The organism is Myxococcus sp. RHSTA-1-4 (genome assembly GCF_020037125.1).
Classification (GTDB): Bacteria; Myxococcota; Myxococcia; order Myxococcales; family Myxococcaceae; genus Myxococcus.
The window spans coordinates 170,727-227,087 of the sequence record NZ_JAIQDG010000002.1; the positions used below are offsets into that span (position 1 = coordinate 170,727).

Genomic DNA, 56,361 nt, shown 5'->3' on the forward strand with positions numbered 1-56,361 from the left:
CCGCCGGGGAGCCTGGCGGGCCGGCACCGCGGGATGGCCGTGGCTCGGCCATCTCTCCATCATGGTTCCGTCAGGGCGACGAGGTGACCTCCATCCGGTAGCCCACGCCCCGGATGGTGTGGATGGTGAAGCCGGAGGCGTTCGTCCACCCCAGCTTCTTCTTCAGGCTGGAGACGAAGTTGTCCACCGTGCGCGGGTCCACCACCACGTCCCGGCCCCATACCGCGTCCAGGATTTCCCCCCGGGGCAGGGCCCGGTCCTTGTTGCGCAGCAGATAGGCCAGCAGGTCGAACTCGGTGCGCGTCAGCTCCACGTCTGTCCCGTCCGGCCGCGTCACCGCGCGCCGGCCCAGGTCCAGCGTGAAGCCGCTGAAGGCCACGACCTGGGGAGGCGGCGTGCCGGCCCGGCGCACCAGCGCGCGCACCCGGGCCAGCAACTCCCGCAGCCGGTAGGGCTTGGTCAGGTAGTCCTGCGCGCCCGCCTCGAAGCCCCGGAGGATGTCGTCCTCCAGCGAGCGCGCGGTGAGCATCATCACCATGCTCTTCACGCCCTGGCTCCGCAGCCGCCGGCAGAAGCTGTAGCCGTCCTCGCCCGGCAGCATCACGTCCAGGAGGAGCAGGTCGAACTCGCGCTCGCGCAACAGCGGCTCGGCGTCGCGGGTGGAGGAGGCCTCGGAGACCACGTAGCCCTCGTCCTGCAGGTTGTCCCGCAGGCCGATACGAAGGTGGGCATCGTCCTCGACGATGAGGATGGAAGGACGGGTGGACGGAGGCGGGGTCGCGGTCGTCATCGAGGGGGCTCGAGAAAGGTCAGGGCGAACGTGGTGCCCTCCGGCCCGGAGGATGCCACCTGGATGTCGCCGCCGTGCAACTTCATGATCTTCCGGCAGAGCGCCAGTCCCAGGCCACTGCCATGGACCTCCGGGCCGGGTTGTGTCAGCCGGTAGAAGTCCAGGAAGACGTTCTCCCATTCGCTCACGGGGATGCCCACGCCATTGTCCTGGAAGAGCACGGTACAGAAATGGCCGGGAATCACCTGGGCGCTGACGGAGACGGCCACCGGGCTGCGCCGGTTGTAGACACACGCGTTGCGGCCCAGGTTGGAGAAGAGCAGCCGCAGGAGGTACGGGTCCGCCTCCAGCTCCGCGTCGCCCACGTCCGTGGTCAGCTCCACCGGCTCGGTGGTGGCGCCGGCAAGGTCGTCGCGCAGCGGCTTCATCAGGTCCTCCAGGCGCACGCGCGAGGTCCGCAGCTTCCAGCGGCCCTTGTCGATGCGGTTGAAGGACAGGATGTTCTCCACGAGGAAGTGCAGCCCGTCCGCGGCCTGGACGATGCGCGCCGGGTAGTCCCGCATCTCCGGGGCCTGGGCGAGCTTGCGCTCCAGCGTCTCGCCCAGCAGCCGGATGGAGGCCAGCGGCGTGCGCAGCTCGTGCGAGACGGTGGCCACGAAGTCGCTCTTCAGCTCCAGGTAGCGGTACTTGCGCTGCTGCGACACCACCGACAGCGCGAAGATGGCCACCGCCAGGAAGCCGCACACGGCCACCAGCACCGTCTTCAGCCCGTAGCGCGCCTCGATGTCCGCCTCCGCCCGGGTCCACTGCGGCATGTCCACCGCCATCTGCAGCGTGCTCAGGGGTTGCGCCGAGGCTTCGAGCTCCAGCCGCAGGCGGTCATTCGCATCGAGGAGGCGGCGCGCGCGCATGTCCTCGGCGATGGGGAGCAGCAGCGCGTCGAGGTCCTTCACGAAGATGCCGTAGACCGCCTCGTCCCGCTGCTCCACGTACCACTGCTGGCCCAGCAGGGTGGGCCCGACGATGGCGAGCGCGGGAGGGGGAATCAACATGCCGGCGCCCATCTCCGCCGCGCGGGCGTTGAAGTCGTCGATGGGCTCGTCCATCAGCTTGCTCAGCCGGACGATGCGCTCGTGGAGGAAGTTGAAGTCCACCTGGCTGAAGTGGGAGACGTCTCTCAGCAGGTCCCGCTGGAGCCCCGCCCCGCGGGCGAAGCCGCCGAAGTCCTCCGGCAGGCCCTCGCGCAGCAGCGCCCGGACCAGCGGCAGCGTGGCGGGGCCCCGCTGCAGGCGCTCCACCACCAGCAGCATGAAGGGCAGCTCCTGCACCGGGGAGAGCGGGTTGGCGGAGTGGTAGCGCAGCAGGTCTTCCATCAGCGTGGTGGCGGCCCGCGAGTTCCCGGTCGCGAGCGCCGCCTCCACGGCGCGCAGCCGCGTCAGCCGCGGGTCCCACCGGCCCGCGGGTGAGCCGTCCCTGAGGTGGAAGGCGAGGAAGCCGTACGTCTCGCGCGCGGGCGTCAGGGTGTCCGTCCGGGGCCGGTCGAGCCGGGGGAGGAAGGGCCGGTCGCGGAAGAGGAGGTAGAAGCCCTCGGCCGGGGCGAGCGGGTCTCCCACCGCGGCGTGGAGCGCGGGGATGTTCTCCTCGAGGTGCCGCTTCAGGCTCTGCCGCAGCGACTCGGCGGCGGTGTGCTCCAGGGCCTCGCGGCGCGAGCGCATCTGGGCGCGGGCGTCCTCGCGCTCCTGGTGGAAGATGCGCTGGAGGCTGACCAGCCCCCAGGCGAGCGCCAGGAGGCCACAACCCAGGGCCACGAGCGTGGGAAGGAGGCGGCGCAGCATGGAGTGTTCTCCGCCCACTATCGCACAGCCGCCGGCCCTCCGAGGCCTTTCCCTTTGGACCGGGGGCGGGGGATGGTGTCCCTGGAGAGCGGACAGGCGTACTTCCGGTCCACGGGCTGACAGCGGGGGGCGCGTGCGAATGGCGCCAGGGGGCCCGGGTGCGGAGGTTGGGCGGCTGGAGGTGCACGCATGCGCGTCGTCTTTCCCCTGTCGCGTCCATGGCCTGGCGGCCCGGTGGTGCTGTGGGGGGGAGCGCTCCCCGCCGGCAGCCTCAAGTACCTCACCTTCTCCCGCTACCTGGAGTCGGTGCCCGCGGAGGCGAGGGGGCTGGTGGAGCTGTCGGGCGCCTCCACCGCGCTGGCGCTGGACGCGCTGGGGCGGGAGCGGGGGCTGCCGGTGGTGGCGGTGACGGACGCCATGGGCACGGCCTACCTGCGCTCGCACGGCTTCGGCGGCGAGGTGCGCACCGTGCGGGGCTTCTCCGAGGCCTGGGAGGTGGCCCTGGGCTACGAGCACCAGGGCTGGTGCTGGCCCCGGCAGCTCGCCAACGGGGCGCTGGTGGAGTGCGTGGAGTCGTGGGCCACGTTGCTGCGCGACAGGGTGCGCGACGCGTTCCCCGACGTGAGGAGCGTGGTGTGTGGCTTCGGCACGGGCGCCACCGTGGTGGGGCTGCACCGGGCCTTCGCGCCGCTCGGCTACGAGGTGGTGGCCCTGCAGCCCGCGCGGGGCCGGACGATGTCCGGCTGGCGGCGCTGGGCGGAGCAGAGCCTGGGGGAGACGGACCTCTTCTATCCGTACCGCGAGCAGGTGACGCTGGAGACCGCCGGCGTGAAGTGCGCCGACAACCTGGGCGCGCTGCTGGCCCACGCGCGAGCGGAGCGCAGGCCGGAGGAGGTGCTCGTCATCTCCCACGACGCGCGCCCCCCGTTCGGCTGAGGCCTACGGCTGCCCACCGCCGGCCCGGTCACCACCCCGGGGGCGCTCCTCGCGCCATTCCTCGCGCCGCATCTCCTGGTACCGGGCCTGCTGGGACTCGTCGAGCAGCGCGTTCATCTCCTGGTCCGTCCGCTGGCGCTCCGCGCGCAGCTCCTGCCGCACGTCGCGCGGGTTCTTCGTGCCGGCGCTGACCTCCTGCAGGAGCGACTGGCGCTTCGCGTCCTCGGCCTGCACCCGGCGCATCAGCGCCTGCTCCTGGTTGTAGTCGAGGCGCGCGTCGCTCACGAACTTCCGCAGCCGCTCGTCCCGCTGCGTCTGGGCCTGGGCCTGGGCCTGCATCCACTCCTGCTGGCGGGCCTGCCGCTGCTCGGCGCGCATCTCGTCCTGCGCGGCGCGCACCGCGTCCTTCAGGAAGGCGCGCCCGCCCTCGGAGTTCAGCGCCTCGCCCGCCATCAGGCCGCGCACCTCCTCGCGAAGCTGCTCCAGCTCCGCCGTGAGCGCCGCCGGGGCACCGGCCACCACGCCTCCGTCCGCGGTCACCACCGGACGCTGCTCCAGCGCCATCAGCCGGCGGGACAGCCCCAGCGTGGTGTCCTCCAGCGCCCGCACCCTCCGCTCCAGGTCCTCCACGTCGGCGGGGGTGGCGCCAACCGGGGCGTCCTGGAGGGCGGGGACAGGGGAGGGGGCGCTCTTCCCACCCGGGCCCCAGAGGGCCACGGCGAGCGCCGCGGAAGCGAGGACGAGCGAGGCAATGCCGAGCAGCCTGTTCATGTCTTCTCCGACGGAGGCGGGGCCCCTGTATTCCATGCCCCGCCCCCGGGCGCGCTCCACCCTCACGGGGTGTGCGCGGCGCCTCCCACCCGAAGCTCCGGCGGGCTCAGCGGCGCTCGGCGGGCTTCGTGGGGTCGTCCATGTCGATGGGGCCCTGGCTCGGGCCGTACTTCATCGCGCAGTCGTCGCACATCCAGAACCGGACGATCATCCCGTTGTCGCCGTTGGAGATGTACGAGGAGCCGACCACGGCCGCGCTCTCCGGCTGCTTGCAGGAGATGCACGTGTTGCGCTGGGGCTGATTGCTCTGGGACATCCTTCGCCTCGGGTGCGGAAATGAAATGGACCGGCATCATGCGGATGTCGGTCCACGAAAAACAGACCCTTCCTGGACTGTGAAACCTCAGCCGATGGCCATCTGGTAGCCACCGTTGGGGTTGGAGCGGAGGAAGTGCCGCATCTGCTCCGGGGTGATGGTCTTCACGTTGGCGTCGGCCGGGTCGCGCACGATGAAGTTGCCGTTGGCATCCATGCCCGCCACCGTGACGTAGTGGCCGGAGGTGCGGCCCTCGTTCTGGTGCGGCGGCATCGCGTGGTAGTCGCCGTTGGCCACCACCAGCTTGCCCTGCTTGAGCTGCTCGGCGATCCACTCCACGTTGGCGCCGGGGCCCTTGGTGACGCAGTCCTTGCCCATGGCCCTGGCCATCTTCGCGATGCCGTTCACGTCGGTGCCGTTGCCGCTGGTGCCGCCAATCTTGCCCAGGTGGTTGATGAGCTGGGCGTCCGTCATGCCCTGGCCGTAGCCGACGGCGCGGGCAATCTGCGCCATGGACGTGGGGCCGCAGTTGGCCGGGCCGTTCCAGTAGTTCCCGTCCTTGCCGGCCGGGTTGTACTGGCTGATCTGCGGCACCTTGCTCGCGTCCACCTTCCCGTTGCCCGTCACCGGCGCGGTGCCGCCCACCGAGGGCGCCTTGTCGCCCGGGTTGAGGTCCACCATGCCGGGCTTGCTGGCGCCGGGCGCGAAGCTGCTCTGGTCCGAGCCGGCCACGCCCGGCAGCTTGAGGGTGTCACCCGCCATGATGAGGTTGGGGTTGGTGATCTTCGGGTTCAGCGCCTGGATCTGCTTGATGATGTCCCAGTGCGAGCCCTCCATGCCCTTCGCCTTGAGCTGCGAGGCGATGCCCCAGAGGGTGTCTCCGCTCTTGATCTTGTAGTCGGAGTCCGTCACCGGCTGGCGAGAGCCGGGGGACTCGGTGCCGCCCGGCTTCCCGCCCGGCGGGGTGTTGTCCCTGCCCGGCACGGTGGTGTCGGGGACGTGGGTGTTGCCGCCCGTCGGCGTCTTGCCACCCGGGAAGAGCGTGTTGATGTGGTTCTGGATCTTGCTCTGGTAGTCGTAGCCGCGCGCGTCGTTCATCGCGCCGGCGCCGCGGTGCCACTCGCGCGCGGCGGCCAGGCTGCTGCCGTGCTTCTTCGTCAGGTCGCCAATCGTCTTGGCGAGGAACTCCATCTGCTTCTCGGGCGGAATCGTCTTCGCGTTGGCGCCGCGGCCCACCTGCATGCCGGACCACTTCTCGAAGGAGGGGAGCAGGCCGTTGTCGTCGAGCCCGATGAGGCCGTGGCCCGTGCCGTCACGGTGCACGCCGTGGTTCTTGAACGAGGACTCCTGCGCGACGATGCCCGCGAGCACCTTGGGGTCGGCGCCGTACTTCTGCGCGTACTTCTCGATGTACGGCCAGAGCTGCTGGAGGTTGAGCTGCGCGTCCCTGCCCTGCGGAAGCCCCGAGGCCTGCGTCGTGGTGGGCGAGGACGTATAGACGGGCTGGCGGACGTCGATGCGTGGGGAGTTCATGGGGGCGCTCCTGGGGCAAAGTAGGGGGGCGGCTTACATGGGGATTTTCGGACCCACCGCCGCGAAGTTGCTTCCCGCCACACGATTTCGGAGCGACTTCTGAAAATGCGAGAAGCCGCGCGCCAGGCCCGGTGGGGTTGACGCGCGGCTTCAGTCGCCGCGGCCCCCGGCGTGTGCCAGGGGCCCTATGACTTCAGCGTGAATCAGGCGTTGCGGCGGACCATGGCGACCTCGAACCGACGGTCGGTGACGTAGCCGGAGGCCTCCTTGCCCGGGCGGTACATCTTCCCGCTGTCGTCCACGTAGAAGCGGTTGTTCGGGTTGGTGTCGGCGCCCTTCGTCTTCTGCGTCGTGCCCGGGTCGTGGAAGGTGTAGTAGGTGCGGCCCTTCTCGTCGACGCCGCGGCCGGTGATGACCACGAAGTGGTCCGTGAGGCCGTCCGCGTTGTAGTTCGAGTCCTTGTGGCTGACGCCCACCACCACGGGCTTGCCCGCGTCGAGCTGCGAGTCGATGTACTTGCGGCCCTCGGCGGCCTTCTTCGAGTCCACCGTCACCTGGCCCTTGCCGTTCTCGCTCTTGGCCACCTGGATGCGGCTGTCGGGGCCCGTCACCGTGGCGCCCGCGGACTTCGCCATGGCGACGGCGGCCTTGAAGCACGCGGTGTCGCTCGGGGTGTAGCCGTGGCCCGCCTCGAACTGGCTGTAGTACGGCACCTTGACCTTCTTCGGCTCCGTCTGGCCCGTCTTCGTGGTGGGGGCCGTGTCCTCCACCGGCTTGGTATCCTTGGGCTTCTCCGGGGTGGCCGGCTTCGTGGTGCCACCGGCCTGCTCCTTCTTGAGCATGGCCAGCGCGTCCTTCTGCTCGTTCTGGAAGCGGTTGGCCACGCTCTCCTGCACCTTGCGCGAGTTGCGCGTGAAGTGCACCAGCTCACCGCTGCTGTTGCGGCGGCCGCGCTCGGCGTAGACGGCCTTGATGATCTCCTCGTCGCTCATCTTCGAAGGGTCCTTGCCCTTCATGGCGGCCTTGAAGATGTCGTCGGAGTTGTTTCGGTGCTGGACGGAGGTGGACCAGGCCACGTCCTGCAGCGCCTTGGAGCGCGTGGTGACGTCCAGGCCCGTGGTCTTCTTGATGTCGGCGACGGCCGGGTCGTAGTGCGTGCGCTTGATGGCGTCGTGCTGGGCCTTGAAGAAGCCCTCCGGGTCCTTCTTCGCCAGGTCCTTCCAGGCGGCGCTGAACTCGGCGCTGCCGGGCTTCTTGCCGGCCAGGGCCTTGTAGTACTCGGGGTAGGTGTTCTTCAGGCCGTTGACGAACTCCTGCGCGGAGCCCGTCTTGCTGGCGAACTGGTAGGAGCCGTAGGACACGCCACCCGCGTCACCGGCGCCCGTGGACACGGTGCCGGGGCCCTGCGCCTCGTACTTGCGGCTCAGGGTGCCCAGGTCGTGGGACGCGGTGGTGCCCTTGGTGTCGGAGGGCGGGGTGGTGGTGGGCTTCGTCGTCGTCGGCTTCGTCTCGGGCTTGTACGAGTCCACCGGCTGCTGCGTCCCGGTGCCGCTGGGGATGCGCAGGACCTGGCCCGGGCTGATGCGGTTGGCGTCCTTGATGCCGTTGGCCTTCGCCAGCGCGTCGACGGTGGTGCCGGTGCGCTTCGCGATGCCCGACAGGGTGTCGCCCGAGCGCACCGTGTAGCTGCTGGCGCGCGTCTCCGCCGGCTTCGTCGGCTTCGTGTCGAAGCCGTCGGGGATGCGCAGGACCTGGCCCGCGCTGATGCGGTTGGCGTCCTTGAGGCCGTTGGCCTTCACCAGCGCATCGACGGTGGTGTCGTTGCGCTTGGCGATGGCCGAAAGGGTGTCGCCTGACCGAACCTTGTAGCTGTTGATGCTCGTCATGTGAGTTATCCCATCCCCGGACGGGTTGGCCCGTGGGCCCCGGTCCTCTGGACGTGCTGTGGGTCCTGCTCCCATTATCGCCCCATTGCGGAAATAGTTGCTTGGGGCCGGATTTCACCCGGGGAGCGGGTAGGCTCCGCGACCTCGCGGATTCCCAGGAGCAGGGAGAGGAACGGATGAAGGGCAAGAGCGCGGTGCTGGGGCTGATGATGGCGGCTTGGGCGGCGGTGGCCATGGCCCAGCCGGCGGGAGACGTCTCCGGCATCTACAAGAAGGACGGCGGCGAGCTGGCCGTCCTCCAGGGTGACAACGAGACGCTGCTCTACTACGGGGCCGGCTTCACCCAGGGCCAGAGCGTGGGCACCTGCGAGTGCCCCCTGGTGCTCCAGAAGAAGGACTCCGCCACCCGGTGGACGCTGAAGAGCGCGGACTCCGAGGACACATGGACCCTGCGCATGGAGCCCGGGCGGCTGTCGCTGGCGGGCGGCAGCGCCGGGTGCTGTGGCGCGGGCTGGCCCGGGGAGGATGCCTTCCCCCGGCAGGGCGTCACGCCTCCGCGGACCTGCAAGGTGAAGGCGCCGCGCGCGTATTTCCACGACTCGAACGCCCAGAACACCCAGCGCAAGGCCTTCGTGGTGGCGGGGGACTCGGTGCAGGCCTACGTGCCCTCCATCGAGCCGGACCTGGTGCCCGCGCGCTTCGCGGGCAAGCGCGTGACGGTGGGCCTGCTGCGGCGCGAGCAGCTCGACTGCAAGGCGCCGGAGGGCGGCGCACCCTCGGCCTCGGCCGCGGTGGACGTGAAGCCCATCGCCGGCAAGTGGGTGCGGGTGCAGCGCAAGGGCAAGGGGTACGTCCTCGAGCGGCCCTGCTCGTCCGAGACGCCTTCCTTCAACCTCCAGGCCGGCGGAGTCATGGACGTCAACTACGGCCAGGAGGGGGAGCAGCTCCAGGTGTCGGCCGCGAAGCCCGGCGCGAAGGGCGCGTACAGCCTGGAGGTGACGTCCTCCGGCGGCTCGCGCGAGACGCTGGCGTGGACGGTGGCGGACGCGAAGCGCGGCATCGTGCTCCTCAAGGGCGGCACGGGCTTCTTCCGCGAGGGCGCGCACTTCGTGCGTGAGAGCAAGATGGGCGGCATCCCCGTCCGCGCCGAGAAGTGCGAGGACGAGTACGAGTAGCCGCCCGCGCCGCGCCCTGCCGGTGCTCCCGGCAGGGCAGGGCGGGCCGGGCGCTCAGGAAATCTTGAACGCGTCCAGCTCCGGCACCGCCTCCAGCAGCAGCGGGGCGGAGTGCAGGTAGGCCGTGGAGCGGCGCTTCTGGTCGATGTCGTCGTAGACGCGCTGCACCTGCTTGGGCGTCAGGCCCATCACCTCGGCGGCCTCCTCGGTGGACACGCCGTGGTTCTTGGCCCACATCAGCAGGTCCAACTGCGAGTAGTGCACGGAGAAGTAGAAGTCCTCCTGGGACTGCGGAAGGCTGAACGTGTCCGTGGTGGGCTCGCCGCTGGTGATTTCGTCGATGACGCCCAGGTGCTTCGCCAGCCGGTACACCTGCGTCTTGTAGAGGCCGGCGATGGGCTTCACGTCCGCCGCGCCGTCACCGAGCTTCACGAAGAAGCCCTGGTCGTACTCCAGCCGGTTCGGCGTGCCGGCCACCGCGAAGTTCAGCCGGTCCGCGTGGAAGTAGTCCATCATCTTCCGCGTGCGCTGCTTGAAGTTCGTGGCGGCGACAATCTGCGTGTAGGCCTGGGGCGTGAGGCGGAAGCGGCGCTCCTCGCCGTTCACCTGCACCACCACGTAGAAGAAGTTCACCGCGTCCGTGTTCAGCCGGTCGCCGTGCATCACAATCTTCCACTTCATGTCCGGGGTGAACTCGGGGAACACCGAGCGCACCGCCTCGTCCCGCTGCTGGTAGCAGCCGGCCGCCGCCAGGATGGGGGCGATGTCATGGAGCTGGTACTTGATGCCCAGCTTCTCGCAGAGCTTGCGGCCCAGCTGCGAGCTCCACCCGCTGGAGTCCCGCTCCGGCAGGAGGATGCCGAAGACGCGCTCCGGCCCCAGCGCCCGCACCGCCAGCGCCGCCACGCACGCCGAGTCGATGCCGCCGGAGATGGCCACCACCAGCCCGCGCTTCTTCAGCTTCTTGAGCACCGCCTCGCGCAGCTTCTCGGACAGCTCGGCCGCCTTGGCCTCCCAGTCCAGTTCCAGCACCTGCTTGGAGAACTTCATCGTGTCCACCCTCTTGAGTCCTTCACGAAGAACCAACTGACGAATACCGGGTGCGCAGCTCCGCCTTGAGCACCTTGCCGGCGGGACCTCTCGGCAGCGCATCCGTGAACACCACGTGCTTGGGCACCTTGTGCACCGGCAGCGACTCGCGGCAGAAGCGCCGCAGGTCGTCGTCCTTCACCTCGGCGCCCGCGTTCAGCACCACCACCGCGCAGGCCGCCTCGCCGCCCAGCGCGTCCGGCACGCCCACCACCGCCACCTCCTTCACGGAGGGATGGCGCGCCAGGTGGTGCTCGATTTCCGCCGGGCTCACCCGGTGGCCGTTCACCTTGAGGATTTCCTTCGCGCGCCCCACCAGGAAGAAGAAGCCGTCCGCGTCGCGCCAGGCCAGGTCGCCCGTCCACAGCCAGCCGTCCCGCAGCACGGCGGCCGTCTCCTCGGGCGCGTCCAGGTAGCCCGGCGTGACGTTGGCCCCGCGCGCGACGAGGTGGCCCGTCTCGCCCACGGGCAGCGGCGTGCCGTCCTCCGCCACCACGCGCAGCTCCACGCCGGGAATGCCCAGGCCGATGGAGCCCGCCTTCTCCCGGGCGAACCTCGGGGGCAGGTAGCTCAGGCGCGCGGTGGCCTCCGTCTGGCCGTACATGACGTACAGCTCCGCCGGGTGGAACGCCTCGCGCGTCCACTGAATCGTGTCCGGCGCCATGCCTCCGCCCGCCTGGGTGAGGTAGCGCAGCTTCAGCTTCGACAGCGTCTCCGGGCTGGCCTGCCGCTTCAGCAGCTCGAAGGTGAGCGGCACGCCCGCGAAGCCCGTGCTGCCCTCCGCCGCCATGGCCTCCAGCACCGTCTGCGGGTACATGAAGCGCGGGTCCAGGAACACCGAGCCGCCCGAGAGCAGGTGCGTCTGCAGCACGCTCTTCCCGTAGCAGTAGTGCAGCGGGAGGATGAGGTGCGCCCTGTCCCGGGGCGACAGGCCCAGGTACTCCACGATGGAGCGCGTGTTGGCGGCGATGTTGCCGAACGTCTGGATGACGCCCCGGGGCGTGCCCGTGCTGCCGGACGTGTAGACGATGGCGGCGTGCGCGTCCGCCGGCGTGGGCGGTAGCGCGTCCAGCGGAGTGGACTTCGCCTCCGGGTCCACCGCGCCGTCCTCCCGCACCCACGTGCACTCGGAGGGCGCGAGCACCTGGAGCATGCGCTCCGGCGGGCGCGCGGAGTGCACCACGTACAGGTGGCCCAGGCCGGGCTTGCCGGCCCACCGGCGCGCGTCCTGCCCGAAGAGGAAGGCATGCCTCGCGCGCGTCTGCGCGAGGATGGCGTCCAGCGACGCCGCGCCGGACTCGCGGTCCAGCTCCACCGCGCACGCGCCCAGCGCCTGCACCGCCAGCCCCGCCACCACCGCCGCCGAGCCAAGGGGCAGGGCGATGAGCACCTTGTCGCCCCGGCCCACGCCCGCCGCGCGCAGGTGCCCGGCCAGCGCCAGCATCCGGTCCGCGAGCTGCCGGTAGCCCAGCCGCACCCACGGCGAGTCCACCGCGGGCGCATCCGGTGTCCGCTCGGCATGGCCGAGCACCCAGGCGGGAGAGGAGTCCACCGCGCTCATGCGGCCTCCAGCACCACCGCGTCCACGTCCGCCGTGGGCGGGGGGCGCGGGTGGAGGAAGTGGTGGGCCAGCAGCTGCGTGGAGGCCATGGCGAAGAGGGCCATGGTGTCCGCCTCGCTCTCCGCGGCGTTGGGGGCGCGCAGCTTGGCTACCAGCCGCTCCGCCTTGCGCGCGTCGAAGACGCCCACCTTCGCCACCGCCTCGGGCGCGAGCAGTTCGCGCGCCCAGGACGGCGCGTCCGGGCCCACCAGGGCTCCGGCGATGGGGGCGCGGTAGGGGAACTTGCTGCGCTCCAGGATGGAGGCGGGCACCTTGCCCCGGGCGAAGCGCTTGAGGAGGTGCTTCTCGTCCAGCCCCTTCAGGCGCAGCCGCTCCGGCACACGCGCGGCGAACTCCATCACCGCCGTGTCCAGGAAGGGGAAGCGCCCCTCCACCGCGTTGCCCAGCAGCATCCGGTCGCCCTGCGCGGAGAGGAGGTAGCCGGACAGCAGCGTCTTCGCCTCCAGGTACTGCGCGCGCGCCAGCGGCCGCCACCGGGCCACGTGCTCCGGCACCGACTGGAGCACCGACGCCACCGGGTCCTCGTCCGCCACGCGCGCGGCGAACTCCGGCGCGAGGAAGCGGAGGATGCGGCCGCTGTTGGACCAGCGCACCAGGTGCGAGAAGCCCAGGCTGTCTGGCGCGTCCAGCCCCATGCCGAAGAACTCGCGCAACAGCTCCACGTTCTGCTGGCTCACCGACAGGGTGGGGTACAGCCGACGCAGCAGCAGCGGGCGGTACTTCGACTCCGGGTGGCGCGCCCAGAACTGGCGCACCTTGGTCTCCTTGAAGAGGTCGTAGCCGAGGAACATCTCGTCCGACCCCTCGCCGGTGAGGACCACCCGGATGCCGTTCTCCCGCACCCACTCGCTCAGGCGCAGGAAGGGCGCGGGCGCGGAGCGCATCATCGCCTGCTCGGCATGGAAGATGACGCCGGGCACCAGCCCGCCAATGTCCCCGTCCTTCATCTCCACCACGCGGTGCTGCGTGCGCAGCTCCTCCGCCACGGTGGCCTGGTGCTGGCGCTCGTCGAAGCGCGCGTGCGCGAAGCCCACGGAGAAGGTGCGCAGCGTGCCGCCGAGCTGCTCCTGCGCCAGCGCGCACAGCAGGCTGGAGTCCAGCCCGCCCGACAGGTACGCCGCCACCGGCACGTCCGCGCGCAGCCGCAGGCGCACCGCGCGCTCCAGCACCGCGCCCAGCTCCTCCAGCAGCCTCGGCGCGTCCGCGGCGTCCGGCGTCACGCCGAAGTCCAAATCCCAGTACCGGAACACCTCCAGCTTCCCGTCCCGAAAGCGCGCCGAGTGCGCGGGAGGCAGGAGGCTGACGCCCTCGAACGAGGTGCGCGGCGCCACGGGAGACCAGAGCTGGAACGTCTGCTTGAGGCCCCGTGCGTCCAGCGCCGGTGTCACCAGTCCGCCCGCGAAGAGCGCCTTGGCCTCCGAGCCGAACGCCAGGTGCCCCCCGGGCAGCTCCGCGTAGTACAGCGGGCAGATGCCCACCCTGTCACGCGACAGCCAGAGCGTCTTGTCGCGCGGGTCCCACAGGGCGAAGGCCCACTGACCCTCGAAGCGGCGCACGCAGTCGATGCCCCACGCCAGGAACGCCGCGAGGATGACCTCCGTGTCCGAGCGCGTGCGGAACGCGTAGCGCCCCGCGAGCTGCTCGCGCAGCTCCACGTAGTTGAAGATTTCACCGTTGAAGACGACGGTGAGCCCCGTCTCGGCGTCCCGCATGGGCTGGTGGCCGCCCTCCAGGTCGACGATGGAGAGCCGCGTGTGCCCCAGGCCCACGCCGTCCAGCACCAGCGCCCGCTGCGCGTCGGGGCCCCGGTGCTTGATGCTGGCGGTCATCCGGCGCAACCGCTCGGCGGACTCCGTCCGCGCCGCCCCGGCGCCACCGCCCGCCGGAAAGGTGAAACCCGCGATGCCGCACATGGCGCGTCCCCCCTTCCTCTCTCAGCCGGCCTTCGGGAGGCTCTGCCGCTTCTTCTCGACGAAGGCCACCACGCGCGACAGCGAGTCCAGGTTCTCCGGCACCAGCTCGCGGTCCTCCAGCTTGATGCCGAAGTCCTGCTCGAGGAAGGCCACCAGCTCCATCATTCCCGTGGAGTCGATGAGGCCCTTGCGGAGGAAGGAGTCGTCGTCCGCGAAGTCGTCCACGAAGAAGGTGTCGACGATGAAGCTGCGGATGCGCTCACGGGTGCTCATGGATTCAATCCTGTTCTGGGGACTGCGTGTGAGAAGTGTGGACGTCCGGGGCGCGTGGAAGACGCTCCGGACGCAAAGACCTGCTTTTGGGGCTTCAGGTCCCCGTCTCGCGGGAAACCAGCTCCATGCTCATGTTGCGGGCGGGGTTGCCCATGGCGAGCGTGTCCGGAGGCACGTCGTGCGTGACGACGCTGCCGGCGGCCACCACCGAGCGCGCCCCCACGCGTACCCCCGGCATGATGATGGCTCCGTGCGCCACCCAGACGTCATCCTCGATGACGATGGGCGCCTTCGTGTGCCCGTCGCGGTCCGCGATGCGCACGAACGACGCGAACATGCACCGGGCGCCAATCTGGACGGACTCCCAGGACTCCAGGCTGATGCCGTAGTTGAACTGCACGTCGGAGCCGATGACGAGCCGGGCACCCGCATGACACACGAGCGAGCCCGGCATCATCCCGCCCACGAAGGTGAGCCGGTCTCCCAGCTCCACGGTGCCCTCGTTCTCCACGCGCATCGCGCCATAGGCCGCCACGTTGCGGCCCACGGACTGGAGGGAGCGGAAGAGCCAGCGCGCGCGCGCCACGGCCAGCGCGCGCTGGGCACGGTGCCCCACGGCGTCGCGGAGCTCCTGGACCTGCGCCACCACCGACGTCAGCGGGGCGGGGACGATTCGCGTGCTCATCACGCCACCTCCCGGCGAAGCACCCGCGGGGGCGAGCCCCCCACCGTCACGGCGGGCGGAATGCGGCGGGAAATCACGGTGCCGGCGGCCACGGTGGCGCCCCGCTGCACGTGGGCGCCGGGGAGCAGGATGGCTCGGGGGCCGACCGTCACGCCCGCCTCGACGACGAGGGGAACGGAAGCCGGGCGCTCGTGCCGGTTGCCCCGCAGCGGATGGTGCTGGTTGTCCATCACCTTGCAGAAGGCGCCCAGCCTGGCGCCCGCGCCGATGGTGATGGACTGGAGCGCCTCGAGCGAGGCGCCGCCTTCGATGGTGACATCGTCGCCGAGGACGATGCAGCCGCCCCGCATCGCATGCAGCTCGATGGGGGCCTCCCGTCCGTCCAGTACCACGCGGTGGCCGACCCGGACCTCTCCGGGCCCGTGAATCCACACGCGGCCGAGCACCGTGGGGGTTGCCCCCACCACCCGGCAGTGCCGAAGCTTCAGTCGCGAGAGGAGCGAGCTCCACCCGCGTGACACAGGAAGGGGTATCGGGCTCATGTCACGGTTGGGTCTGGACTGCGGGGATGGGAGGCTGCACGGCGGGCGCCGGCAGGGTGGACAGGAAGGTGAGGAACTCCTTCGCGATTCGGGCCTGACCGGCGGCGTTGAGGTGGCCGCCGTCATCCGAGTACGCCGGTGACATGGCCGGCCACGTCTCTCCGTTCAGCTCGTAGGTCTCCGCCGTCCCGTCGGGCCCGGTGGACTCCAGCGCCGCCAGGTCGAACAGCGGCGCCTTGCCGCCGTACGTCTTGCGCAGGAGCTGGTTGAACGTCTCGCGCTGCACGTTCTCGGTGATGCCCCACACCGGCCGGCCGAGCAGCTCCTTCAGCCACGCCTTGGCGCCGCGCTGCACGGTGGTCAGCGGCACGGTGACGTGGACGAACGTGGTGCCCGGGTGGCGCGCCTGCAGCCCGTCCATCATCGCGCGGTACTTCTCGAACAGCGCGCGGGCGTCCGTGGCGCCGTTGAAGTCGATGTAGCAGAACTTGAAGAAGGCCACGTCCGCCCCCTTCGCCATGCCGCCGTCCACCAGCCGCTCGAAGTCCGCGATTTTCGACTCGGGCTTCTCGTTCTGTCCCACCATGGCGTGGGCGATGGTGCCGGGCGCCACCGTCTCCGTGGGGGCCTTCACCTCCACGACGCGCACGGCCGGAGCCACCTGCTTGACGCCGTCGAGGATGTTCCCGCCCACCGACTGATGGCCGAAGAAGATGCGCTGCTGGGGCAGCTTCTCCAGCGGCACGCCCGTGGCGGGCGTGGAGGGCGACGCGGCGTGCGCCGCCGCGCCGTGCACGGCCATGAGCATGATGGCCGGCAGCACCAGTGCGCTCATCCGCACGAGAAAGGTCCAGTCGAAGTGCATGCGAACTCTTAAACCCGACGCTCGCCAAGCGTCAAAGGCCCAACGGTCCAGGATGCACGGTGGAGCTTGTAAGTGCTGGAAGTCCGGGTGTTGCGCGCTCCCGCCCACCTGTCTGGCAGCCCCCCGGGGGCTGGCCACGGGAGCTGACGTGACGGGGTGGGTCGCGACCCGGGGTGGTTACTCCGAGCGCAGGGAGATGGCGGGAGACACCCGGCTGGCGCGCAGCGCGGGCAGCCAGCTCGCCAGCAGTGACACCGCGGCCAGCGCCGCGGCCACGCCCAGGAAGACACCGGGCTCGCTGGCATCCACGCCGTACAGCAGCGAGGCCAGGAGCCGCGTGCAGCCGAGGGCGGCCAGCAGCCCCACGCCCACGCCCACCAGTGTCAGGCGCAGGCCCTGTCCCAGCACGAGACGCAGCACCTGGCGCGGGTGCGCGCCCAGCGCCAGCCGGATGCCCAGCTCGCGCGTGCGCTGGCCCACGCTGTACGCCATGACGCCGTAGACGCCCACGCCGGCCAGCACCACCGCCAGCAGGGCGAAGGCCGCCAACAGCCGCGCGGTGGCGGTGGGGCGGTGGAGCTGGCGGTCCACCCGGTCCGAGAAGGGCCCGAGGTCATAGACGGGCTGCTCCGCGTCCACCGCCTTCACCTCCTGGCGCACCGCGCTCGCCACGGCCGCCGCGGCGCCGCGGGTGTGCAAAAGCAGCGTCGCGGTGGCCACCGGCACCTGGGCCATGGGCAGGTACGCCTCGGGCCGGGCGGGGACGGTGAGCCGGTCATGCCGCACGTCCGCCACCACGCCGACGATTTCGCGGAACGCCGAGTCCCCATTCCAGTCCAGCCTCAGCCGCCGGCCCAGGGCCTCGCCGCCGCCGAGGTAGGCGCGGACGAAGGCCTCGTTGACGATGATGACGGGCGCACCCTTCTCCTCGTCCTGGGGCCCGAAGGCGCGGCCCTGGCGCACGGCGATGCGCATGGCGCGGAAGTAGTCCGGGCTGGCCACGCGGTACTCGACGATGAGCCGCTCGCCGGGCTGGGCGGAGCCGCCCTCCAGGACGAAGTCCCCATTGGTGTTGCTGCCGCCCAGGGGCGCGTCGTTGACGAGGCCCACCGCCTCCACGCCGGGCAGCGCCCGCAGGCGGCCCTCCAGCTCCGAGAAGAAGGCCCGCCTGCGCGCCGCGTCCGGGTACTTCGAGGCGGGCAGGGACAGCCGCGCGGACAGCACGCCGTCCGTACCGAAGCCCGGGTCCACGGCCTGCACGTTGCGCAGCGTGCGCACCATGAGCACGGTGCCCACCAGCAGCACCAGGGCCAGGGCGAGCTGCACCATGACGAGCGCGTTGCGCAGCGGGTGGTGGGCTCGGGCGCCCACGGCGCTGCCGGACTGCTTGAGCAGGGGCAGCACGTCCATGCCCGAGGTGTGCAGCGCGGGCGCCAGCCCGAACAGCAGCCCCGCGCCCACGGACAGCGCCACGCTGAAGGCCAGGGCCGGGCCGCTCAGCTCCACCGGCGTCAGCCGCAGCATGCTGGCGGGCAGCAGGGTGCGCACCAGCTCCAGTCCCCACAAGACGAGCAGCAGCCCCAGCGCGCCGCCGAAGACGGCCAGCAGCACGCTCTCCGCCAGGGCCTGCTGCATGCGCCGGCCCCGGCTGGCTCCCAGCGCCGCGCGGATGGCCCCGTCCCGCTGCCGCGCCAGCGCCCGCACCAACATCAGGTTGGCCACGTTGGCGCAGGCGATGAGCAGCACGAAGGCCACCGCGCCCCACAGCGTCCACAGCAGGGGCCGCGTGTTGGAGGTGAGGTGCTCCTGCCACCGGCGCAACGTCACCCCGTCCGGCTTCTGGCCGGGCTCCGGGCGGGCAATGGCCGAGGCCACCCGCGTCAGGTCCTCGTGGGCCGCTTCCAGGGACGTCCCCGGGGCCAGCCGCCCCAGCACGTTCATGTAGTGGTTGCCGTGGGCTTGAGCATCCAACCAGTGGGGGACCCATACCTCCGGGTCATCGGAGAACTCCGGGAAGGAGAAGTCCTCGGGCAGCACGCCCACCACGGTGTGGCTTCGCCCGTCCAGCACCACCGTCCGGCCCACCGCGTCCGCGGCGCCGCCGAGCGCCCGCTTCCAGAAGCCGTGGCTCACCACCACCACGGACGAGGCGTTGCCGGGCTGCATGTCCTCGTCCGTGAAGTCGCGCCCCTGCGCGGGCCGCACGCCCAGCGTGCCGAAGAAGTCGGGGGTGACGCGCCCCGCGCGGACCCGCTCCGGCGAGTCCACGCCGGTGCGGTTGAGGTCCGCGCGCGACCAGGCCGCGAGCCGCGTGAAGCCCCGGGCATGCTCCCTCCAGCCCAGCAGCTCCGGAGGAGACACGGAGGCGGTGTCGATGCCGTCCTGCTTGCACCAGACGCGCACCAGCTCCCCGGCCTCCTGGAAGGGCAGGGGGCTCAGCAGCATGGCGTGGATGGCGCTGAAGAGGACGGTGTTCGCCCCGATGGCCAGCGCGAGCGTGAGGCCGGCGGCCAACGTGAAGCCGGGCGTGCGCGTGAGGGTGCGCAGCGCGTAGCGGAAGTCCTGGCGGAGAGAATCCATGGGCCCGTGCACAGAGCGAAGGACATGCCAGCCCCGGCCCCGGGGCAACCCCCCGGCATTGCGTGGGAGGGCTGCCCGTCAGGCCCGGGCCGCTGCACGGAAGCGGGATGTCGTGTCCCGGAAACGGACATCGGGGCGCCCGAATCGCGGGAGTCCCGGACCGTTGCCGCCGGGCGGCGGGCACGCGGGGAGTGTGTCCCCGAGTCCGCCGCCCGTGGCGCCCGGCGTCAGTTCACGTTCCAGCGCGCGGCAATCTCCTCGCACGCCAGCTTCACGTCGTTCATCCGGCGCTGCCGGGCGCGGGGCGCGAAGTGCAGCCGGCCGGCGAACACGTCGAAGACGCCCACGAGGCGCGGGTCCACGGGGCCGCGCTGCTCCAGCCGCTGCTCGGCGTAGTTCAGGAGCACGGTGGCGATGTACTGCCCGGCGCGCTCGTCCAGCGGCGTGTGCTTGGAGAAGTAGAGCTTCAGCAGGCCGGAGCGCATCTGGCCCTGCGCATCCACGCTGCGCAGCAGGACTTCCGGCCGCACGCTGATGGCGACGCCGGACAGCTCCAGCGGCGGCAGCTCCTCGTTCACCGGGCTGGCGATGGCGTGGGCGGCGAGCCCGTCCACGGAGACGAGGCAGCGCTGCAGGGCCTCGGCGCACAGCGCGAGGCGGTGGGCGTCGAAGTCCGACTCGGGCGCGGCGTTCAGAAGGCGGCGCTGGTGGTAGCGGAGGATGACCTCGTCGCGGCCCTCGCAGAGGAACTCGACGATGGCCTGGGCGGCGGCGGGGTAGCGCAGGTACTGCGGGTCCACCGGGTGCTTCTGGCCGTGGATGATGCGCTTGCGCAGCGAGGGCGTCGCGGTGAGGTACTGGCCCAGCTTGTTGACGGAGACGCGCGGGTTCTCACGAGTGGCGGTCATGGCGGCCTTCCTTTCCGACTGCGTTGATGAAAGGAGACTACCGGAGGGGTCTGACATTCCCTCGGCCGGCCGCCCGCCCGGACGGGCCACACGGCTTCCTCCTTCCAGGGTAGGAATGCGCCCCGGTGGACCCTTCGTGATGGGTCCAATTCCGGGGAAATTTTCCAGCCACGGACGGTCTGCCGCATGGAGCTTTTGGCGCATCGCATTGTGCGTGGGACTGACAGTCTCTGCCTGCCCTTTGTACTTTTCCCGGCAGGGGCCGATCCCTACCTTTCGCGCCGAAGGTGGCCCCCCACGTGGGGGCTCCAAGGTTCCGGGCGCGGACGGGAAGCCGCGCCTCACGCGCGATACGAGGAGGCGGTGCCATGGCGGATGTTGAGAACCCTCTTGGGCTGAACGGCTTCGAGTTCGTGGAGTTCACGAGTCCCGCTCCCGAGGTGATGGTGAAGCTGGTGGAGCGGCTCGGCTTCGTCGCGTACTCCAAGCATCCGACGAAGCAGCTCGTCCGCTACAAGCAGGGCGACATCAACCTGCTCATCAACCAGGAGCCCACGGGCCAGGCGGCCGAGTTCCGGGCGGCCCACGGCCCCTCGGCCAGCGGCATGGCCTTCCGCGTGGACAACGCCCGGCGGGCGTACGAGCTGGCCCTGGAGCGTGGCGCCCGCGCCGCGGACCCGTCGCGGGGCGCGCTGGGTGACGGCTCCTATGTGCTGGAGGGCATCGGCGGCAGCCTGCTGTATCTCGTGGACCGCTGGGGCGCGAAGGGCTCGCTCTATGACTCCTGGTCGAAGTTCCCGGGCGCCGACGAGGCCGAGGCGAAGAACAGCGTGGGCCTGGAGATGCTGGACCACCTCACGCACAACGTGCGCCGCGGCCAGATGCGGACCTGGTCGGCGTTCTACAGCCGCATCTTCGGCTTCACCGAGCAGAAGTACTTCGACATCAAGGGCCAGGCGACGGGCCTGTTCAGCCAGGCGATGATTGCCCCGGACAAGGCCATCCGCATCCCGCTGAACGAGAGCCAGGACGACAAGTCGCAGATCGAGGAGTTCATCCGCCAGTACAACGGCGAGGGCATCCAGCACCTGGCGCTCACCACGCGGGACATCTACGGCACCGTGGAGAAGCTGCGCGCGCGGGGCGTGGTGCTGCAGGACACCATCGAGACCTATTACGACCTGGTCGACAAGCGCATCCCGGACCACGGCGAGGACCTGGCGCGGATGAAGAAGAACCGCATCCTCATCGACGGCAGCAAGGAGGAGGGCCTCCTGCTGCAGATCTTCACCGAGAACCTCTTCGGGCCCATCTTCTTCGAGATCATCCAGCGCAAGGGCAACGACGGGTTCGGTAACGGAAACTTCCAGGCCCTGTTCGAGTCCATCGAGCTCGACCAGATCCGCCGCGGTGTGATCAAGGTCGACCCGGCCCGGTAGGCTGTTCTCGGCACGGCGGACGCGGAGGAGACACTGGTGACCACTCTCAAGACAGCGCCTGGCGGTTATCTCACCGGCTTCGGCAACGAGTTCGCGACGGAGGCCGTGCCCGGCGCGCTGCCCGAGGGGCAGAACTCACCGCAGCGGGCGCCCTTCGGGCTCTACGCGGAGCAGCTCTCGGGCAGCGCCTTCACGGCGCCGCGCCGGGAGAACAAGCGCTCCTGGCTCTACCGCATCCGGCCGAGCGCCAACCACCCGCCGTACCAGCCGCATCCGCAGGGCCAGCTCCGCGGCGGGCCCTTCGACGAGGTGCCCGCCTCGCCCAACCGGCTGCGCTGGAATCCGCAGCCGCTTCCGGCCGGGCCGACGGACTTCGTGGAGGGGCTGCTCACCTACGCCGGCAACGGCGACCCGGGGCTGGGGGCGGGCATCAGCATCCACCTGTACCTCGCCAACCGGTCCATGACGGACAAGGTGTTCTGGAACGCGGACGGCGAGCTGCTCATCCTTCCTCAGGCGGGGCGGCTGCGCCTCGTCACGGAGATGGGCGTGCTGGACCTCGCGCCGGGCGAGGTGGGCGTGGTGCCGCGCGGCGTGCGCTTCCGCGCCGAGCTGCTGGACGGCACCGCGTCCGGCTACGTCTGTGAGAACCACGGCGCCTTCTTCCGCCTGCCGGACCTGGGGCCCATCGGCGCGAACGGGCTGGCCAATCCCCGAGACTTCCTGACGCCCGTCGCGGCGTACGAGGACGTGGACCGGCCGACGCTGGTGGTGCAGAAGTTCCAGGGCCGGCTGTGGGCCGCGCAGTTCGACCACTCGCCGCTGGACGTGGTCGCGTGGCACGGCAACCTCGCCCCGTACAAGTACGACCTGGCGCGGTTCAACACCATCGGCACGGTGAGCTACGACCACCCGGACCCGTCCATCTTCACGGTGCTCACGTCGCCCAGTGAGATTCCGGGCACGGCCAACTGCGACTTCGTCATCTTCCCGCCGCGCTGGATGGTGGCCGAGCACACCTTCCGGCCGCCCTGGTTCCACCGCAACGTGATGAGCGAGTTCATGGGGCTGGTGCACGGCGTCTACGACGCCAAGGCCGGCGGCTTCGCTCCGGGCGGGGCGTCGCTGCACAACTGCATGAGCGGCCACGGCCCCGACCAGGCGAGCTACGACCAGGCGATTCGCGCGGACCTGAAGCCGCACAAAATCAAGGACACCCTGGCCTTCATGTTCGAGTCCCGCTGGGTCATCCGGCCCACGCGCTTCGCCATGGAGACGCCGGCGCTCCAGTCGGACTACGACCACTGCTGGACCGGCTTCGAGAAGGCGAAGCTGCCCTGAGGCACGCGCTTGAGTGACAGTGACGGAGCACGTCCGACGCGGGCGCGGCTCACGGAGACGCCGCCGAACGTGAAGCTCCTTCCGTTGGCGGCGCTCCAGGACCCTGGTGCGCGCAACCTCGTGCTGCAGATTGGCGACGCGTACTTCCACGGCTTCCTGGTGCGCACGGGGGACGAGGTCCACGGCTACGTGGACCGGTGCCCCCATGCCGGGCTGCCGCTGGCGCAGAAGCTGGACGACTACCTGACGCCGGACAGGCGCCTCATCGCCTGCTCCTGGCATGGGGCGCTGTTCCAGCCGCGCGATGGGCTCTGCGTCGGCGGCCCCTGCGCGGGTGCCCGCCTCACCCCCTGGCCCGTGAAGGTCGAAGGGGGCATGGTCATCACCGCCTGATTCAAGGTGGGCCGCGGGAGGGGAGTGCACACTCCCGGCCCATCCGCCGCCTCACCCCGGGCGCGCGGCTGACGCGGAATGGAGGTTCCATTCCGGCTCCGGCCGGCCCGGCCCGGGGCGACTGCCGCGCGGAATGGAGGTTCCGTTCCGGCCAACCCGGCTCCGGCTCGGGGTGGCTGCCGCAGAATGGAGGTTTCGTTCCCGCTCTACCTGGGCACCTCGGCCCAGAAGAAGCCTCGGAGGTCTCCGGGCGCGAAGCCCACGGCGGCGTCCGTCGGATAGCCGTCCTTCAGCGCCTGGGCAACCTCGGGCGAGAGGGCCTCGCGTGCTCCGTGACACGAGGTGCACAGGGGCGCGGTGGGAATTGGCTTGAGCACGCCCACGCGGTCCCCGAGGTCCACCACCACGGGCTTCACGTCGGCGGCCTTCGCGCCCGCGGCGGCGGAGACGAACGGAGCCACCCAGGCGCGGGGGGCGTTCTTCGGGTTGCGCAGCTTGTGGCTGGTCCGCCCCACCTCGATGCTTCGCTCGTGGGCGACCGAGGCGGTGAGCGGCTGGGCCTCATCCCGACAGACCGTCACCGCGGCGGCGGGCCCTCCGCGCTCGAGCTCCGCCGTCAGCCGTTTGAAGAGGCGCTGCTGCACCTCCGTCATCGTCGCCTCGGCGGCGGCGACGCGGGGCGCGACGTCCGGGGGCACCGGCTCCAGGACGCGGTGCCTGGGCGCGCTCGAACACCCGCCCAGGACCAGCGCCACGCCCCACGCCATGACTTGCAGCCTCATATGCGGTTCCTCCGGGAGGTGCCGACTCGCGGTGCCCCCATCATCGCGTCCCGCCCTGCGCGGAGACGGCCTCCAGCCTCCGCCGGACCTCCGCCATGTCGAGCCCCCTCGCCCGGCGGAGCAGCTCCTCCAGCGCGGCCTCGGGCATGGCGCCCGCCTGCTGGATGAGCAGGAGTCCGTCGCGGAAGACGCTCAGCGTGGGCATCGCCTGGACGCCGAGTGCGCTCGCCAGCCGGGGCTGCTCGTCGACGTCAATCTTCCCGAAGGTGATGTCCGGATTCTTTGCCGCCACGCGCTCGAAGACGGGGGCGAAGAATCGGCAGGGGGCGCACCACCGGGCCCACCAGTCGATGACGACAATCCCCGGTTGGTCCACCGCCTTGTCGAAGGAGTCCGGGTCCAAGGTCATGACAGCCATGTGTGTCCTCCCGGGGAGCCGGACCGCGCCGGCCTCCCGTTGGGATAGAGCCAGGACGGCCGCCGGAGGATTCACCTGGCTGTTATTCTTGACCCGCCGTGCGCCCGGACCCGGCCGCCTGGCGCCACCGCCGTGGCGGGCCGGGCCGTGGACTCCACGAGCGACTTCTGCTCCCACACCCGGCGCCGCCGCTCAATCCTGCGTGGCGCTGAGCCCGAAGATCTGCCGCAACCTGCCCAGGATGCGTCCCACCTCGGCGGGAATCGCGTCCGAGCCGCCCCCGCTGGCCTGGGCCATGGCCCGCAGCTGCGTGCGCCGCTGGGCGAGCAGGGCGGAGAGCTGCCGCGCCAGCCCGGGGTACTGCTCGAACAGGCGCGCGAAGGTGGGCCGGTCCACCTCCAGCAGCAGGGAGTCCTCCACCGCCACCACCGTGGCCGAGCGCTTCTCGCCCGTCAGCAGCGACATCTCCCCGAAGTAGCCCCCGCGCCCCAGCCGCGTCACCTCCGTCTGGGTCCTTCCCGCGCGCACGCTGACCTCGCCCGAGGCCAGCACGTAGAAGGTGCGGCCCTCGTCGCCCTCCTGGATGATGCGCTCGCCCTTGCCGAAGCGGTGCACCACCATCTCCTGGCGCAGCCGGTCCAGGTCCTCGGCGCCCAGCGGCTGGAAGAGGTCCACCGCGCGCAGCAGCCCGCGCACCGTGTCCTCCGACAGCTCCGTGCGCGCCACCTGCTGGCGCACGTGCACCGTGCGCTGCGGGTACGGAATCTCGATGTTCTCGCGGCGCAGCCGGTACCACAGGCGCGTGTGCAGGTCCTCCTTCACCGCGTCCGCCAGCCCGTAGTCCGCCAGGAAGAAGCGCACCATGTAGCGGATGCCGGACTCGTCGTACGCCAGCGTGCGGGCCAGGGGCGGCGGCTCCACCAGAATCTGCGGAATCTCCCGCATCACGTCCAGCAGCGCCCCCTTCACCTGGTTGGGCGGCGCCTCGAGCGACAGGCGGATTTCCACGTCGACGCCGACGGGCTCCTGGTCCTGGGAGAAGTTCTGCACCAGCTCCTTGGCCACCATGCTGTTGGGCAGCGTGATGACCTCGCGCCGGAAGGTGGCCAGACGGATGGAGCGCCACCCGATGTACACCACGCGCCCGGAGTGGTTGCCGATGCGGATGAAGTGCCCCACCTCGAAGGGCCGGTCCAATTGGAGGGACAGGCCCGCGAAGAGGTTGCCCAGCGTCTCCTGGAGCGCGAGGCCCATCACCACCGACAGCACCGCGGAGGTGGCCACCAGCCCCGTCAGGTCCAGCGAGAGCTGCGTCTTGAGGATGGGGACCGCCGCCAGCGCGTACAGGGTGAAGTCGATGACGTCCCGCAGAATCTTCGGCGGCGCCACGGACGAGGCGCGCAGCCGCATCAACTTCAGCCCGAAGCCCACGCTCGCCCGGATGACGCCGAAGGCGAACGTCAGCATCCAGCCGACCTGGACCGCCTTCAGCACCGGCGCGGGCGTCGACTCCGGGAGCGCCCAGGCGGCCAGCCGCAGCATCAGGAAGGCGAAGAGCAGCCGGACGGCCCCGTTCAAGTCCCGGCGCAGGTCCTGGTCTCCGGTGCCCGTGCGGACGGCCAGCAGCACCAGCGCCAGCACCGCGCCCGCGGCCAGGGACAGATTGCTTTGCAGGAAGGGAAGCAAGGCCCCCCGACTGTCGCCCGTGCCCTCCGAGGGGGTCAAGGCAGGCTTGTTGACGGGTGCCGCGCGAGCGGGGATACACCCCTCTCATGACGCTCGCATCGGTGCTGGGACAGCCGCGCGCGATTGATGCACTCCAGGCGGCACTGCGTGGAGGCGCGGTACACCACGCGTATCTCTTCGCCGGGCCCGAGGGTGTGGGGAAGGAGCTGGCCGCGGTGGGGCTGGCCCAGGCGCTCACCTGTCCCGAGCAGCCCGACGTGGGCTGTGGCACCTGCGCGAGCTGCCTGCGGGTGGCCAGGGGCCTGCATCCCGACGTGACGTGGGTGATGCCGGACGAGGAGCGGGTATCGCGCGGGCTGGCGGGGCGCTCGGACTTCACGGGCACGCCCAGCCGCGAGCTGCGCGTGGAGCAGATACGCGACCTGCAGGAGCGGCTGGCGCTGCGCGCCCTGGAGTCGCGGCGCAAGGTGGCCATCATCGTCTCCGCGCAGACGATGAACGTGCAGGCGCAGAACGCCTTCCTGAAGACGCTGGAGGAGCCGCCCTCGGGCACCACCATCATCCTGGTGGCCAGCGCCGTGGACAAGCTGCTGCCCACCATCCGCAGCCGGTGCGGCAAGGTGCACTTCGGCCCGCTGCCGGTGGAGCTCGTCGCCCAGCGCGTGCGGGAGGAGCGGAAGCTGGACCCGGCCACCGCCGAGCTCGCGGCCGTCATGGCCGGCGGCAGCCTGGGCCGCGCGATGGCGCTGGACGTGGACGCGCTCGCCCAGCGCAAGGACGTGCTCAACGCCTTCGAGTCGCTGCGCGGCGAGGACGCGGTGGGCCTGCTGCGCTTCGCGGAGGCCCACGGCGGCTCGCGCGAGGACGCGGAGGGCGTGCTGGACTTGCTGGTGCTCTGGACGCGCGACGTGGCGCTGGCCCGGGCGGGGATGGAGGGGGGGCTGGCCAACCGGGACATGAAGGACCTGGCGCTCGAGGTGGCCTCGCGCACCTCCGACGCCACGCTGCACCGCCGCCACGCGCTCCTGGAGGGCGCGCGCGCGGCCATCGCCCGCAACGGGGCGCCGCGCCTGCAACTGGAGCGTTTGCTCATTGACCTGTTCACGGAGGCCGCACGGTGAGCGCCGAACTCGATGACGTGCTGGCGGAGGTGAAGTCGGGCAAGGTGGCGCCGCTCTACCTCCTGTGGGGCGAGGAGTACCTGGTCCGCAAGGGCGCGGACGAGCTGGTGAAGACGCTGGTGCCGGACGCCGCCATGGGGCTCAACCTGGCGGTGCTGGACGCGGGCAGCCCGCGCGAGGTGGCGCAGGAGCTGGCCACGCTGCCGCTGTTCCCCGGGCGCAAGGTGGTGCTGGTGAGAGACCCGGAGTTCCTCGCGCCCAAGAAGGGGCGGGGGGACGCGCTGGGCAAGGCGCGCGAGGCGTGGAAGGCGGGCAAGCGCAAGGAGGGCGCGCGGCGGCTGCTGGCGCTGGCGGCGCGCGCGGGCTGGGGCGTGGACCAGCTGGACCCGGGCAAATCGGGCGCTCCGTCCGTGCAGGAGTGGAAGGACGAGCTCAACGTGGACCTCGCGGAGGCGGACCTCGCCTTCCTCAAGGAGGCCGCCGCCTTCTGCCGCGAGGAGCGCATCACCGCGCCGGAGGGCGACACCACGGCGCTGCTGGACCTCATCCAGAAGGGCGTGCCGCCAGGGCATGCGCTGGTGATGGCGGCCTCGGAGGTGGACGCGAAGAGCCCGCTGGTGAAGCTGGCCCAGGACAAGGGCCACGTCGTCGAGCGCAAGGTGGCCGCGCGCCACAAGGACCTGGACCTCTCCGACATCGCGAAGGAGTTCCTGGCGCCCTTCAAGAAGAAGCTGGGCCCCGGGGCGCTCGACGAGCTGAAGGAGCGCATCGGCGGCAACATCCGCCTGCTCCAGTCGGAGCTGGAGAAGCTGGCCACGTACGCGGAGGGGCCGGCGATTGAGAAGGCGGACGTGGCGATGCTGGTCCACCACGCCCGCGAGGAGGAGTTCTTCGAGCTGTCCGAGGCCCTCCAGAAGCGAGACTTCCGCTCCGCCCTGGCCTACGCCGACGACGCCATGGGGCAGGGCACTCACGCCTTGCAGCTCCTGGGCGCGGTGGCCTCCATCGTCCGCTCGCTGCTGGAGAGCCACGAGTGGCTGTGGCGCTACGCGGGCGGAAACCCGCCGCGCACCGCCAAGGACGTGGAGGCGCGCGTGCTGCCCAGGCTGGAGGCGGAGCTGAAGGGGACGAAGCGCAAGATGCCCAACGCCTGGGCGCTCACCTTCAGCATGAAGGCCGCCGCCGGCTACGAGCGCCGCGAGCTGCTGGGCGCCCTGGTGGCGTGCGCGGAGGCGGACCTGGCCCTCAAGTCCTCCGCCAACGGGCGGCTCGTCATCGAGCGGCTGCTGGCCACGGTGTGCACCCGCCCCTGAGCGCGGCGCGGCGGGTGTGCGCCGGCCAGTGAACGGCGGGGCCTCGGGCAACGGGTCTGGTCATCAGGGGGCCCCATACCCCTGGGGGCCCACGGACGGCGGGGCGAATGTGCCCCGGGCAGCAAGCGACGACCTGGGGGCATCGGGGGCCCCGTCCCCGAGGGGCTCGCGGTCGATAGGGCGAGGGCTCGTGCGTTCGCCCCTCGCTCCGGCGGCGCGTCCTCGGGGGACGGGTTCCGATGCGGACGCCGCCGGGCTCGGGTAGAAGAGGCGCGTATGGCGGACAAGCGGCGCTTCGACCTCTTCGCGGACTTCATCGTGTCGCGCTTCGCGGCCCCTCGCGTCTTCGACGTGGCGGGAGGACAGGGGCGCCTCAACGAGGCGCTGACGAAGCGCGGCCGCTCCGTCACCACGTTTGATTTGCGGCACAAGCACCTGCCCGTCACCTACGCCCAGCGCATCTTCACGCTGGAGGAGCCGTGCGAGGCGGAGCTGGTGGTGGGCATGCACCCGGACGGCGCCACCCGCGTCATCATCGAGTACGCGGCGAAGCACCGGCTGCCCTTCGCCGTGGTGCCGTGCTGCTCGGACAACGGAATGCCCTACAACCCGTGGATGCGGCACCTGGCCGAGCTGGCCCGGTCCGCCGGCTTCGCGACGGTGGAAGAAGTGAAGCTCCCCATGGACGGACGGGCGCGCGTCATCGTGGGAGAGCCCGGGCCTGGTATCACCGGGTGAGGGCCTGCCTCTCCCCGACGCCTGGGGGACGCGGATTGTCTCAACAGCGGCATGGGGCGGCACACGGGTTCCGTGGCGGCGCTTCGCCCCGGGAGGTCAGCCGTTGGCCGCGGCGGCGCCAGGCGTGAGCAGTCCGGTGACGTCGCTCCACGGGCCCTGGCCGGGCGCCACCTCGGTGGCGAGGTAGTGCCCCACGTGGCCCGGCTTCAGCGCCACGATGGTGGAGGACCGCGTGCCGTACAGGGGCGTGCGGATGCAGAGCGCCTGGAGCTGCCTCAGGAAGTCGCGGGGCAGGTCCTCGCCGGCCTCGGGGACGGGCACCTGCTCCAGGGCGGGAAGGGTGGGGTCCGCCAGCAGCGCCTTCAGCCCGGCCTCCAGCTCCGGCCAGGGCCGGTGGGCCACCTCCGCCGCCAGCATCCGGGCCCGCTCCACCTTGGGCAGCGCGGGCGCGTCCAGCACGTCATTGGGCAGCACGTGGATGCCGGGGGGCACGTCCTCCCGCCGCAGCCGCCGCTCCCCGGAGCGGGCGTAGGCCACCCGGAGCACGCGCGCGTCCCCGTAGAGGAGGTTGAAGGGGAGGAACTCGTCGCCGGGCAGGGTGTCCAGGTAGCGCTCGATGGCCTCCACGCCCCCCATCTCCAGGGCGCGCAGCACCACCTCGCCCCGCGAGCGGGGGGCCGGACCCTGGCCCCGCCCGCCGCGCTGGTTCGTCAGGCCCACGAAGAGTCCTTCGTTAGTAACCCCCATCCACGTGCCGCCCCGCTCCACGTCCCGTCCCCCGACGGCGCGAGGGGACTCCCGAAGGATTTGGGGGCCGGTGGCGGGGCGGGCGTAGAACTCGTCCCGGTTGGCCGCGAGCACCAGCGGCCATTCGGGGTGGACCTGGCGAAGGATGACGATGGTGCACATGCGTATCCGGTCGATAACATCTCCGGCCCCGCGGCGCATTCGTGCCCGTGCCCCTCACGCCGTCGATGACCTCGGCCACTCGAGCGGCTAATGTCCGCCGCCCTCAGGAGAGTCCATGGCGGAGAGAATCCTCGTCACCAGCGCGCTTCCCTACGCGAACGGCCCCGTCCACATCGGGCACGCCGTCGAGTACATCCAGACCGATATCTACGTCCGCTTCCTCCGCTCGTGCGGCAAGGACGTCGTCTACTTCTGCGCGGACGACACCCACGGCACGCCCATTGAAATCAACGCGGCGAAGCAGGGCCTGAAGCCGGAGGAGTTCATCGCCCGCTTCCACACGGAGCACCAGCGGGACTTCCACGACCTGGACATCCGCTTCGACTACTTCCACTCCACCAACTCGCCGGAGAACCGCCACTACGCGGAGCTCATCTACGGGCGGCTGAAGGAGAAGGGGGACATCGAGCGGCGCGACATCGAGCAGGCCTACTGCGAGAAGGACCGCCGCTTCCTGCCGGACCGCTTCATCAAGGGCACCTGTCCCAACTGCAAGGCGCCGGACCAGTACGGCGACGCCTGCGAGAAGTGCGGCAAGGCCTACGCGCCCACCGACCTCATCGAGCCCCGCTGCGCCCTGTGCGGCACCCCGCCGGTGCGCAAGAACTCCGAGCACCTGTTCTTCAAGCTGTCGAAGCACGCGGACTTCCTGCAGTCCGTGCTGCGCAAGCCGGGCTTCCTCCACCCGGGCCTGGCCACCCAGCTCCAGGGCTTCTTCGAGAAGGGCCTCGCGGACTGGGACATCAGCCGTGACGGGCCCTACTTCGGCTTCGCGATTCCGGGCGAGACGGACAAGTTCTTCTACGTCTGGCTGGACGCCCCCATCGGCTACATCGCCACCACGGAGAAGTGGGCGAAGGAGACGGGCAAGGCGAAGAGCGCGCTGGACTACTGGGGGGCGGACCAGGACACGCGCATCATCCACTTCATCGGCAAGGACATCGTCTACTTCCACGCCCTGTTCTGGCCGGCCGTGCTCAACGTGGCGGGGCTGCACATCCCGAACGAAATCAAGGTCCACGGCCACCTCACGGTGAACGGCGAGAAGATGTCGAAGAGCCGCGGCACCATGGTGCCGGTGCGGGACTACCTCGACCAGCTCGACCCCACCTACCTGCGCTACTTCTACGCGGCCAACCTGGGCCCGGGTGTCGAGGACCTGGACCTCAACCTCACGGCCTTCCGCGAGCGGGTGAACGGCGAGCTCGTCAACAACGTGTGCAATCTGGCCAACCGCGCCCTGTCGCTGCTGGCGGGGCCGCTGGAGAAGCGGCTGGCGCCGGGCCGCGCCGAGGGGCCGGGTCGAACGCTGGTGGAGTCCGCGCTCGCCCGCGTGCCGGAGGTGCGCGACGCGTTCGAGAAGCTCGAGTACCGCAACGCCATCCGCGTCATCACCGACATCGCCTCGGCCGCCAACGCCTTCGTCCAGACGCAGGCCCCGTGGGCGGGAGTCCGCAAGCCGGAGACCGCCGAGGCCGCGCGCGCGGACCTGTCGGACGCCGCGGACGTGGTGTACCTGCTGGGCGCGCTGCTCGCCCCGGTGACGCCGCGCCTGTCGGAGAAGCTGTTCGCCCAGCTCGGCGCGCCGCCGCTGACCTTCCAGGCCCTGGAGGGCGCGAAGTACCCGCTGCTGGACCGCAGCCGGCCCACCGGCACCCCGGAGCCGCTGCTGCCCCGGCTGGAGCAGGAGAAGGTCAACGGCATCATCAAGGCGCCTCCCTCCGAGCAGGCCCCCAAGGCCGCGGAGGCCAAGGCGGCCGGCGGTGGCAAGGAGGGCAAGGAGAAGAAGGCGGAGAAGAAGGCCGCCGCGGCTCAGCCCGCCACCCAGGCCTCGCCCGGCGCGGGCGCCGGGGAGGCCTCGGGTGAAATCGAGTACGCGGACTTCGCGAAGGTGGTGCTCAAGTCGGGCAAGGTGCTGGCGGCGGAGAAGGTGAAGGACGCGGACAAGCTGCTGAAGCTCACGGTGGACGTGGGCGAGGCGGCGGGGCCGCGCACCATCGTCTCCGGCATCGCCGAGGCGTACGCGCCGGAGGCGCTCACCGGGCGCCGCGTGGTGGTGGTGGCCAACCTCAAGCCCCGCAAGCTGAAGGGCATCGAGTCGCGCGGCATGCTCCTCACCGCGGGCCCGGGCGGCAAGGACCTGTCGCTGCTGGAACCGGGCGACGTGCCGCCGGGCAGCGAGGTGAAGTGACGTGACGGACTGGCGCGCCGAGCGCGACCGCGCCCTGCTGACGCTGGAGCGCGAGAAGCGCCCGGTGTTCCGGGCCGAGGCCGCCGAGCAGCTCTTCGAGCTCGCGGCCGAGGCCCCCAATCATGGGGCCGACTTCATGGAGGCGCTCCCCCGGCTGCTGTCGGACAAGCAGCCGGAGGTGCGCCGCGCCGGGGTGCGTCTGGCCACCGTGGTGCTGCCCGAGGACGAGCAGCCCGGGGTGCTCCTCTCGCGCCTGCGGGACGACGAGTGGATGGTGCGGCTGGAGGCCACCGGCCGGCTCGCGGACCTGCACCGGCAGGAGCTGCGCGGCGCGCTGGCGGGCATGCTGGAGGACCCGTTGCCGGAGGTGCGCTTCGAGGCCGCGCGCGGAATCGCCGGACTCGGGCACCCCGCCGGCATGGACGTGCTGCTGGAGGCGCTGGACTCGGACCTGCTCCGCTTCCGCGCCCTCGGCGCGCTGGGGCAGCTCGAGGACGCCCGCGCGCTCCACGCGGTGAAGCGCGTCTTCCGCAAGTGGCTGCTGCCGGCCTTCGACAAGACCCAGGCCGCGGGCGTGCTGGCGCAGCTGGGAGACCCGGAGGGCGGGGCGTACCTCCTCCAGCGGACGCGGAAGAAGTGGAGCGCGGACCGCGCCCTGGCCGTGGAGCTGTGCGGCGCGGTGAAGGTGCCCGGAGCGCTGGAGCGGCTGAAGGAAGTCCTGGAGGACCCGAAGGACTCGTGCCGTGGGGCCGCCGCGCGTGGGCTGGGGCGCCTGGGAGATGCCCGGGCGCTGCCCTGGCTGCTCGCATTGCTGGAGGACCGGAGCGCCGAGGAGGACTTCCGCCTGGATGCCGCGGACGCGCTCTGGCGGCTGGGCCTGCCGGAGGGCCGCGAGCGGGTGCGCGCCTCCATCCCCACCTTCTCCACACCCGAAGGGCGCATGGAGTTGGAAGAGCTGGTGCAGGAGGAGACATGAGACTGGTCGACGCCCACTGTCATCTCGAGGTGAAGGACTACCCGGACGTGGCCGCCATCCTGGACGGGGCCCGCGCGGCCGGGCTCGTCCACGCCATCGTCGTGGGGCAGTTCCACGGGCCCGGGGACTGGGGCAACGCGCTGGAGCTGGCCGCCGCGCACCCGGACTTCCTGTCGCCCACGCTGGGCATCCACCCGCACGAGGCCGCGCGGGCCACGGAAGACGACTTCGCCACGCTGGAGGCCACGTGCGCGCGGCCCGAGGTGCGCGCGGTGGGCGAGGCCGGCCTGGACTACTACTACGACCACTCGCCCCGCGACGTGCAGGCCACCGTCTTCCGGCGCCAGTGCGCCCTGGCGCGCAAGCTGGACAAGCCGCTGGTGGTGCACGTGCGTGACGCGCATGACGACTGCGAGGGGATTCTCCGGGAGGAGGGGCTGTCCCGGGGCGTCATCCACTGCTTCACCGGGGACACGGCCGCGGCGCGGCGCTACCTGGACCTGGGCTTCCTCCTGTCCCTGTCCGGCGTCGTCACCTACAAGAACGCGCAGGCGCTGCAGGACGCGGTGCGCTTCGCGCCGCTCGACAGGCTGATGGTGGAGACGGACAGCCCCTACCTGGCGCCGGTGCCGCACCGCGGGCGGAAGAACCAGCCCGCGCACGTGGTGGAGACGGCGCGCAAGGTGGCGGAGCTGAAGGGCGTGACGCTGGAGGAGGTGGCGGCCACCACCACCGCCAACGCCTCCGCGTTCTTCGCGCTCAACCTGCGTTGACGGCGCCGGCCAGGGCCTGGAGGTCCTCCAGGTCCTGGTCCATCTGCGGCACGTCCAGCAGCAGCGCGTCCGGGTCGTACTGGAAGTCCGCCTGCTTCATCTTCAGCAGCGCCTGCAAGGCGGGCTCTCCGGAGTGGCCACCGAAGGAGGCGAAGACGACGCGGCCGCGCTCCAGGTGGAGGTAGCCCTCCAGCGTGTGCTGGCGCAGGTGCAGCCGTCCGTTCTTGTGGCCTCCGGCCAGCGTGCGCAGCAGCTCGCGCAGGGGCAGCTCGTCGAAGCTGCCGCGCACCACGCGCCCCGGGCCGTTGTGGTGCACCCGGTCTTCCAGGAGCGTGCGCACCTCCTTGGCCACCGCCGCCCTGTCCCCGGGAGGCAGCACCGTGGTGGCGCCGCCCATCATCAACCGCTCGCGGGTGGGGGCGTCCGGCTCGCCCACCACGGCGATGGGCAACCCCGCCGTCTCCGGCGCCGAGCGTGCCTGCCGCAACAGCTCCATCACCTCCTGCTGGCCCAGGCGCAGGCTCACCACCAGCACGTCGCAGTCCTGCCGGGCCAGCCCGTCCTGGGCGCCCTCCATCGTGGACAGCGCGTGCGCCACCAGTCCCTGTTTCAGCACCGACTCCAGCAGCTCGCCGCGCGCGGCCTCGTCCGGCTCCGCGATGAGCACCTGCCGGCCCTCGCTCTCCAGCCGGTGGCGGAGCAGCTCGCCGCTCTGGAGCTGGATGACGATGTCCGCCACCACCGGGTCATAGAGCACGCCCGCGTTCGTCCGCAGGTGCTCCAGCGCCTGGTTCTTGGTGAAGGCCTTGCCGTGGGCGTTGCCCGGGTTCTTCGTCAGCTCCAGGAAGCTGTCCACCGCCGCGAGGATGCGAGCGCCCAGGGTGATGTCCTCGCCCTTGGCGCCCTGGGGCGTGCCGGAGCCGTCCCACGCCTCGTACATCTGCGCGAGGATGGTGTTCACCTGCGCGGGCAGGTGCACCGTCTCGAACATCCGCGTGGGGGCGCGGCAGGCCACCTTGGCCTGCGCCTTCCACTCGGGGTTGACGGCGTTGCTGGCCAGGGAGAAGTGGCGCTCGGCCGGCTTGCCCAGGTCATGGAGATACGCGGCGATGGACAGCGCCGTCAGCTCCTTGTGGGGCATGCCCATGCGCTGGCCGATGATGCCCGCCTGCCGCGCGAGCTGCGCCGAGTGGCCGCGGTGGCGCTGCCGGTCCTGCTCCAGCAGGCCCACGAGGATGCCCAGCGTCTCCACGTAGTCGCTGTCGCTGACCATGCCGCGCGGGCCGCCCGGCTCGCGCCGCTGCGTGGAGGGACGGACCGCCGGGGTGCCGGTGCTGCTGGTCCGCGGCGCCCGCATGCGCGCGTCCGTCTCCATGCGGTACTGGCTCAGCCCGGTGAGGCTGCTGCGGGCACTGGTGGTGGTGCGGCCGTGCTCCGGGGCCCCCGTGCGCGAGGGGAAGTCCGGGGAGCGGGCCTGCGCGCCGCCCGACTCCAGCAGCGCGGTGAAGGCGGTGGGGTCGCCGTAGTAGTGCTTGCGGATGGCCGCGGCGATGGCGCTGCGCAGGCCCACGTACGCGTAGACCTCCGACATGCCGGTGACGAGGGCAATCTCGTCCATCAGCGCCTTGTTCTGCGGCTCGGCGGCCACCACCGACAGCAGCTTGCGCTCGGGGTCCACCGCCAGCGGCAGCACGTTCTGCGCCTCGGCCAGGCGCACCGGAAGCCGGTCCAGCACCTCGGTGGCGATTCTCGCCTTGGCCAGCTTGTCCGCGCTGACGAAGCGCGTCTGGAACTCCGAGGCCAGGAAGCGCAGCAGGCCCGCTTCCTGGAGCAGCCCCAGCTCCACCAGACAGTCCCCCAGCTTGTGGCCGGTGATTTTCTGGTGCTCCAGGGCCTGCTCCACGGCCGCGGCATTCACCAGCCCGGCCTCGATGAGGCGCTCTCCCAACTTCTTCGCCATGGTGCCTCAGCTCTCCGAGGAGCCCCCGTCCTTGTTGCCCGGCTCGGGCGGGGGGAGCGACGTCAGCGCGCTGAAGGGCTTGAAGGTCAGCTCGCGGGGCAGGGAGCTGGCGTCGCGCGGGGGACGCTCCTCGCGGGGAGGCCGCGGCGGGCGCTCCTCACGGGGCGGACGCTCCTCGCGCGCGCGCTCCTCGCGGGGCGGACGCTCGCGGCGGGGCGGACGCTGCTGCTGCTCCTCGCGGGCCGGCTGGGCGCCGGCCTCGGCCTGGGCGCCGCCCTGCTGGGGCTTCTCGAGGCGGGCCTTGCGCTTCTCCTCGCGCGACTTGCGGCGGCCACCGCCCTCCACCGGGGCGCGGCCCCGCGCGGTGGGCACGGGGCCCTTCCAGAGCTGCCGGTCGTAGTGGCGCAGCACGTCCGTCCACTTGTCGTTGGGGTCCTTCTGCATGGCCTCCAGCCACGAGGCGATGCGCGAGTCCAGCGAGTCCAGCGCGTGGACGATGAACGCCTCCAGCGTCACCGGCACCTTGGGGCTGCCGTACTCGAGCTGGCCGTGGTGGGCGATGACCACGTGCGTGAGGTGCTGCTCCAGGAGCGGCGGGAAGCCGGGGATGGCCAGCGTCTTCTCGCGAATCTTCTGCGCGGTCATCACCAGGTGGCCGACGAGCTTCCCCTCGTCGGTGTACTCGAAGCCCTTGTCGGGGGAGATTTCCGCCACCTTCATCACGTCGTGCAGCAGCGCGCCGGCCAGCAGCAGGTCGCGGTCCGCCATGGGGTAGTGGTCCGCCACCCGGAGCGTCAGCCGCATCACCGACAGCAGGTGCTCGGCCAGCCCGCCGCGCCACGCGTGGTGCATGCCCTTGGCCGCCGGCGCCACCGGCAGGCCCGCGGCGACCTGCGGGTCGTCCAGGAAGGCCAGCAGGAGCTGCTTCACGTGCGGGTCGCTCACCCGCTCCATGACGATCTCCCGGATGAGGCCCACCGCGCGCGCGCCGGCCGCGCCGTCGTGCCGTCCCTCGGCGCGGGGCTCCTTGTCGGCCTTCTCGGCCCGGGCCTCGCCCTTGTCACCCTTGTCGGCCTTCTCCGCGCGGGCCTCGGGCGCCTTCGCCTCGGGGGCGGGCTTCGCCTCGGGCGGCGGGGCCGGGGGCGGCTCGAACTCCTTGGGGTCCAGCGGCTCCGGGTCCAGGCGCTCCACGGCCTCCACGACGACCTGGGTGCGGCCGTGGAAGTTGATGACGTTGCCCTGCACCAGCACGAAGTCACCGGACTGGAAGGCGGGCTCGAGCGCGTCCACCTTGTCGAAGATGCGCGCGTCCACCTCGCCGCTCTTGTCGACGAGGGTGAGGGCGAGGAACACCTTGCCACTGCGCGCCGTCACCTTCTCCTTCTTGGTGACGCGGAAGACGGTGTTGACGCGGTCCTTCTCGCGCAGGTCCGCCGCGTACACCTTGCGGACGGTCTCCACGGAACCTTCCGGGGTGGGGGTCGCGGTCTCGGGGGCGTTTTCGTTGGTCATTGCGGCGGCGGACACTAGCACCAGGAAGGCGCTTCGGGGGGAAGGCGTCAGCTCACTTCCAGCGCCACGGCGTCGAGGTACTCGGACCCCGGGGAGCCGACCAGCGTGGGGTGGTCCGGGGGCAGGCCCAGGCGGGCCAGCCGGGTGGCGATGCGGGCCTCCCCCTCGCAGGCGGTGGCCACCAGCTCGTCGAAGCCCCCCAGGGGGAGGGGCGGGTGGTAGCCGGCCACCAGCAGCCGCCCCCCGTGCCGGGTGCGCCGCAGGGCGTGCCGGAATTGCTCCACGAAGTCCTCCTCGGAGCCCACCCCCGGGGTGTCCAGCAGCACCAGGTCGAAGGTGTCCCGGATGGCGCGGAGCACCTGGAGCGGCTGCCCCGTCTCCACGGTGGCCCGGCCCAGCAGCCCGTTGGCCTCGGCGTTCTCCCGGGCCAGGTCCGCCGCGTCCCCGTTCTTGTCGAAGGCCAGAATCCGGCGCGCTCCGTGAAGCCCCGCGTGGACGAAGAGTCCGCCCACGTTGCAGCAGACGTCCAGCACCCGGGCGCCCTGGGCCAGGCGGCCCACGAAGCGGCGCAGCTCGCGCTGGTCGTAGTGGTAGCCGGTGCCCAGGCCGTAGGTGAGGTCCACGGTGAAGCGCGCGCCCAGCTCCAGCAGCCGGCACCAGCGGGGCGGGGTGCCGTAGAGGACGTGGGGCCGCTGGGGAGCCAGGCCCAGGGCCTTGCGCCTCAGGGTGTCGTTGCGCAGCAGCACGGAGCCGGCGCCCGTCACCTCCACCAGCGCGCGGGTGATTTCCCCCTGCCGGGCGTCCATGGCGCGGGTGAGCGTCTGGACCACGAAGTGGGTGTCGTACCGGTCCACGATGAGGCCGGGCAGCCCGTCCCCGTCATCGTTGACGATGCGGCAGAAGCGCGGGTCGTCCACCAGCTTCCCGCGCCGCTCGAAGGCGTGGCGGAGGTGGCGGGGGATGAGGCCCTCCACGGACTCGTCCGGCTGGCCCAGCCGCCGCACCGCGTACGAGGCCTCCAGGTCCACGTCGCCCAGGCCCAGCACCGAGCCGTCCTCGTCCCGGAGCTGCACCGGCTCCCCGGGCAGAGGTGTTCCTTCCATGGAGACGATGTCCTCCCGGCGCAGCCAGGGGGCACCATGGCGCAGCCTGCGGGCGGCATCCCGGGACAAATAGGTGCTGAACAAGGTGGCCTCCCTCTCGCGTGGACCGTGGACACGGTGCCCACGGGCGTCCTCCCAGGGGAGAACATGCGCCCCCGGCGGCCAGCATGCGGCGGGCGCCGGGACGCCCCGAAGGAGGGCAGGGGAGGGAGCGGACGGGGAGGCTCAGCCCCCGGGAGGCGGGCGCTTGAAGGCCTTGAGCGTCACCCGGGTCAGCATGAAGCTGGCCGCCAGGGCGAGGACGATGCCCAGCAGGCGCAGGTTCCACGCCTCGCGGAACAGCAGCGACAGGGCCAGCGCGCCCAGCAGTACGACTCCCACCACCGCGAGCACCTGGCCCCGGCGGGCCGCGCCGGAGGAGGCGCGCCGCGCGCGCGCCAGGGTGGGCAGGCTGCCTGCCTTCCGCCACAGGGAGGAGCTCTCCTCCCGGACCTCGTCGTCCGCGTCCACGAGGCCCTGGAGGTAGGCCCGCTCCACGTCCAACAGGCTGGGGTAGACCAGCTCACCGTCCGGCGTGCGAACCACGTACTTCATGGGGGCCTCCTCCCGGGCGTCCTTCCTCAGGACAGCTCGGTGGCAATCTGCTCAGCGACGCGCAGTCCATCAATGGCGGACGATACGATGCCGCCCGCGTACCCACACCCCTCACCCGCCGGATAGAGCCCCTTGAGGGACACCGACTGCAGGTCCTCGCCGCGGGTGATGCGCACCGGCGACGAGGTGCGGCTCTCGATGCCGATGAGCTTACCCTCCTCGCTGATGAAGCCCCGCATCTTCCGGTCGAAGGTGCGCAGGGCCTGCTTGAGGGACTGGGTGAGCCGCTCCGGGAAGAGTCGGTTGAGGTCCGCGTGCGCCAGGCCCGGCCGGTAGCTGGTGCCCCCCGGGTCCTTCTTCACGCGCCCCGCCAGGTAGTCCGGAATCGTCTGGGCCGGGGCGAAGAAGCGCCCGCCGCCGAGCTCGTACGCCTTCGCCTCCCAGTGACGCTGGAACTCCAGGCCCGCCAGCGGCCCGCGGAAGCCCTCGCGCTCGAAGTCCGCCACGGACACGGAGACGACGATGCCGGCGTTGGCGTAGCGCGCATTGCGGCGCGAGTTGCTCATGCCATTGGTGCACTGCAAGCCCTCCTGGGTGGGCGTGGGCACCACGATTCCGCCGGGGCACATGCAGAACGAGTAGACGCCGCGCACCTCGCCGTCCACGTCCAGGTTCTCCGCCAGCTTGTAGTCGGCCGGGGGCAGCTTGGGATTCTTGGCGGCGTTGCCGTACTGGATGCTGTTGATGAGCGCCTGGGGGTGCTCGGCGCGGAAGCCGAGCGCGAAGGGCTTGGCCTCCACGCTCACCCGCCCGTCGGCGGCGAAGCGCTCGTACAGCTCGCGGGCGGAGTTGCCCGGGGCGAGGATGACGCGGTCGCTCTCCAGCGTGCGCCCGTCCGACAGCTTCACGCCCGCCACGTGCCCGTCGCGGTAGAGGAGGTCGTCCACCCGGTGCTCGAAGTGCACCTGGCACCCGCCGGCGATGAGCTCGTCGCGCAGCCTCGCCACCGCGCCCGGCAGCAGGTCCGAGCCGATGTGCGGCTTGCCCTCGATGAGGATGTGGTCCGGCGCGCCGTACTTCGCGAAGGCTTCAATCACCTTGCGCACCATGGGGTGGTTGATGCGCGTGGACAGCTTGCCGTCCGTGTAGGCACCGGCGCCGCCCTCGCCGAAGTTCATGTTGCTCTCCGGGTCCAGCGTGCCGTCGCGCATCAGCTTCGCCACGTCCTTGCGGCGCGTCACCACCTCGCGGCCGCGCTCCAGCAGGATGCTGCGCACGCCGCGCTCCAGCAGGCCCAGGGCGCAGAACAGCCCCGCCGGCCCGGTGCCGATGATGATGGGCCAGCGCTCCGGCGCCTTCACCGGCGCCGGCGGCTCCGGCGGAGGCGGCGCCTCGCCCACGTCCGGGGGCAGGCGGGCGGGCTTGCGGCCGGGGGCCAGCTCCACCTCCAGCGTGTAGATGTAGCGGGGGCTGCCCTTCTTCCGGGCGTCCAGGACGGAGCGGACCACCCGCACGGACGCGAGGTCGGAGCGGGTGACCCCGAGCTTCTCCGCGGCCCGCTGGCCGAGCAGCTCCTCCGGCTCGTCCAGCCACAGCCCGATGTTGTTCACCCGATACGCCATTTCCGTCCGCTCCTGGTGGGGGCGCGTATCTGCTCCACCCCCATGAAAGATTGCAAGCACTTGAAACCACGAAGGCCGCGGCCCCCGTCACGGGTGCGAACCCGCTGATGCACCCCCCTCCGCCATCCCCCCGTCCGCCCGACAGGTGCGTAACACCCTTCGCACCTCCGGGGAGGCCATGCCGTGCACCGGTACACTTCAACCCCTGGGAACTGCTGGGGAATCCGTCTGGAAGAGAACGTCTGGCACGGGGGTTGAACTGTTGAGCCTGCATGCTTATGCGGCGACCCCCTCATTGCGCCGCTACTCGGAGGCAACCACAGTGAGCACCGACCAAAAGGGCACCCGGATCCTGGCGCGCACTTTCTTCAATCAACTGCGCGCGAGCGGCTACACGCCGCACCAGGTCATCGGCATCGCCACGGAGCTGCTCGACCTGGTGACCTCGGACCTCAAGGAAGGCGACAAGGACGTTGCCGTCCAGGCGACACCGGAGCAGGGGGCCGAGTGGCGCCAGCGCGCCTGAGTCCGTAGACTTCCGTTCGCATCCCCCGCGGGCGCGCGGGCTCCGGACTGGCTTCGGGGCTCCCGCCCGCGCGGAGGCGGCAAGGCAGTGACGTGAAAGGACCGGCGTCAGCCGGTCTTCTTGTTTCTGCTGACTGACGAATCGGCAGCCACCTGTTCCGTGGGGCGGGACTCCCGCCGCCGCTGGTGCGCGGCCGCGCCGGCGATGACGACGAGCCCCGCCGTCAGCGCCGTGAAGACGAAGCTGGCCGTCTCGAAGGCCAGCAGCACCAGCAGCACGGCCGCGCCCAGGAAGGCGCCCACGTCCACCACGGCGGGGCGGCGCTGCGGCAGCACCAGCGCGACGACGCAGGCGGTGAGGGGCAGGCCCAGCGCCACCTGCCGCGTAATCGCCTCCGTGCTGGTGCGCACCGTGTCCCAGTTGTGCACGAGGATGGCGGCGAAGATGACCACCGTGCCCAGCGCCAGCACCAGCACGCCGGCGGCGGCCGCATCCTTGGTGAGGCGGGCCTTCTCGTCGAACTGCTGGACGGCCAGGTCCACCAGGTGCTCCAGCGCGCTGTTGAGGATCTCCGCGAAGAAGATGAGGAGGACGCAGAAGATGAGCGTCACCTTCTCCGCGAGCCCCAGCGGAATGCCGCTGCCCACCAGCCCCACCAGCACGGCGGAGATGAGGTGCACGCGCATGTTGCGCTGGTGGACGACGGTGTGGATGAGCCCCGCCCACGCGTGGCCGAAGGAGGCGAACAGCCCCGAGCCGCGGCGGGGAGGGAAGGCGGAGGGTGGCCGGACAGGTGCGTTCATCGGTGCTTGAAGGGCGGGCACCCTAGCATCCACGGGTCCGGTTGCCCCCCGGGTGTGAAGGGGTATGGTCCGACCCCGTGAATTTCGCATCCTCGAGTTTCATTTCCCATCGTCCCCGGGCCCGCCTGGGGAGCGCGCTCCTCTCCCTGCTGCTGGCGTCCTCCCTGGCCCGGGCGGAAGGCCCGGCCTCCTCCCTGGACGAGGGGGCCTGTGGATTGGAGCCCCCTGGAGTCGAATATCTGCCCGCGCCCGGCCCCCGGGCCCATGAGTCGCGCCGCCTGTCGGCGTTCGAGCCGCCGGTGGTGCGGCGAGAGTGGGGGGCCTCGGCGGGCCCGCGGGCCCTGTCCGGCGTGCCGCAGACGCGGGTGCGCGGTGGGGCCCTGTCCGGCAAGGTGGTGTACCTGAGCCCCGGCCACGGCTTCTACCGGAGCGCCCCGCTGGACCGCTGGGCCACGCAGCGCCCCAACACCTACGCGGTGGTGGAGGACCTCGTCTCCGCGGAGGTGCTGAACCAGTACCTGCTGCCCATGCTGATGGGGGCGGGGGCCACGGTGGTGCCGGTGCGCGAACCGGACCTCAACGCGCGTTTGGCCCTCGTCGACGCGGGCGGGACGGGCTACTCCGAGTCGGGCGACGCGGCCCTCTTCGAGGACTCCGCCCAGAAGGGGTGGGGGACGCCGGCGCTGCCCATGGGCAACGGGGTGGAGCCCTTCACGCTGGGCACCACGCGCGTCATGTCCACCGCGCGCACCGTCACCGCGAGCGCGACGTGGGCGCCGGAGGTGCCCGCGGACGGCGCGTACCACGTCTACGTCTCCTACGCGGCGGACCCGGCGCGGGCGACGGACGCGCACTACGTGGTGCGGCACGCGGGCGGGGAGAGCCACTTCCGCGTCAACCAGCGCCGCCACGGCGGCACGTGGGTGCTGCTGGGCCGCTTCTACTTCAAGGCCGGCCAGCACCCGGAGACGGCGTCGGTGGTGGTGATGAACGACACGGCGGAGGGCGGCACCGTGTCGCTGGACGCGGTGCGCTTCGGCGGAGGCAGCGGCGTCATCGGCGACGCCGAGGTGCCCGCCCTGGCCCGGCCCCGCTACGAGGAGGCCGCGCGCTACCACGTGCAGTTCAGCGGGGCCCCGGCGACCGTGTACGCGCCCACCGGCGCCAACGCGCTGTCCAACGAGCGCAACGCGGACGTCTCCGCGCGCCCGCGCTTCGCGGCGTGGCTGCACGAAGAAGGGGAGGACGCCGTCTACGTGGCCTGGCACACCAACGCGGGCGCCACCGGCACCACGTCGGGCACGGAGGCCTACGTGTACGGGCCCAACCCCGTGGATGGCACGCTGAACTTCACCGGTGTGCCCGGCAGTGACGTCATGGCCCGTGCGCTGCTGGACGAAATCGGCAGGGACTTCCGCCGCGAGGTGGACGCGAACTGGCGGGTGCGCAGCCTGCGCTCGGCCAACCTGGGCGAGGTGAACCCCACCCACAACCCGGAGATGCCGTCCGTGCTGCTGGAGATGGCCTACCACGACAACATCCCGGACTCGAACCGGCTGAAGGAGCCGGCCTTCCGGCGCGTGGCGGCGCGGGCCATCCTCCAGGGTCTCATCAAGTACTTCGCCGCGAGGGACGGCCTGCCCGTGCACCTGCCGCCCGAGGCGCCCACCGCGGTGGTGGCGCGCAACGGCGCGGACGGGGCGGTGGAGGTGCGCTGGGCCGTGCCCCCGGCCAACCCGGACGAGGAGGGCCGCGACGCGCCCACGGGCTACCGCGTCTACCAGAGCGCGGACGGCCTGGGCTGGGACGAGGGCACCGAGGTGGAGGGCACCTCCTTCGTCACGACGCTGGCCCCGGGCACCCCGCGCTACTTCCGCGTGGCGGCGCTGAACGCGGGCGGGGAGGGCTTCCCGTCCTCCATCGTCGGCGTGCGCACGCCCCAGTCGGGCCAGCCGCCCGTGCTGCTCGTCAACGCCTTCGAGCGGCTGGACTCCTCCATGGCCTGTGCCGAGGCGCTGGACGCGTACGACCTGGCGGCGCCCGTGCGCCTGCTGGTGGAGGCGATGAACGACGGTACCTCCGTGCGGCGCCATGGCGACGTGCTGGCCCACGCGGCCCTGGCCTTCGACAGCGCCACGAGCGCGGCGCTGCCGGCGGGGCTGGTGTCGCTGGCGGCCCCCTACCGGATGGTGGACTGGTTCACCGGCCGGGGCGGCGAGGACGGGGCGAGGCCCACGCGCCAGGAGCAGGACGCGCTGCGCGCCTTCGTCACCGGTGGAGGAAATCTGATGCTTTCTGGAAGCCAGGTGACTTCCGCGCTCGCGGTGGGCAGCGCGGAGGACCGGGCCTTCCTCGCGGACATCCTCCGGGCGGCGCCGGGCAGCGGCACGCCGTCGCTCACGGTGGAGGGACTGTCCGGTGGCTGGCTCTCGGGCCTGAGCGGGGGGACGCTGCACGACGGCACGCTCGGGGCCTACCCGGTGGGCGTCACGGATGTGCTCACTCCCGGCTCGGGCGGCTCGGCGGTGCTGCGCTACGCGGGGACGGAACTGGCGGCGGGCGTGGCCTCCGCGCCGGGAGGGCAGGTGCTGCTGCTGGGCATGCCCTTCGAGGGCATCGTCAGCCGGGCGCGGCGCGGCCAGCTCCTCTCCGCATTCCTGGTGCAAGCGGGGCTTCTGGCCGAGGCGCCTCCTCCGCCCGCCGAGGACTCCGGCGACGCGGGCCCTGGCCTTCTCTCCGCCTGTGTCGCGGCGCGAGGGGTGGACCCGCACCCGCCTCCGCCTCCGCCGCCCCCTCCGCCTCCGGAGCCGGTGGTGATGGAGGAGGTGCCGCGCATCTATCCGCTGGATGACTCGGGCTGTGGCTGCGGGGCTGGAGGGGGAACGGCTTCGGGAATCTGGTTGTTGCTAGGAGTGATTGTTCAGCTTCGGCGTGCGCACCGGCGCGGGAGCGACGCGAAGCGTTGACTCGGCGTGTGGGCATGCCTACGGTCGGCGCCCTCGAATTTGACGTGACGACACGCGTGGGCGCTCGCGCTCACGCCCTTCAAGGAGACACTGGGACATGGCCACCCGCATCGCCATCAATGGCTTCGGTCGCATCGGACGCTGCATCCTGCGCGCTGTTCTCAGCCGCAAGGAGGACCTCGAGATCGTCGCCATCAACGACCTCGACAAGCCCGCGGCGCTGGCGCACCTGTTCAAGTACGACTCCGTGCACCGCACGTGGCCGGGCACGGTGAAGGCGACCGAGAAGGGCATCGTGGTGGACGGCAAGGAGATTGCCGTCACCGCGGAGAAGGACCCGACGGCGCTGCCCTGGAAGAGCATGAACGTGGACGTGGTGCTGGAGTGCACCGGCCGCTTCACGGCTCGCGAGGGCGCGGAGAAGCACCTGAAGGCGGGCGCGAAGAAGGTCATCGTCTCCGCTCCGGCCAAGGGCCCGGACATCACCATCGCCTACGGCATCAACCACAACGAGTACGACCCGGCGAAGCACCACGTCATCTCGAACGCCTCGTGCACCACCAACTGCCTGGCGCCCATCGCCAAGGTGCTGGTGGACAACTTCGGCATCGAGAAGGGCCTGATGACCACGGTCCACAGCTACACCAACGACCAGCGCATCCTGGACCTCACCCACGAGGACATGCGCCGCGCCCGCGCCGCCGCGCTGTCCATGATTCCCACCAGCACCGGCGCCGCGAAGGCCATCGGTGAGGTGATTCCGCAGCTCAAGGGCAAGATGCACGGCCTCGCGGTGCGCGTGCCCACCCCGAACGTGTCCCTGGTGGACCTGACGGTGAACACCAGCAAGTCCGTCACCGCCGAGGCCGTCATCGACGCCTACCGCAAGGCCGCGGAGGGCCCGCTCAAGGGCATCCTCCAGTTCAGCGACGAGGCGACGGTGTCCATCGACTACAACGGCAACCCGCACTCGGCCATCTTCGACTCCACGAACTGCTTCGTGATGGGCGACAACCTGCTGAAGGTCATGGCCTGGTACGACAACGAGTGGGGCTTCTCCAACCGCATGGTCGACACGGCGAAGTTCCTCGTCTCCAAGGGCGTCTAGTCCAGGCCGTCGGGCACCGAGAGGGAAGGACCGAGATGATCCGCTACATCGACGACCTGCAGCTCACCGGGAAGCGCGTCTTCATCCGCGTGGACTTCAACGTCCCGCTGGAGGGACGGCGCGTGACGGACGACACCCGCATCCGCGAGGCGCTGCCCACCATCCGGCGGGCGCTGGAGATGGGCGGGAAGGTCATCCTGGCCTCCCACCTCGGCCGGCCCAAGGGCCCGGACCCCAAGCTGTCGCTCGAGCCAGTTGCAGCGAAGCTGGCCGAGCTGCTCGGCGGCAAGCACGAGGTCATCCTCACGGATGACTGCGTGGGTGACGGCGTGAAGAAGCAGGTGAAGGAGCTCAAGGACGGGCAGGTCATCGTCCTGGAGAACCTGCGCTTCCATAAGGAGGAGGAGGCCAACGACGAGGGCTTCGCCCGCGAGCTGGCCTCCGTGGCCGACGTCTACGTCAACGACGCCTTCGGCACCGCGCACCGCGCCCACGCCTCCACCGCGGGCATGGTGCCCTTCGTGAAGGAGAAGGCCGCCGGCTTCCTGATGCGCAAGGAGATCGAGTACCTGGGCAAGGTGCTCAAGAACCCGGAGAAGCCCTTCGTGGCCATCCTGGGCGGCTCCAAGGTGAGCGATAAAATCAAGGTCATCGAGAGCCTGCTGCCCAAGGTGGACGCGCTGCTCATCGGTGGCGCCATGGCCTACACCTTTCTCAAGGCGCAGGGCGTGGAGGTGGGCAAGTCCCGCGTCGAGGGGGACAAGCTGTCGCTGGCCACGCGCATGCTGGAGGCGGCGCAGCGGCTGAAGACGCCGCTCGTCCTCCCGGTGGACCACATCGTCGGGACGGAGCCCACGGAGAACAGCCCGGCGAGGGAGACGCCGGACAACGCCATTCCCCCGGACATGATGGGCCTGGACATCGGCCCCAAGACGCGCGCCATCTACGCCCAGCACATCCGCGACGCGCGCACCGTGGTGTGGAACGGGCCCATGGGCCTGTTCGAGGTGGCGAAGTTCGCCGAGGGCACCCGCTCGGTGGCCGCGGCCATGTCCATCAACACCCAGGCCACCACCGTCATCGGTGGTGGTGACAGCGCGGCGGCCGTGGAGCAGATGGGCTTCGCGGACAAGATGAGCCACGTGTCCACCGGGGGTGGCGCGTCCCTGGAGTTCCTTGAGGGACGTGAATTGCCCGGTATCAAGGCGCTGGAAACGAAGTAGGCTGCGCGCCCGCAACGCAACCTGAACCCACACCCCTGGGGGGACACATGGCCGCCGCTGCTCGTCGTCGGAAGATCGTTGCCGGCAACTGGAAGATGAACAAGACGGTGCCCGAGGCACTGGCCCTGGTGCGCGAGCTGCGGGGCATGGTGGCCTCGCTGGGCGACACGGTGGAGGTGGTGCTGGCGCCTCCGTTCGTGGCGCTGCAGCCGCTCCACGTGGCACTGGAGGGCGCGCCGCTGCAGCTGGCGGCGCAGAACTGCCACTGGGAGGCGTCCGGGGCGTTCACGGGCGAGGTCTCCGCGCCGATGCTGGCGGAGCTGGGGTGCGCCTACGTCATCGTGGGGCACTCGGAGCGCCGGCAGTTCTTCGGTGAGACGGACGAGACGGTGAACAAGCGGACCCGGGCGGTGCGGGCCGCGGGCATGACGCCCATCATCTGCGTGGGCGAGACGCTGGCCGAGCGCGAGGGGAACCGGACGCTGGAGGTGGTGGAGCGCCAGGTGCGCGGGGCGCTCGCCGGCTTCGAGGCGAAGGACGTGGCCTCCTTCGTCCTGGCCTATGAGCCGGTGTGGGCCATTGGCACCGGTCGCAATGCCACCTCGGCGCAGGCGCAGGAGGTCCACGCGGCGATTCGTGGGCTGATCGGCCGCCTGTACGACGGGGAGACGGCCGGGCGGGTGCGCATCCAGTACGGCGGCAGCGTGAAGCCGGACAACGCGGCGGAATTGCTGGGACAGCCGGACGTGGACGGAGCGCTCGTGGGAGGGGCCAGCCTCAAGGCGGGCGACTTCGCGGCCATTGTCAAGGCGGCCACCTGAGCGAGGGTGGTCCGGAATCGATAGGCGGAAGAAGTTGTCTCCTGTTCGCCAGTTTGTGTAGGGTGCGCCTCCTTCTCACGGAACGTCTGGAAGACCTCCCATGCTGACCTTCGTCACGATCGTGCACGTCATCATCTGCGTGTTCATGATCTTCGTCATCCTGCTGCAGCCGGGTAAGGACGCCGGCATGGGCTCTGCCCTCGGCGGCGGCGCGGCCACGAGTGCCTTCGGTGGCCGTGGTGCCGTGACGTTCCTGAGCAAGCTCACGGGCGTCTTCGCGACGCTGTTCTTCCTCACGTCGCTCGGCCTGTCCTTCGTGGGCCTGCGCTCCTCGGTGGCGGCCGGCGGCTCGGTCGCCACGCCTCCGGCGCAGACGGCCCCGGCGGCGCCGGGGGCGGCTCCCGCGCCTTCGGACACCGTGGAGCAGCCGCGCGGCGAGACGCCTCCTCCCTCCGAGGGTGGTGGCAACCCGGCGCAGGGGCAGGGCGAGGCGGCTCCTCAGTCCGCGCCGCCGGCTCCGGCCCCGGCGCAGTAGGCGTCAGGAACAATCCGGTTCACGCGTCGGTTGAAATTGTCGTTGCGTGAGCCGGATAGGTCCGGTAGATGGTCCGCGCAGTTCGCGGGTCGCAGTCGCAGCAAACGCCCAGGTGGTGGAACTGGTAGACACACCATCTTGAGGGGGTGGCGCCGAAAGGTGTGCGGGTTCGAATCCCGCCCTGGGCACTCCGAATCAAGCCTCCGAGTCGAAAGACTCGGGGGCTTTTTTCGTTTCTGGGGCACGGCGCCGGTTTGCTGACCTCGTCCGTCTCCCGGAGACGAACATGGCCGCGCGTCGAGTCGTGTGGTGGAAGCCCATGCTGCTGATGGTGGTCGGTGTCCTGCTCACGGCCTGTGCGAGCAGCCCCCACCGAGCCCCGCGCGGAGAGCTGCGCTTCGTGGACACGGAGACGGCCGGCCGCCTGCGCCATGCCGCCGCCGTGGGCAGGGCGGCGGGGGCGGCAGCTCCCGTTGCTACTCGGGCCGTGGCGGCCTCCATCCTCGCCGAGTCCGTTCCCGCCCTGCTTACGCTGCTCAAGAGCGACAACGCGGTGGGGGATTTGGAGGAGCGCCTCGTGGAGTGCGCCATTCGGGCCGAGCGCCAGGTCAACGCCGCGTTCTTCGGCAACCGCGCTCCGACACGCCAGGAGTGTGGTGAGGAGGTGGATGTGGACGGGTGCGGCGAACGAATCACGCGGGCCATGCTGCTGGGGCAGCGCAAGCACGAGGTGGCGCTCCAGTGCGCTCGTGAGGTGCTGGCGGAGGTGTGGCCCGGGCCGTACAGCATCGAACAGCGCTATCGCTACTATCCCAACGCTGGGGTGCTGGAGACGGTCAGCCGGGAGGAAGAGGCGCGGCTCATCAGGGAGGGATGCACCAAGGAGCTGTGGCGCACCATCAAGCCGGACCTCGTGCTCCATTCCGACCACGACCTGCTGCGGTCCGTGGTCACCCTGGACTACAAGTTTCCGTGCCCTCATACAAACGAGCCGCGCTGGAAGCAGTACGGGGAGGACAGTGCCTATCCCGACTCCAATCAGGGCAAGGTCTACTCGGACGCACTGGGGGGAAGGTCCTTGCTCATCTCGCCAGGGAGGGGCATGACGCGATGAAGAAGAACATTCCCGTCATCCGCGTGCCGAACAGGAACGGCGATGTGGAGGTCCGCGACGGGGTCATCCTCTGCTTCTTCATGCGCCGCTCGCACGAGGAGGTGGCCGTCGCGGTGTGGGGCGCGTTGCAGGCCTATCGCCGTGCCATCTCCCCCCAGTCGCTGAACTGGTACGGCTCGGATGATGGAGACACCCTGCCGCTGGATGACCAGGGCTGGGAGCACATCCGCAAGAAGCTCCTTGATCGCCCATGGGCGGGGGCCGCGCGGCACGTCTCGCTGGCCGAGGCGACTGGCGAAGCGGGCGGGTATCACTTCAACTACGACGGCCGACAGCTCGAACATCCCATGTTCTCGCGGAGCAAGGGGGCCACGAGCGCGGTGTCCTTCTCGTTTCCCACCGAGTACCTCCTTGAGCATGGCCCCGCCCACCTGCGCGCGCTGGCCCTGGAGCTCGGTCGCGAACTGCCCTTCAGCTTCGGTTACGCCAGCCTCGCCTTCGTCTCTCATCCCGGCCTCTGGTACGGGGTTCGGAGGCAACTCCTCGACCTGCTCCAGCGCTACCTGGGACTGGACCTCTACCTCTTGAGTGAGACCGGCGACGTCATCGGCACCGGGGCACGGGGCGCCTACTGGCTGACGTTCCTGGGACAGCCGCTGCTCGGCCAGCTCGGGGGCACCGAGGCGCTACGGCAGCGGCTCTCCTTCCCGGAAGTCACCTTCGAGCCGATGGAGGACGCGCGGCTGCTGCTGACGCTGGACGAGTGGCCCGATGCCATCGACACGGCGAAGGGGGGAGTCCCTCCCCAGTACCGGGCGCTGGCGCGGCTGCTGGAGCCGTATCTCTGCGAGGAGGGCGGCGACTGGCCTCCCATGAACAGGGAGTTCATGCACCGGTGGTTCCGGCGGCTCTGCCAGTGAGGATGGGGCGCGGTGCCCCCGCGACTACCACTCTCCAGGACTGTCAGCGGATTCAGCCTCTCTGCCCAACCTCAAGCATGGGATTGCAGCACTTCAACGAGCTGCTCGGCGCCTTCTCGGATTCCGTCGCCGACGAGCAGGATGACAATTCGTCCCCGCCTGAGATTTCGGCTGACCGCATCGATGAACTCCGGCTCGGGTAGGTGCACGCCGTCCGGAATCAGCTCCCAGAGGCTACGTGGCTTCTCCCGCCTACCGAAGTCGCCACGTAGCGCGGAAGCCTCGAACTCGGCGTAGCTCATCTGGGTGTGCCGTCGCGTTGATTCTTTCGTGTCATGCGGCGAGCAGGATACTGCGGGAAGGGCTGAGGTGGACCCGGCGTTCTGGGCACCAGTGGACGGGGTCCTCGGGCGGCTGGCACACTGTGCCTACGCGGGAAAGACGGAAATCGGCTCCCAAAGGACTCCTGGACGCATGGCGACCCTCATCCCCTCGCTCAGCCAGTGTCTGCGGCGCATGCAGGCCGGGGAGAAGCGCTTTGCCCGGCAGCTCGAGGAGAAGCTCGAGGCGGACTACCTGCTCTGGTACGACGTCCCCATCGGAGCCACGGGGCACCATCCCGACTTCCTCGTGCTGCATCCCCGGCGCGGACTGCTGGTGCTCGAGGTGAAGGACTGGAAGGCGGACACGCTCGTCTCCATCGACAAGAGCCGGGCCGTCATCCACACGGCGAGCGGGCCGAAGGAGACGGTGAACCCGTTCGAGCAGGCCCGGGGCTATGCGCACGACATCGTCACACTGCTCGAACGGGACGCCGCGCTGGTCCGCATCGGAGGGGCGCATCGTGGCCGGCTCGCGTTCCCGTGGAGCTACGGCGTGGTGCTCACCCACATCACCCGTGCCCAGTTCAACGCGGCGGAGCTCGGCCACGCCATCCCTCCCAGCCGGGTGCTCTGCAAGGACGAGCTCGCGGAGAGCATGACGGCGGAGGCCTTCCAGGAGCTGCTGTGGGCCATGTTCCCCTGGGTACCGGACGCGCCGCTCTCCATGCCGCAGGTCGACCGCATCCGCTGGCACATCTTCCCCGAGGTGCGCATCGGCGGCTCGCAGTTGGATTTGTTCGCCAGGCAGGACACCGTGGAGGTGATGCCGGACCTCATCCGTGTGATGGACCTGCAGCAGGAGCAGCTGGCGCGCAGCCTCGGTGAGGGGCACCGGGTGATTCACGGCGTGGCGGGCTCGGGCAAGACGATGATTCTGGGGTACCGCTGCCAGTACCTGGCCCGGCTGCTCCAGAAGCCCATCCTCGTCCTCTGCTTCAATCGCACCCTGAGCGGATTCCTCCAGCAGTTGCTCGAGGCCCGGGGCCTGACCCACCAGGTGTCGGTGCGCACCTTCCACGGCTGGTGTCACGACCAGCTGCGCCTCTACCACGCGGGACTCCCCGCGTCCGGCCTCCCGCCGGGCGAGTATGCGGAGCAGCTCGCGCAGCGGGTGATTCTGGCGGTGGACCGCGGCCTCATCCCGCGCGGCCAGTACGGCGCGGTGCTCATCGACGAGGGGCACGACTTCCAGCCCGAGTGGCTCAAGCTCGTCACCCAGATGGTCTCTCCCGAGACGAGCTCGCTGCTGGTGCTCTACGACGACGCGCAATCCATCTACCGCCGCAGGCACTTCAGCTTCCGCAGCGTCGGCATCCAGGCCCAGGGACGCACCACCATCCTGCGCCTCAACTACCGCAACACGGCGGAGATTCTCGAGTTCGCCGCGGGCTTCGCCGAGGAGCTGCTGACGCCCGAAGAGGCCGAGGAGGACGGTGTTCCGCTCCTGCGCCCCCAGGCCGCGGGTCGCCGCGGGCCGCGCCCCCAGGTCGTCCAGTTGCCCTCGCTCGGAGCGGAGCTGGACTACGTCGCGGGCCACCTCCAGCAGCTCCATGACGAGGGCCATGCCTGGCGGGACATGGCACTCCTCTACCGAGGGGGCTCCCTGGGGGAGACGGCCGCTCGGCGGCTCCAGAAGGCCGCCATCCCATGTCAGCTCGTGGGCAAGCGAGCAGGGCATGTGCCCCTCGACACCCGCGCGGACAGCGTGAAGGTGCTGACCTTCCACTCGTGCAAGGGGCTCGAGTTCCCCGTCGTCGCGATTCCGCGCCTGAAGAGGCCCACGCCGGGCGCCGAGGAGGCCAGGGACGAGGCACGGCTGCTCTACGTGGCGATGACGCGGGCCATCGACCGGCTCGTGCTCACCACCAGCGGCTGAGGGGGCGCCGCTCCGGGGCAAGGCCGGCCATTGGGTTCCACGGAGCGCTGCATCCACCCGTCCGCGCCGCGCTCAGAGAAGCAAACCCCGACGCGGAGGGCCGACGCGGGACGAACCCGCTACCGGTGGTCAGGGGGCCCCATGGGACTCGACATGGGAGGGCGCGCGCGTGGGAGGGCGGGCGTATAGCAACCGCCCTGGTACACGTAGCCGTCTTCCTTGTCACAGTCCTTCAGGGCCACGTTCAGCTTGATCCAGCAGCCTCCATGGATGGGCACGTGCAGCTCCCCGGGGCAGCGGCCGCTGGCATCTGGCCGCCTTTGTCCTGGGAGGGGCTTGGGAGGGAGCTCCACGGCAGGGCTTGACCAGGCCGAGGGCGCCTGCGTGGGAGCCGCCGGAGCCGTCAGGGCCGAGTCTCCGACAGCCACCGCGCCGCCATCCTTTGCCTCCACGCGCAAAGCGAGCGGCTCCACCGGGGACTCCTCCCCGAGCCACACGCCCAATGCTCCTCCGGCCCCGAATGCGAGTGTCCCTCCCACGCTGACCGCCATGAGCCAGGGCCGCCAGCCTTGTCCTGTCGCCCGGGGCGCGACGCGCCGTGGGGGAGAGGCCCGCAGCCGCACGGCACGAGGTGCAGCCCAGGCGAAGAGAGGCACATCCGCCTCCGGGCCCGCGGCGCGCGCGGCCGCCTCCAGGGCTTCGGCCAGCTCGCGGGCGCTGCCGCGCGCCTCGGGCTTCACGGAGAGCATCCGGGAGATGAGGGCGCTGAGCTCGGGGCAACAGCGGTCGTTGAGGTCTCTCGCGGGCCGGGCGCCGGAGCCCTCGTGGTACCAGGGGCGCGATTCCTCCAGCTCCGGGTCCGTGGAGGGAGGGTACTGCTCGGTGAGGAGGCGGTAGGAGGTGACGCCCAGGGCGAAGACGTCGTCGGCAGGCCCGGCGGGGTAGGGCGGCGCGGAGTCGGGGTTGGCGCGGAGGACGTAGCGCCAGGCCTCGGGGGCGCGGTAGGCGGGAGTGCCGGGAGGGAACAGCTGCCAGGTGAGCGTGGAGGCGCCGAGGAAGTGGCCGGCACCGAAGTCGATGAGGAAGGGCTGGGCGTCGGAGGAGCGCACCAGCACATTGCCCCCCTTGAAGTCGCGGTGAACGCCTCCTGCGGCGTGGGTGGCCGCCAGCGCCCGTGCGAGGCTGGCGAGCAACTGGAGCACCTGCCGTGAGGAGGGCGGTTGCCGTCGAGCCCATTCGTAGAGGGGCACGCCTTCGATGAGCTCCATGGCGAGGTAGGGGTGGGGAGTGCCCGAAGGGGCCAGCCAGTCACCGGCGTCGAGAAGGCGAGGGACGGCTGGGTGGCGGACGCGGGAGAGCAGCTCCGCCTCACGGCCGAAGCGCTCGTCCCGAGGGAAGAGGGCGAGCTTGAGCGCGACGAGGCCCGAGGCGGGCGGCTCCACGCCGGTGGCGCGGTAGACGGCGCCATACGCCCCCCGGCCTTGCAGGCCCACGACGCGCCACGGCCCCACCCGTGTCCCTGGGGGGAGGACTGCCGGGTTCAGGTTGCCAGTCTCCATGTGCCGCCTCGCGAGGGGGGAATGCGCTCCGCTTCACCCGTGGGCAGCCTATCCGCGTCCCGAAAGGCGGAGGCGGTGACGGCAGAGTGGCTGGCCGTGCGGAAGCTGAGCGAAATGTGACCGGTCTGCGCTCGAGCCTCACTCGGGCGTACCCGGCTCCGGGGAGGCAGCGGGGAGTGGTGCCGGGGAAAGGAGGGCTGGAGGCGGAGTGGCGGACGCTGGCGGAGGAGAATGCGGTGGTGTTGGCCCAGGCGTTCCGGTCTCTGTTTCCGCACGCGGAGCGGCAGGGGGCGGTGGTGGCTCGGGCAAAGGCGGGCTTGGGAGTGGCGGTGAGGCCGCAGGCAGGTCCCCTCGCGGTGGCGGGGCCTTCTCCACCACCTCGCCTTGAGGGGTGACTGCATACACATAGTCCCAGTCGAGAACGCGCCCCACCGGACCGCCGCACCGATCAAAGCGTTCCTCAAGCACTACGTAATACAAGCCTGGTGTCGGGCCCGTGAAGACGGCGACATCCAGTCCCTGCTCAGGACTGGCGCATCCCCAGAAGAGCCTCGGGAAGGGGTTGGTTCTCACCAGTTCGCGAACGGCGGCCGCCGCGGCGAGTGCGGCCCCCGCTTCTGTGAGGGGGACGATGCTCTTGACCGCATGCTCATCCTGCTCGGTCTCCGGCCACTTCACTGTTCCCTTCCAGGAGGCGGCGGGCCTCACGCAACCAGACAGCATCGCCGCGAGCGCAGCAAGCGTGCACACCTTGCTCATCTCTCTCCTCCGTCTGCCCAGCCTTCCCATGCCGGGGGCCTACTCGCGCAACAGTTGCAGAGCGCCATCGCGACATTGGGGTAGGCGCTTGCGACGAGGGTTGGTTTCACTTGGGGCGCACATACCAAGAGTGACCCAACGGGCCCTGGCATTGCTCCATTGTTGGACCTCTCCCGTGGGAAAGTATCGCAGGAAGAGGCGGCTACCGTCCTGTCGCTCCGCCACCAGCGCCGAGGCCATCTCAATGGCCATGTTCTTGTAGAGGGCCGGAGCGGGATTGCCTGGATACAGGCGGACTTCCGCCATGGCTACAAGGGGTTTGAACGCGTCCGTGGGCCATGCTCTGAGATCACCAGAGGAAGGCGTCGCTGCGCAGGGATGATTGTGGACGTATCCTACAACCCATACCTGAGAGGGAGGGTAGTCATCACTTCGAAGCGTTCTTCTCCGGAACCTTCGCGTACGTGCCCTTGAGGGCCACGCCGATGACGAAGGAGCCGGCATGGCACTCGACCTCGGTGGCGCTCTTGACCTCGTTCTTCTTGTAGTAGCTGGCGATGTCCACCACGGCATTGGCGCCGCGCTTCTTCGCGCTCTGCTCCAGGGCAATCAGCGCCGAGAGGGTCGCCCACTTGCAGCCCACCTCGTCCGACTTGCCCATGCCGTTGGTCTTCTTGTTGGTGACGTCGCTGCCCAGGTCCTCGAGGACCTTCGGCGTCTTCTGGCCGGCCAGGTAGAACTTCACCGAGCCATCCAGCTTGGACTTCGCCTCGGGCATCTTGAGCACGTCAGCGAGTTTGATCCGGACCACGGTATCGCGGGCCATGGCCGGGCTGGAGAGGGTGAGCGCGAGCAGGGCCAGGGTCATTGCCTTCTTCATCGTGTTCCTCGGTCACTCCCACCGGCGGAAGACCAACGACGTGTTGATGCCGCCGAAGGCGAAGTTATTACTCATGACGATGTCGGTCTGAATCCTTCGACCTTCACCCGTGATGTAGTCCAGGGGCCCGCAGTGGGGATCCACCGTCTCGCGCTCCAGGTGGAGCGTCGGGGCGAACCAGCCGGAGCGCATCATCTCGATGCTCATCCACGCCTCCAGCGCCCCGCAGGCGCCCAGCG

The 56,361-nt window shown here is 70.8% G+C and carries 49 protein-coding genes and 1 tRNA gene (1 of these 50 cut by a window edge); 21 read left to right on the forward strand and 29 right to left on the reverse strand.

The features are described from left to right. Positions 1-70 precede the first annotated feature (70 nt). Both K8638_RS04160 and K8638_RS04165 read right to left on the reverse strand, forming a co-directional pair. The gene (locus K8638_RS04160) at positions 71-790 is read right to left on the reverse strand and encodes a response regulator transcription factor (protein WP_223753084.1); all 720 of its coding nucleotides are present in this window, start codon (positions 788-790) and stop codon (positions 71-73) included. Beyond that, positions 787-2,625 carry a HAMP domain-containing sensor histidine kinase gene (locus tag K8638_RS04165; RefSeq protein WP_223753085.1) on the reverse strand — a complete coding sequence of 613 codons (1,839 nt, stop codon included), beginning with the start codon at positions 2,623-2,625 and terminating at the stop codon, positions 787-789. Before K8638_RS04165 ends, K8638_RS04160 begins: the two co-directional genes overlap by 4 nt. 189 nt (positions 2,626-2,814) lie before the next feature. On the opposite strand from K8638_RS04165, the gene K8638_RS04170 reads away from it, so the two are divergent. Further along, positions 2,815-3,561: a pyridoxal-phosphate dependent enzyme gene (locus K8638_RS04170; RefSeq protein WP_223753086.1), complete on the forward strand. Its 747-nt coding sequence runs from the start codon at positions 2,815-2,817 to the stop codon at positions 3,559-3,561. 3 nt (positions 3,562-3,564) lie between these two features. Here K8638_RS04170 and K8638_RS04175 read toward each other — a convergent pair whose 3' ends face one another. From K8638_RS04175 to K8638_RS04190, 4 genes are all read right to left on the reverse strand, one after another. Beyond that, complete coding sequence (locus K8638_RS04175) at positions 3,565-4,332, reverse strand: hypothetical protein (RefSeq protein ID WP_223753087.1); 768 nt, start codon at positions 4,330-4,332, stop codon at positions 3,565-3,567. 106 nt (positions 4,333-4,438) lie between these two features. After that, positions 4,439-4,648 carry a hypothetical protein gene (locus K8638_RS04180; protein ID WP_223753088.1) on the reverse strand — a complete coding sequence of 70 codons (210 nt, stop codon included), beginning with the start codon at positions 4,646-4,648 and terminating at the stop codon, positions 4,439-4,441. An 87-nt stretch (positions 4,649-4,735) separates the two neighbouring features. Next, the gene (locus K8638_RS04185) at positions 4,736-6,181 is read right to left on the reverse strand and encodes a C39 family peptidase (RefSeq protein WP_223753089.1); all 1,446 of its coding nucleotides are present in this window, start codon (positions 6,179-6,181) and stop codon (positions 4,736-4,738) included. A 203-nt stretch (positions 6,182-6,384) separates the two neighbouring features. After that, positions 6,385-8,067, reverse strand: a complete 1,683-nt coding sequence (locus K8638_RS04190) for a LysM peptidoglycan-binding domain-containing protein (RefSeq protein WP_223753090.1) — start codon at positions 8,065-8,067, stop codon at positions 6,385-6,387. A gap of 176 nt (positions 8,068-8,243) precedes the next feature. Between K8638_RS04190 and K8638_RS04195 the strand changes: the two genes are divergently transcribed. Then, positions 8,244-9,242, forward strand: a complete 999-nt coding sequence (locus tag K8638_RS04195; protein ID WP_223753091.1) for a hypothetical protein — start codon at positions 8,244-8,246, stop codon at positions 9,240-9,242. A gap of 54 nt (positions 9,243-9,296) precedes the next feature. Here K8638_RS04195 and nadE read toward each other — a convergent pair whose 3' ends face one another. The 9 genes from nadE to K8638_RS04240 all read right to left on the reverse strand — a co-directional run bounded on the left by nadE (position 9,297) and on the right by K8638_RS04240 (position 19,718). Next, positions 9,297-10,292, reverse strand: coding sequence for an NAD(+) synthase (gene nadE, locus K8638_RS04200; RefSeq protein WP_223753092.1), 996 nt, complete (start codon positions 10,290-10,292; stop codon positions 9,297-9,299). Positions 10,293-10,314: 22 nt separating this feature from the next. Continuing rightward, positions 10,315-11,892, reverse strand: coding sequence for a class I adenylate-forming enzyme family protein (locus tag K8638_RS04205; protein ID WP_223753093.1), 1,578 nt, complete (start codon positions 11,890-11,892; stop codon positions 10,315-10,317). Next, the gene (asnB, locus tag K8638_RS04210; RefSeq protein ID WP_223753094.1) at positions 11,889-13,865 is read right to left on the reverse strand and encodes an asparagine synthase (glutamine-hydrolyzing); all 1,977 of its coding nucleotides are present in this window, start codon (positions 13,863-13,865) and stop codon (positions 11,889-11,891) included. Before asnB ends, K8638_RS04205 begins: the two co-directional genes overlap by 4 nt. A gap of 21 nt (positions 13,866-13,886) precedes the next feature. Further along, on the reverse strand, positions 13,887-14,138 hold the full coding sequence (locus K8638_RS04215) for an acyl carrier protein (RefSeq protein ID WP_223753095.1): 252 nt from the start codon (positions 14,136-14,138) through the stop codon (positions 13,887-13,889). A gap of 94 nt (positions 14,139-14,232) precedes the next feature. Then, entirely contained in the window at positions 14,233-14,823 is a 591-nt protein-coding gene (locus tag K8638_RS04220; RefSeq protein ID WP_223753096.1) for a DapH/DapD/GlmU-related protein, read from the reverse strand. Further along, a complete protein-coding gene (locus K8638_RS04225) occupies positions 14,823-15,290 on the reverse strand; it encodes a DapH/DapD/GlmU-related protein (protein WP_223753097.1) in 468 nt (155 codons plus the stop codon). Before K8638_RS04225 ends, K8638_RS04220 begins: the two co-directional genes overlap by 1 nt. Positions 15,291-15,366: 76 nt before the next feature. After that, positions 15,367-16,230, reverse strand: coding sequence for an SGNH/GDSL hydrolase family protein (locus K8638_RS04230; RefSeq protein WP_223753098.1), 864 nt, complete (start codon positions 16,228-16,230; stop codon positions 15,367-15,369). Positions 16,231-16,407: 177 nt separating this feature from the next. Beyond that, the gene (locus tag K8638_RS04235) at positions 16,408-18,810 is read right to left on the reverse strand and encodes an ABC transporter permease (RefSeq protein ID WP_223753099.1); all 2,403 of its coding nucleotides are present in this window, start codon (positions 18,808-18,810) and stop codon (positions 16,408-16,410) included. 227 nt (positions 18,811-19,037) lie between these two features. Beyond that, on the reverse strand, positions 19,038-19,718 hold the full coding sequence (locus K8638_RS04240) for a hypothetical protein (RefSeq protein ID WP_223753100.1): 681 nt from the start codon (positions 19,716-19,718) through the stop codon (positions 19,038-19,040). A 368-nt stretch (positions 19,719-20,086) separates the two neighbouring features. On the opposite strand from K8638_RS04240, the gene hppD reads away from it, so the two are divergent. From hppD to K8638_RS04255, 3 genes are read left to right on the forward strand one after another with little or no spacing between them, the layout of a single operon-like run. Next, positions 20,087-21,157 (forward strand): 4-hydroxyphenylpyruvate dioxygenase, encoded by a 1,071-nt coding sequence (gene hppD, locus K8638_RS04245; RefSeq protein ID WP_223753101.1) that lies wholly within the window; start codon positions 20,087-20,089, stop codon positions 21,155-21,157. 36 nt (positions 21,158-21,193) lie between these two features. Beyond that, positions 21,194-22,498 carry a homogentisate 1,2-dioxygenase gene (hmgA, locus tag K8638_RS04250; RefSeq protein WP_223753102.1) on the forward strand — a complete coding sequence of 435 codons (1,305 nt, stop codon included), beginning with the start codon at positions 21,194-21,196 and terminating at the stop codon, positions 22,496-22,498. A gap of 9 nt (positions 22,499-22,507) precedes the next feature. Then, the gene (locus K8638_RS04255) at positions 22,508-22,891 is read left to right on the forward strand and encodes a Rieske (2Fe-2S) protein (RefSeq protein ID WP_223753103.1); all 384 of its coding nucleotides are present in this window, start codon (positions 22,508-22,510) and stop codon (positions 22,889-22,891) included. Positions 22,892-23,097: 206 nt separating this feature from the next. Here the strand turns inward: K8638_RS04255 and K8638_RS04260 are convergent, their stop codons facing one another. The 3 genes from K8638_RS04260 to K8638_RS04270 form a co-directional block, all read right to left on the reverse strand. After that, positions 23,098-23,673, reverse strand: a complete 576-nt coding sequence (locus tag K8638_RS04260) for a DUF3365 domain-containing protein (protein ID WP_223753104.1) — start codon at positions 23,671-23,673, stop codon at positions 23,098-23,100. Positions 23,674-23,713: 40 nt separating this feature from the next. Beyond that, positions 23,714-24,091, reverse strand: a complete 378-nt coding sequence (locus K8638_RS04265) for a co-chaperone YbbN (protein ID WP_223753105.1) — start codon at positions 24,089-24,091, stop codon at positions 23,714-23,716. A 192-nt stretch (positions 24,092-24,283) separates the two neighbouring features. Beyond that, entirely contained in the window at positions 24,284-25,777 is a 1,494-nt protein-coding gene (locus K8638_RS04270; RefSeq protein WP_223753106.1) for a mechanosensitive ion channel family protein, read from the reverse strand. 86 nt (positions 25,778-25,863) lie between these two features. Here K8638_RS04270 and holB point away from each other — a divergent pair, with 86 nt between their 5' ends. The 3 genes from holB (at position 25,864) to K8638_RS04285 (ending at position 28,949) form a co-directional block, all read left to right on the forward strand. After that, on the forward strand, positions 25,864-26,898 hold the full coding sequence (gene holB, locus K8638_RS04275) for a DNA polymerase III subunit delta' (protein WP_223753107.1): 1,035 nt from the start codon (positions 25,864-25,866) through the stop codon (positions 26,896-26,898). Next, entirely contained in the window at positions 26,895-28,211 is a 1,317-nt protein-coding gene (gene holA / locus K8638_RS04280) for a DNA polymerase III subunit delta (RefSeq protein ID WP_223753108.1), read from the forward strand. Before holB ends, holA begins: the two co-directional genes overlap by 4 nt. 276 nt (positions 28,212-28,487) lie before the next feature. Next, positions 28,488-28,949, forward strand: a complete 462-nt coding sequence (locus K8638_RS04285; RefSeq protein ID WP_223753109.1) for a hypothetical protein — start codon at positions 28,488-28,490, stop codon at positions 28,947-28,949. A gap of 96 nt (positions 28,950-29,045) precedes the next feature. Here the strand turns inward: K8638_RS04285 and K8638_RS04290 are convergent, their stop codons facing one another. Next, positions 29,046-29,858: an NRDE family protein gene (locus K8638_RS04290; protein ID WP_223753110.1), complete on the reverse strand. Its 813-nt coding sequence runs from the start codon at positions 29,856-29,858 to the stop codon at positions 29,046-29,048. Positions 29,859-29,973: 115 nt separating this feature from the next. Between K8638_RS04290 and metG the strand changes: the two genes are divergently transcribed. The 3 genes from metG to K8638_RS04305 are packed head-to-tail and all read left to right on the forward strand — an operon-like array spanning position 29,974 to position 33,858. Then, on the forward strand, positions 29,974-32,109 hold the full coding sequence (metG, locus tag K8638_RS04295; protein ID WP_223753111.1) for a methionine--tRNA ligase: 2,136 nt from the start codon (positions 29,974-29,976) through the stop codon (positions 32,107-32,109). 1 nt (position 32,110) lies between these two features. Beyond that, positions 32,111-33,085 carry a HEAT repeat domain-containing protein gene (locus tag K8638_RS04300; RefSeq protein WP_223753112.1) on the forward strand — a complete coding sequence of 325 codons (975 nt, stop codon included), beginning with the start codon at positions 32,111-32,113 and terminating at the stop codon, positions 33,083-33,085. After that, positions 33,082-33,858 (forward strand): TatD family hydrolase, encoded by a 777-nt coding sequence (locus tag K8638_RS04305; RefSeq protein WP_223753113.1) that lies wholly within the window; start codon positions 33,082-33,084, stop codon positions 33,856-33,858. The genes K8638_RS04300 and K8638_RS04305 overlap by 4 nt, the downstream gene beginning before the upstream one ends. Here K8638_RS04305 and K8638_RS04310 read toward each other — a convergent pair. From K8638_RS04310 to K8638_RS04330, 5 genes are all read right to left on the reverse strand, one after another. Then, on the reverse strand, positions 33,845-35,818 hold the full coding sequence (locus K8638_RS04310; protein WP_223753114.1) for an HD domain-containing phosphohydrolase: 1,974 nt from the start codon (positions 35,816-35,818) through the stop codon (positions 33,845-33,847). The two genes, K8638_RS04305 and K8638_RS04310, sit on opposite strands and share 14 nt — an antisense overlap. 6 nt (positions 35,819-35,824) lie before the next feature. After that, the gene (locus tag K8638_RS04315; RefSeq protein ID WP_223753115.1) at positions 35,825-37,330 is read right to left on the reverse strand and encodes a 3'-5' exoribonuclease YhaM family protein; all 1,506 of its coding nucleotides are present in this window, start codon (positions 37,328-37,330) and stop codon (positions 35,825-35,827) included. A 47-nt stretch (positions 37,331-37,377) separates the two neighbouring features. After that, positions 37,378-38,517, reverse strand: coding sequence for a class I SAM-dependent rRNA methyltransferase (locus K8638_RS04320; protein WP_223753116.1), 1,140 nt, complete (start codon positions 38,515-38,517; stop codon positions 37,378-37,380). Positions 38,518-38,658: 141 nt separating this feature from the next. Continuing rightward, positions 38,659-39,027, reverse strand: coding sequence for a hypothetical protein (locus K8638_RS04325; RefSeq protein WP_223753117.1), 369 nt, complete (start codon positions 39,025-39,027; stop codon positions 38,659-38,661). 26 nt (positions 39,028-39,053) lie between these two features. Next, positions 39,054-40,649, reverse strand: a complete 1,596-nt coding sequence (locus K8638_RS04330; RefSeq protein WP_223753118.1) for an NAD(P)/FAD-dependent oxidoreductase — start codon at positions 40,647-40,649, stop codon at positions 39,054-39,056. A gap of 322 nt (positions 40,650-40,971) precedes the next feature. Here K8638_RS04330 and K8638_RS04335 point away from each other — a divergent pair, with 322 nt between their 5' ends. Further along, positions 40,972-41,175 (forward strand): hypothetical protein, encoded by a 204-nt coding sequence (locus K8638_RS04335; protein WP_223753119.1) that lies wholly within the window; start codon positions 40,972-40,974, stop codon positions 41,173-41,175. A 107-nt stretch (positions 41,176-41,282) separates the two neighbouring features. On the opposite strand, the gene K8638_RS04340 is transcribed toward K8638_RS04335, so the two are convergent. Further along, positions 41,283-41,978: a diacylglycerol kinase family protein gene (locus K8638_RS04340; RefSeq protein ID WP_223753120.1), complete on the reverse strand. Its 696-nt coding sequence runs from the start codon at positions 41,976-41,978 to the stop codon at positions 41,283-41,285. Between the two features lie 77 nt (positions 41,979-42,055). Here K8638_RS04340 and K8638_RS04345 point away from each other — a divergent pair, with 77 nt between their 5' ends. From K8638_RS04345 to K8638_RS04380, 8 genes are all read left to right on the forward strand, one after another. Further along, a complete protein-coding gene (locus K8638_RS04345; protein WP_223753121.1) occupies positions 42,056-44,944 on the forward strand; it encodes an N-acetylmuramoyl-L-alanine amidase in 2,889 nt (962 codons plus the stop codon). A gap of 97 nt (positions 44,945-45,041) precedes the next feature. Beyond that, complete coding sequence (gene gap / locus K8638_RS04350; RefSeq protein WP_223753122.1) at positions 45,042-46,052, forward strand: type I glyceraldehyde-3-phosphate dehydrogenase; 1,011 nt, start codon at positions 45,042-45,044, stop codon at positions 46,050-46,052. A gap of 35 nt (positions 46,053-46,087) precedes the next feature. Continuing rightward, positions 46,088-47,275, forward strand: a complete 1,188-nt coding sequence (pgk, locus tag K8638_RS04355) for a phosphoglycerate kinase (protein ID WP_223753123.1) — start codon at positions 46,088-46,090, stop codon at positions 47,273-47,275. Positions 47,276-47,322: 47 nt separating this feature from the next. Continuing rightward, the gene (gene tpiA, locus K8638_RS04360; protein WP_223753124.1) at positions 47,323-48,096 is read left to right on the forward strand and encodes a triose-phosphate isomerase; all 774 of its coding nucleotides are present in this window, start codon (positions 47,323-47,325) and stop codon (positions 48,094-48,096) included. 100 nt (positions 48,097-48,196) lie between these two features. Continuing rightward, positions 48,197-48,631, forward strand: coding sequence for a preprotein translocase subunit SecG (secG, locus tag K8638_RS04365; protein ID WP_223753125.1), 435 nt, complete (start codon positions 48,197-48,199; stop codon positions 48,629-48,631). A gap of 106 nt (positions 48,632-48,737) precedes the next feature. Further along, positions 48,738-48,819, forward strand: a tRNA-Leu gene (locus tag K8638_RS04370). Between the two features lie 98 nt (positions 48,820-48,917). Further along, positions 48,918-49,745, forward strand: coding sequence for a hypothetical protein (locus tag K8638_RS04375; protein WP_223753126.1), 828 nt, complete (start codon positions 48,918-48,920; stop codon positions 49,743-49,745). Then, complete coding sequence (locus K8638_RS04380) at positions 49,742-50,665, forward strand: type VI immunity family protein (protein ID WP_223753127.1); 924 nt, start codon at positions 49,742-49,744, stop codon at positions 50,663-50,665. The genes K8638_RS04375 and K8638_RS04380 overlap by 4 nt, the downstream gene beginning before the upstream one ends. A gap of 71 nt (positions 50,666-50,736) precedes the next feature. Here K8638_RS04380 and K8638_RS04385 read toward each other — a convergent pair whose 3' ends face one another. Further along, on the reverse strand, positions 50,737-50,967 hold the full coding sequence (locus K8638_RS04385) for a hypothetical protein (protein WP_223753128.1): 231 nt from the start codon (positions 50,965-50,967) through the stop codon (positions 50,737-50,739). Between the two features lie 172 nt (positions 50,968-51,139). Here K8638_RS04385 and K8638_RS04390 point away from each other — a divergent pair, with 172 nt between their 5' ends. Then, a complete protein-coding gene (locus tag K8638_RS04390; protein WP_223753129.1) occupies positions 51,140-52,924 on the forward strand; it encodes a DEAD/DEAH box helicase in 1,785 nt (594 codons plus the stop codon). 119 nt (positions 52,925-53,043) lie between these two features. Here K8638_RS04390 and K8638_RS04395 read toward each other — a convergent pair whose 3' ends face one another. The 3 genes from K8638_RS04395 to K8638_RS04405 form a co-directional block, all read right to left on the reverse strand. Then, the gene (locus K8638_RS04395) at positions 53,044-54,483 is read right to left on the reverse strand and encodes a serine/threonine-protein kinase (protein WP_223753130.1); all 1,440 of its coding nucleotides are present in this window, start codon (positions 54,481-54,483) and stop codon (positions 53,044-53,046) included. 1,186 nt (positions 54,484-55,669) lie between these two features. Continuing rightward, positions 55,670-56,122 (reverse strand): excinuclease ATPase subunit, encoded by a 453-nt coding sequence (locus tag K8638_RS04400; RefSeq protein ID WP_223753131.1) that lies wholly within the window; start codon positions 56,120-56,122, stop codon positions 55,670-55,672. A 12-nt stretch (positions 56,123-56,134) separates the two neighbouring features. After that, positions 56,135-56,361: the 3' portion of a beta-ketoacyl-ACP synthase gene (locus tag K8638_RS04405; protein ID WP_255662384.1), read on the reverse strand. Its footprint extends 988 nt past the window's final position; only the last 227 of its 1,215 coding nucleotides appear in the window; its start codon lies beyond the right edge, outside the window; its stop codon occupies positions 56,135-56,137.

What these genes read in the sequence shown, in the direction of transcription:
- K8638_RS04165 (WP_223753085.1), bottom strand. Translation starts at nt 2,625, where the DNA reads ATGCTGCGCCGCCTCCTTCCCACGCTCGTGGCCCTGGGTTGTGGCCTC.
- K8638_RS04315 (WP_223753115.1), bottom strand. Translation starts at nt 37,330, where the DNA reads ATGACCAACGAAAACGCCCCCGAGACCGCGACCCCCACCCCGGAAGGT.
- K8638_RS04175 (WP_223753087.1), bottom strand. Translation starts at nt 4,332, where the DNA reads ATGAACAGGCTGCTCGGCATTGCCTCGCTCGTCCTCGCTTCCGCGGCG.
- K8638_RS04330 (WP_223753118.1), bottom strand. Translation starts at nt 40,649, where the DNA reads ATGGCGTATCGGGTGAACAACATCGGGCTGTGGCTGGACGAGCCGGAG.
- K8638_RS04340 (WP_223753120.1), bottom strand. Translation starts at nt 41,978, where the DNA reads ATGAACGCACCTGTCCGGCCACCCTCCGCCTTCCCTCCCCGCCGCGGC.
- K8638_RS04220 (WP_223753096.1), bottom strand. Translation starts at nt 14,823, where the DNA reads ATGAGCACGCGAATCGTCCCCGCCCCGCTGACGTCGGTGGTGGCGCAG.
- K8638_RS04375 (WP_223753126.1), top strand. Translation starts at nt 48,918, where the DNA reads ATGGCCGCGCGTCGAGTCGTGTGGTGGAAGCCCATGCTGCTGATGGTG.
- K8638_RS04260 (WP_223753104.1), bottom strand. Translation starts at nt 23,673, where the DNA reads ATGAGGCTGCAAGTCATGGCGTGGGGCGTGGCGCTGGTCCTGGGCGGG.
- K8638_RS04195 (WP_223753091.1), top strand. Translation starts at nt 8,244, where the DNA reads ATGAAGGGCAAGAGCGCGGTGCTGGGGCTGATGATGGCGGCTTGGGCG.
- K8638_RS04390 (WP_223753129.1), top strand. Translation starts at nt 51,140, where the DNA reads ATGGCGACCCTCATCCCCTCGCTCAGCCAGTGTCTGCGGCGCATGCAG.
- K8638_RS04285 (WP_223753109.1), top strand. Translation starts at nt 28,488, where the DNA reads ATGGCGGACAAGCGGCGCTTCGACCTCTTCGCGGACTTCATCGTGTCG.
- K8638_RS04170 (WP_223753086.1), top strand. Translation starts at nt 2,815, where the DNA reads ATGCGCGTCGTCTTTCCCCTGTCGCGTCCATGGCCTGGCGGCCCGGTG.
- K8638_RS04185 (WP_223753089.1), bottom strand. Translation starts at nt 6,181, where the DNA reads ATGAACTCCCCACGCATCGACGTCCGCCAGCCCGTCTATACGTCCTCG.
- K8638_RS04395 (WP_223753130.1), bottom strand. Translation starts at nt 54,483, where the DNA reads ATGGAGACTGGCAACCTGAACCCGGCAGTCCTCCCCCCAGGGACACGG.
- tpiA (WP_223753124.1), top strand. Translation starts at nt 47,323, where the DNA reads ATGGCCGCCGCTGCTCGTCGTCGGAAGATCGTTGCCGGCAACTGGAAG.
- K8638_RS04205 (WP_223753093.1), bottom strand. Translation starts at nt 11,892, where the DNA reads ATGAGCGCGGTGGACTCCTCTCCCGCCTGGGTGCTCGGCCATGCCGAG.
- asnB (WP_223753094.1), bottom strand. Translation starts at nt 13,865, where the DNA reads ATGTGCGGCATCGCGGGTTTCACCTTTCCGGCGGGCGGTGGCGCCGGG.
- K8638_RS04310 (WP_223753114.1), bottom strand. Translation starts at nt 35,818, where the DNA reads ATGGCGAAGAAGTTGGGAGAGCGCCTCATCGAGGCCGGGCTGGTGAAT.
- K8638_RS04385 (WP_223753128.1), bottom strand. Translation starts at nt 50,967, where the DNA reads ATGAGCTACGCCGAGTTCGAGGCTTCCGCGCTACGTGGCGACTTCGGT.
- K8638_RS04380 (WP_223753127.1), top strand. Translation starts at nt 49,742, where the DNA reads ATGAAGAAGAACATTCCCGTCATCCGCGTGCCGAACAGGAACGGCGAT.
- K8638_RS04190 (WP_223753090.1), bottom strand. Translation starts at nt 8,067, where the DNA reads ATGACGAGCATCAACAGCTACAAGGTTCGGTCAGGCGACACCCTTTCG.
- nadE (WP_223753092.1), bottom strand. Translation starts at nt 10,292, where the DNA reads ATGAAGTTCTCCAAGCAGGTGCTGGAACTGGACTGGGAGGCCAAGGCG.
- K8638_RS04230 (WP_223753098.1), bottom strand. Translation starts at nt 16,230, where the DNA reads ATGCACTTCGACTGGACCTTTCTCGTGCGGATGAGCGCACTGGTGCTG.
- K8638_RS04160 (WP_223753084.1), bottom strand. Translation starts at nt 790, where the DNA reads ATGACGACCGCGACCCCGCCTCCGTCCACCCGTCCTTCCATCCTCATC.
- K8638_RS04265 (WP_223753105.1), bottom strand. Translation starts at nt 24,091, where the DNA reads ATGGCTGTCATGACCTTGGACCCGGACTCCTTCGACAAGGCGGTGGAC.
- K8638_RS04290 (WP_223753110.1), bottom strand. Translation starts at nt 29,858, where the DNA reads ATGTGCACCATCGTCATCCTTCGCCAGGTCCACCCCGAATGGCCGCTG.
- K8638_RS04240 (WP_223753100.1), bottom strand. Translation starts at nt 19,718, where the DNA reads ATGACCGCCACTCGTGAGAACCCGCGCGTCTCCGTCAACAAGCTGGGC.
- gap (WP_223753122.1), top strand. Translation starts at nt 45,042, where the DNA reads ATGGCCACCCGCATCGCCATCAATGGCTTCGGTCGCATCGGACGCTGC.
- holB (WP_223753107.1), top strand. Translation starts at nt 25,864, where the DNA reads ATGACGCTCGCATCGGTGCTGGGACAGCCGCGCGCGATTGATGCACTC.
- pgk (WP_223753123.1), top strand. Translation starts at nt 46,088, where the DNA reads ATGATCCGCTACATCGACGACCTGCAGCTCACCGGGAAGCGCGTCTTC.
- K8638_RS04305 (WP_223753113.1), top strand. Translation starts at nt 33,082, where the DNA reads ATGAGACTGGTCGACGCCCACTGTCATCTCGAGGTGAAGGACTACCCG.
- K8638_RS04325 (WP_223753117.1), bottom strand. Translation starts at nt 39,027, where the DNA reads ATGAAGTACGTGGTTCGCACGCCGGACGGTGAGCTGGTCTACCCCAGC.
- secG (WP_223753125.1), top strand. Translation starts at nt 48,197, where the DNA reads ATGCTGACCTTCGTCACGATCGTGCACGTCATCATCTGCGTGTTCATG.
- K8638_RS04235 (WP_223753099.1), bottom strand. Translation starts at nt 18,810, where the DNA reads ATGGATTCTCTCCGCCAGGACTTCCGCTACGCGCTGCGCACCCTCACG.
- hppD (WP_223753101.1), top strand. Translation starts at nt 20,087, where the DNA reads ATGGCGGATGTTGAGAACCCTCTTGGGCTGAACGGCTTCGAGTTCGTG.
- K8638_RS04400 (WP_223753131.1), bottom strand. Translation starts at nt 56,122, where the DNA reads ATGAAGAAGGCAATGACCCTGGCCCTGCTCGCGCTCACCCTCTCCAGC.
- K8638_RS04180 (WP_223753088.1), bottom strand. Translation starts at nt 4,648, where the DNA reads ATGTCCCAGAGCAATCAGCCCCAGCGCAACACGTGCATCTCCTGCAAG.
- metG (WP_223753111.1), top strand. Translation starts at nt 29,974, where the DNA reads ATGGCGGAGAGAATCCTCGTCACCAGCGCGCTTCCCTACGCGAACGGC.
- K8638_RS04215 (WP_223753095.1), bottom strand. Translation starts at nt 14,138, where the DNA reads ATGAGCACCCGTGAGCGCATCCGCAGCTTCATCGTCGACACCTTCTTC.